Below are 57671 nucleotides of genomic sequence, written 5' to 3' on the forward strand. Positions count from 1 at the left end.
ATCAACGTTCCGCCATCCTGACAGGGGGTCCCTTTTGCGCGCCGATAAGGGGTCCCGTTTGCACGCCGATTGACAGCCTACAACTTCGCCAAGCACCTCAAGGCATTGCGATAGCGAACACCCTATCAGGTCATCTGCAACGCATGGACAAAAAACCATCAATCTTCAAAATCAATCCGCACCAGCTCATTCCGGGACCATATACCCGAGGGTTTTATCAGGAGGTGGAGTCCATTCCTGTCGGCATCGCGCCCGGGTTTTGCGCTCCTCGCCGAAAACACCGTCAGCTTACCCAAATTCATACCCTCATTCGTTCCCTCAATGTGATCCGTTGGCAGGCGGATATCAACGAAGGGCAGCGATTAAGGACGTAAACTCAACATGTTGATTTGATTGACGTCCGGTTGTCAGCGAAGTTAGGCGAAGCAATCTTCCATAAAGGCTCGGGCCTCCAAAATCCTGTCTGGCGACGGTCGCCGATCGTTGAAAAATCCCTGATTTCGGCTAGTTTAAGGGCAGTCGCTGGTTTTCAGCGATGGCCTCTGTTTGCCGGTAGCCGCAGATTGCGCCTCCGACAGCAACAGCAGATCATCCATGGCGACACCTCCTGCCCCCAATGAATCAAGACGCAAAGCCATCCGCAAGCAATTTAATAGGTCTTGACCCTAGATTGTGCCAAGGGTGAGGATGTGCCGCTCCGCATCCGCCAGAGCCGCTTCCCGATGATCGGCTCCGATCATCACGCCTTCGGCAACCACGAATTCCGGGGTGATACCGATGAAGGCGAACACACCGGCCAGATAGGACTGGAGATGCTCGTTGGCAGCGGCCGGGGTACCCACGCCATAGAAGCCCCCGCGCGCAACTGCGATGATCACCCTCTTGCCGCCCGCAAGCCCCACTGGACCTTCCGCGCCATAGGTGAAGGTCTTGCCCGCTATTAGGATTCGGTCGATCCAGGCCTTGAGCTGGCTGGACACCGTGAAATTATACATCGGCGCGCCGATGACGATCACGTCCGCGCCGAGAAACTCTTCCAATATTTCCGTCATGCCATCCGGCGCGGGAATGTCGCCCAGCGTGAAATGGTCGAGCGGGTCTGCGGCCAAGTCACGCCGGATCACTTCGACATCGTCGCGAGACCCGACGAGGCGCTTTACTATGTCCGCGGACAGTTTGCGCGTGACCGAACCGGGCTGCGTGATGGCACTGTCGATGTGGAGTAGTTTCATTTTGTTACTCACTTCTGTTTTGTGACCGGCCATGAAATGCGATAGGAAGTTCCTGCTCGCAAGACGGCACATATTGGTAACCAAAGGCACATCGATGTGACTGCCCCCGTTCAGGACCATCCGGCATCCGAATGCGTTCGCGTCAGCGAAGTCCTTGCGCGGGTCGGCGACAAATGGAGTATCCAGGTAATCGCCACGCTGGGGGAAGGCCCCCGGCGGTTCAACGAGCTCAAGCGCGCTATCGACGGCATATCGCAGCGCATGCTGACGCTTACGCTGCGAGGCCTCGAACGCGACGGAATGATCACGCGCGAGGTGACGCCGAGCATTCCGCCGCGCGTCGATTATACCCTGACGTCCCTTGGACTATCGCTGCTCGAACCCGTCCGTGCCTTGGGCGAGTGGGCTATCGCAAACCGCGCCACCGTGGACATGGCGCGCAGCCGGTATGACAGCCGGGACGACAGGTTTTGACGGTTTTTCAAAACAGGCCACAATCATTCAGATCGGCAGCGCGGTATTGTATACGAGCGGGCGCAGGGCGAAACTCGTCGTCACCTGAGACACGCCGGCGATCCGCGTGAGCTTGTACCGCAGGAAATCTTCGAATGCGCGGAGGTCCTTGACGACGACCCGCAGCTGATAGTCCGAGTCACCCGTCATCAGATAGCATTCCATGACCTCGGGAAAGGCACCGACGGCATCCTCGAACTCTGTCAGATGCCGGTCGCCCTGCTGGTCCAGCCGCACGCGCACGAATGCCGTCACGCCCAGCCCGACGAGATCGGGATCGACCAGCGCGACGTAGCGCTTGATGATCTGCGCCGCTTCCAGATTCTTCAGGCGTCGCAGGCAGGGACTGGGGGATAGCCCGACCCGCTCCGACAATTGCTGATTGGTCATACGGCCGTCCTGCTGCAGTTCGGCCAAGATACGGCGGTCCAGATCGTCAATTTCCATTTTTGGCATAATCTTTCGATAAATCGGCCTTCCAAAGCACAATACACCCCTTCCCGTGCATCTGCAGCATTATTTTGCAAGGACATGCGCCTTGGCAATGCCGTATCAAGGCGCATCAAAAGTAAGGATTGGCAGATGCGTTCGACAGTTTCCGGGGATGATGACGCCATAGCGGGTTCGCTCGAGCAGCTGGATACCCGGTTGCGCTGGCTGTCGTCCTGGATTGTGCACAATGCGAACCATGTGCGTCCAAAGCGCGACGGGCTAAAAGTCGGCGGGCATCAGGCGAGTTGCGCGTCGATGACCGCCATCATGGCGGTCCTCTATTTCCACGCACTGCGCCCGCAGGACAAGGTGGCGGTCAAGCCCCATGCCGGGCCGGTCCTGCATGCGATCCATTATCTGCTGGGGAACCAGTCGCTCGACCGGCTGCAGCGGTTCCGCGGCCTTGGCGGCGTCCAGAGCTATCCGTCCCGGACCAAGGATACCATTCCCGTCGATTTCTCGACGGGGTCCGTTGGACTGGGCGTGGCGATCACCGCGTTCACGAGCCTGGTGCAGGATTATCTGATCGCGCACGGTCAGGTGAAGAACGAGGATGCGGGCCGGATGATCGCACTCATGGGCGATGCCGAGCTTGACGAGGGCAATATCTATGAATGCCTCATAGAAGGCTACAAGCATGATCTGCGCAATTGCTGGTGGGTCGTCGATTATAACCGGCAGTCGCTCGACAGCACCACGTCCGACAGGATGTTCCGCCGGTTCGACGATATCTTCGAAACCTGCGGTTGGCGCGTCCTGACGCTGAAATATGGCAAGCTGCAGCGGGAGGCCTTCAAGCGGCCGGGCGGAAAATCGCTGGAAGAATGGATCGACAACTGCCCGAATGCCGATTTCGCCGCGCTCACCTATCAGGGCGGATCGGCCTGGCGCGCGCGCTTGACAGCCGATATCGGCACCAAGCCCCATGTCGAAAAGCTGCTCGACAGCTTCAACGATGCGGCGCTGGCGACGGTCATGACGAATCTTGGCGGCCACTGCATCGAAACGCTGATGGAGGCGTTCGACAGCGCCCGCGATGAGACGCCGACATTGTTCATCGCCTATACGATCAAGGGGTTCGGCCTGCCGCTGGCCGGGCACAAGGACAATCATTCGGGCATGATGAACCCGACGCAGATGGAGCAGTTTCGAAGCAGCCTGGGCATCGTCGAGGGTCAGGAATGGGAACGGTGGGGCGGGCTGGGCAACAATGTCGCCACAGAGTTGCAGGCGTTCGTCGATGCGAGCCCGCTGGCCCACAAGGCCGCCGAGCCGGTCGCGCAGGCCGTGCCCGTGCCGACACGGTTCCCCGTTCCCGACGGGCCCGAACAATCGACCCAGTCCGCATTCGGCCGCGTCCTGCTGGACCTCGCCAAATCCGGCGAACCGATCGGCGATCGTATCGTCACGACGGCGCCGGACGTGACGCAGACCACGAACCTTGGTGGGTTCGTCAACCAGCGCGGCCTGTTCCGGCGGCAGGAAGTCGCCGACGTATTCCACAAGGCGAAGATACCCTCGGCGCAGAAATGGTCGGCGCATCAAGCCGGCCAGCATATCGAACTGGGCATTGCGGAGAACAACTTCTTCATCCTGCTCGCGTCGCTCGGCCTCGCCGCACCGCATTTCGGAACGCGCCTGCTGCCCGTCGGGACAGTCTATGACCCGTTCATCGCGCGCGGCCTGGATGCGCTGAACTATGGCTGCTACCAGGATTCCCGCTTCCTTCTGGTCGGCACCCCCTCGGGCATCACGCTGGCGGCCGAAGGCGGCGCGCATCAGTCGATCAATACGCCGCTGATCGGCATGGGGCAGCCCAACCTCACCTATTTCGAACCGGCCTATGCCGACGAGCTGGCGCTGATGATGCGCTGGGCGTTCGACCATATGCAGCGGCCGGACGGCAGTTCGGTGTATCTCCGCCTGTCGACCCGGTCGATTGTACAAGTGTCGCGCGACGATGGCGATTGGGAGGCCGATGCGCTGAAAGGGGGCTATTGGCTGCGCCGGCCGGCCGGTGGCGCGGAGGCCGCGATCGCCTTCACCGGGGTCGTCGCTCCCGAAGCCCTGGCGGCCTGGGAACAGCTGGCCGAGGACATGCCGGGCCTGGGACTGCTCAACGTGACATCCCCCGACCTGTTGCACCGCGGATGGTCCGCGCAACGGGCCGCGCGCTGGTCGGACGGGACGCCCACGCCCTGCCACGCCGAAACCCTGTTGTCGGTGCTCGCCCCGGGCGCGGGCCTCGTGACGGTGCTGGATGGATCGCCCGGCGCACTGTCCTGGCTCGGTAGCGTCAAGGGCATGCGGGTCAGCCCATTGGGCGTCGATCGCTTCGGACAGACCGGAGACCTGCCCGACCTCTATCGCACATACAGGCTGGATGCCGACGCCATTGTCGATGCCGCCGCCGAACTCTTCCTGGGGAACTGAAATGGCCATCGAGCTGAAAATGCCGGCGCTGTCGCCAACAATGGAGAAGGGCAATCTGGCCAAATGGCTGGTGGCCGAGGGCGATGTGGTCAAGATCGGCGATCTGATCGCCGAGATCGAAACCGACAAGGCGACGATGGAGTTCGAGGCGATCGACGAGGGCCGCATTTCCAAGCTGGTCGTTGCCGAAGGAACCGATGATGTCGTCGTCGGCGCCGTGATCGCGTTGCTGGCCGAGGAAGGAGAGGCCGAACACCCTCCTGCGGCCGCGCGGGTGCCCGTCCCTGCCCCACCCGCGGTCGCGCCCGACCCCGCGCCGGCTCCCTTGCCAGCGTCGGCAACCCCGCCTGCGATCGAGGTGGTCGCCGCGGTCACGCCAAAAAAACGAACTCCGCTCGCCGACCGGATCAAGGTCAGCCCCTTGGCCGCACGCATCGCGGAGGCGAAAGGGCTAGATTTGTCGGTCGTCAGGGGCACGGGCCCCAACGGACGGATCGTCCGCGCCGATCTGGGCATCGCCTCCCTGCTGCGCGCAGCGGCATCGCCCGTCCCGGACGCGCCCGCTGCCGCCGCTATCATAGACTCACCGCCCGCCGGCGTTCCGGTCGAGACCGTCAAGCTGAATGCGATGCGCAAGACGATCGCCCGGCGATTGAGCCAGAGCAAGCAGACGGTCCCGCATTTTTACCTGACCGCCCGCTGCCAGATCGATCCGCTGCTGAAGCTTCGCGCCGAACTGAACGCAGGGTTGGCGGACCGGGGCATCAAATTGAGCGTCAACGATTTTCTGATAAAAGCGCTGGCGCTCGCGCTCGGCGCCGTTCCCGACGCGAATGTCCAGTTCGGCGGTGACGAACTGCACCGCTTTTCCCGGGTCGATATCGCGATGGCCGTCGCGATCGAGGGCGGGTTGGTCACTCCGGTCATTCGCGATGCCGGGTCCCTGTCGCTGTCGGCCATTGCGCAAAAGAGCCGGGAACTGGCGGCCAAGGCGCGCGACGGCAAGCTGATGCCCGAAGACTATCAGGGCGGTACGGCGTCGATCTCGAACCTGGGCATGTACGGGATCGACGAGATGTTCCCCGTGATCAACCCACCCCAGGCCATGATCCTGGGCGTGGGCGCAGGCATAGAACAGCCCTGGAAGGTAGATGGCGAGATCGCGTTGGCGACCCTTATCGCCGCGACCGCCAGCTTCGACCATCGTGCCATCGACGGTGCGGTCGCGGCCCAATTGATGGCCGCGTTCCGGGAGTTCGTCGAACGGCCGTTCCTCATCCTCAGCTGACAATACGAGGCGGGGAGCGGCTTCTATCAAATGATGCGGGGACGGACGCTCAATCGGCGTCCGTCCCAGCGATCCGTCACGAAGACCATTGATCGGGCCTTGCGCCCCCTGCGCAAGGCCCGATCGTCTCAGTCTGCGGCGAGAGCGTCCCTTACGCTGTCCGCACGGACCCATTTTCCGATATGATGCTGCAATTGCCGGATGATGACCTCTCCGTCCTGCAGATAGACAGAGGGCTTGGCCCGCGTTTCCATGCCCTTTTGCACCCGTTCGGTATTGCCGATATCCTCCAGCAGCACCTCCATATTGCGGATCGCATAATATTCCTGCTGGAGCCGCGTCTGGAAATCCAGGCAGGGCTCCATGAAATATTCGGCGACCCATCGGGTCGACCGATGGCTGGTCGGCCAGAAATGATGGATGAAGAAGCCGCCGAACGATACGTCCATATGGAAATTCGGGAAGATGATATTCGCGTCCGAACACCATTCCTGGCGCTTGTCGGGATTGATCGACGGATGGCCCAGAAGTTTTTCGATATCTTTCGCGCCAGACGGCGAAATGATGTTGTTCGACGCGCCGCTGCGATAGGCCAGCCTTTCGCCGTGCGCATGGTCGGGCGGCGCATAGTCCAGGTTCGCGAACGCCGAATAGGCGCTGTGCGGGCCCCATGCCGCCGCGCGGATCGGGCGGGCGAAGGGGTTTGACGGATTGCTGAACGCGGGCCGCAGCGTCTTGTTGTGGATGGACGGCACATGATAGGATTCGGCGAAGGCGTCGCTGATCACCTTCCAGTTCGCGTCCAGCCGCGCTTCGAACTTCAGGCTGTGGCCGGATCCCGGAAAAGGGACATCCTTGTAGAATGCACCGAATTCCCCGAGGAATTCCGCCAGCGTCACTTCGGGCTCCGGCTGCATGTTGATGAAAATCCAGCCCTGCCAGACCTCGGTCGCGATGGGCGTCAGGCCGCATTGCTTCTTGTCGAGGCCGAAAAAGCGCGGTTCGTCGGGGACCGACAATAGCCGGCCGTCGGTTCCGAACGTCCAACTGTGATAGCGGCAGGTAAAGCGCGAGGCGCGTCCCGCCGTATCGTTCATCACTAGATTCTGCCGGTGCGAGCAGACATTATGGAAAGCCTGCACATCCCCCGTCTTCTGCCGCACGATCAGCACCGACGCGTTGCACACCTCCAGTTCGCGCACGATATAGGAGCCGGGTTCGGGCACCTGCTCGGCCCGGCCCATGGCCAGCCAGGCTCGGCCAAACACCTGTTGGCGCTCCAGTTCGTAGAATTCAGGCGAGATATAGGGTTCCGTCGAAATGGGTCCGGTATCGAGCCCCAGCGCAAGGGTATAGCTGTCTTCCGGTTTGCCGGGTTCGGCTTTTGGGGAAACGGTTTCGACGCCCATCTCGGCAATCCTTTCGATGAAAATGCGCGATCGCGCGGCGCGTCAGCCCCAGGGGGCCGGGCCGCGCACGATGCGGATATTGTGCGGATAGGGGGAAAAGGGATCGCGCGGCGCTCCCACCACCTCGACCGCGACAGCCGCGCTCATGAAGGCGAGCATGAGGCGGGCCAGACGCCCGACATCTTCGGGCATATCGTCCATGGGATATAAGGCGATCAGGTCCATCGCCGCACCGCCATGTTCAAGCATATCCTCGTAGAATCGGCGAATATCCTCCATGGGCAGGGTCGCGCGGCGCTCCCATCGCTCCGTCATGGTCGGAACGTCCCAATAGCCGATATAGGGAACGAGCTTTTCAAATCCTGGCGGTAGCATATCGCTGCTCGGTCCTCCCTGTATCCGACGTCGTGCCAGACCGGTTACTGGCCTCATATTTGTCAAAAGCTATCCAATGGCTCGCCTTGTGTCAACGTACATGTTGATTATGCCAGAAACCCGCCGTCGACCGGCAGGACCGCTCCGGTGACGAAGGAGGCCGCGTCGGACAGCAGCCAGGCGACTGCTTCGCCAACCTCCTGCGGCAATCCGATGCGGCCAATGGGGTGCAGGGAGACCATCATATTTTCGAATGCGTCGTCGGCGTCGAGCGCGGCTTCGATCATCCCGGTGCGAATACATCCCGGCGCGACGCCGTTCACCCGGATGCCGAAGCGCGAATATTCGAGGGCGGCGGTGCGCGTGAGACCGACAACACCATGCTTCGCGGCGCAATATTCGGCGCCCTTGCGCAATCCCCGCAGGCCCACGATCGATGCGGTGTTGACGATGGCTCCGCCGCCCCGCGTCAGCATCGCCGCGATCTCATGCTTCATGCACAGGAACGTGCCCGTCAACATGATGTCGATGCTACGCCGCCACTTTTCCAGCGAAAGCTGGTGGAGGCCGGCATCCATGGGCGGGATGCCTGCATTGTTGAAGGCCCCGTCGATCGAGCCGAACATTTCGATGGCGCGGGCGACCATGTGCTGCACCTGCGCCTCATCGGCGATATCGACCCGTTCGAATGCGGCCTCCCCGCCGGCGGCGCGGATCGTCTCGACCGTCGCCTGCCCTCCCTTGTCGTCGATGTCGGTGACAAGGATGCGCGAGCCGTGGCGCGCCGCCACCATGGCCGCGCTGCGGCCGATGCCACTGGCGGCACCGGTGCAGATGATGGCCCGCCCGTCGAGCGGCTTGCCCGGATCAGCCATGGTTCATGCCAGGTGACCGCCATCGACGGCAAGCACGGCGCCGGTGACGAAGGATGCCGCATCGCTCAGCAGCCAGGCCGCCGCCTCGCCGATCTCGTCGGGATGGGCCATACGCCCCATGGGATTCGTCTTGTTGATATAGGGTTCGAGATCGGGATCATTTTCCATCGCGGCGATCAGCATCGGCGTGCGGACCGCTCCGGGCGAAACCGAGTTGATGCGAAGCCCGTGGGGTCCATATTCGATCGCGGACGTCCGGGTGAGGCCGACCACGCCGAACTTCGCGGAGGCATATTCCGACCCCATCGCGAAACCGCGCAGACCCGCGCCGGACGAGGTGTTGACGATGGCCCCCGCCCTATTCTTCAGCATCTCTTCGATTTCATATTTCATGCAGATGAAGGTGCCGGTCAGCGTGACCGCCACGTTGCGCTGCCATTGCGCCACTGAAAGATCATGGGCCATGGACGTGACCTGGGGAAGGGCCGCGTTGTTGAAGGCACCGTCCAGTCTGCCGTAAAGCTCCACCGTGCGGCGGACCATGCGCTTCACATCGTCCTCTGCAGAGATATCGACCCGCTCGAACGCCGCCTCGCCGCCCTCCTTGCGGATGATCTCCACGGTTTCCTGTCCGCCATCCTCGTTGACGTCGGTCACCAGCACACGGGCGCCGCGCCGCGCCGCGATGATCGCGCCGCTGCGGCCGATGCCGCTGGCCGCGCCGGTCACGACGATACCGCGTCCCTCAAGACTGGTCTTGTTATCGTTCATAATCCTGCTCCTTCGATATGATTTTCATGCCGCTGTCCGGCAGGCAGGCCAGGCGTGGAAATCAGGCGCCTTCGGGCTCGACCCGGTTCTCGATCGCGCCGATTCCGTCGATCTCGACACGCACGACATCGCCTGCTTTCAGAAATTGCGGGGGCTTCATCGCCGCGCCGACGCCGCCCGGCGTGCCGGTGAAGATCACGTCGCCCGGTTCCAGCGTCATCGCCTGCGACAAATGCGCGATCTGCGCGGCGGGCGTGAAGATGAAGTTCCTGGTGTTCGAGGACTGCCGGGTCTCGCCATTGACCAAGGTGCGGATGGGCAGGTCGAGCGGATCGATGTCGTCCGGGGTCACGATCCACGGGCCGAAGGGCGCATGGGTGTCGAAGGACTTGCCGAGCATGAACTGAGAGGTTTTGAGCTGCCAATCGCGCACGCTGACATCATTGCCGGCGCAATATCCGAAAATGACGCCCGGCGCGTCCTCGACAGAGACATGGCGGCACCGCTTGCCGATGATGAAGACCAGTTCGCATTCATAGTCGAGCGCCGTAGACACCCTGGGAAGCTGGATCGGTGCGAAGGGTCCGTTGACCGAGGTAACGGCCTTTGTGAACCATATCTGGTCCGCCGGTATCTCCATTCCGGCTTCTCTGACATGATCGGCATAATTCATGCCGAGGCCGAGAATCTTGCCGGGCCGCAGGATGGGGGCCAGCAATTCGACGTCCGCTATGGCGTCGTCCTGCCCTTGCGCTTGCGCGACCTCCCCTTCCAGATGCTCCCAATCGGCGATCAGGTCCGTCAGATCGGTGACCAGATGGTCTAGCAGATGATCCAGCCTTGAAATACCGACCCCGTCGGTCTTCCCGATATGGACTTTGCCGCCGGCCCGGTATGTGATGAGTTTCAATGTCCGCCCTCTCATATCATCTGCGTTTTCCCTATCGATGAAGGCGGTATCGCGCCTTGTCAACATTTGTGTTGAAAACCTGTTTGACGCTGTGTAGCCTTCATCGAGGCTGGTCGGGGAGCAGATCCCGCTGGCAGGCTGCTGGCACGAAAACTGGCCGGACGACCGGAGAGGCTATGATCGAAACCGTCTACGAACTTTTTGCCGATGCGGCGGCGCGCGCGCCGGACAATGCCTTTCTTTGCTACCCGCCCACGGCAGGGCGAGGCTATCATGAGGACGGCCTGGAGGTCAGCTATGCGCAGGCGCGGCAGAAGATCGACAGCCTGGCTGCCGACTATCGTGCCGCGGGCTATCGGCCAGGCCACCGCGTCGCGCTCGCGGCCGGGAACCTGCCTGAACATTTCTGGCATTATCTGGCGCTGAACAGCATCGGCGCCACCGCGGTCACGCTCAATCCCGACTATCTCGCGCACGAGATGGCGTTCGGCATCGGCTTCCCCGAATGCGCCCTGGTCGTGGCCGCACCGCAATGCCTGGAGCGCATCCGGGAAGGCGTCGCGACGCTGGACAGGCCCATAGCGATCCTGGACCTTTCCGCGCCGGCTTCACCGATGCCGCCGCCGGCCTCCGCTCCGCATGCGGTTCCCGCGGCCAAGGAAGACGCCATCGCCCTGATCATCTACACGTCGGGGACCACCGGCAAGCCGAAGGGCTGCCTGATCTCGAACAAGTCATGTCTGGCGGCCGGCCAATCCTATGGTGGCGCGAAAGGCCCCGTGTCGTTCGGCGAAGGGGGCGACCGGCTCTACATTCCGTTGCCGGCCTTTCACATGAACGTATCCGTGTTCACGCTGACCACGCTGATGAGCAAGGCCAATTGCCTGATCATGCAGGATCGGTTTCGCGCGTCCCAATGGTGGCAGGACCTGGTTGCGGCGAAAGCCACCTGTTTCCATTATCTGGGCATCATTCCGCCGCTTCTGGTCAAGGCGCCCGAATGCCCCGAGGAAAAGCAGCACCGGATTCGCTACGGCTATGGCGCCGGCATAGAGCCCGCCGTTCGCGACGCGTTCGAGGCACGCTTCGGCATCCAGCTGGTCGAGGCATGGGGCATGACCGAAACCTCGCGCGCCATCATGAACAGCGACGAACCGCGCAGCCGGGACGAGCGCGCGTTCGGGCGGCCACGTGCGCCCTGGGAAGTCCGGATCGTCGACGACCATGACGAACCCCTGCCCTATGACACGCCCGGCGAACTGCTGGTCAGGTCCTCGGGGCCGGACCCGCGCGACGGATTCTTCTCCGGCTATCTCAACCAGCCCGAGGAAACCGAAAAGGCATGGCGCGGGGGCTGGTTCCACACTGGCGACATCTGCCGGCAGAGCGCGGACGGAATGCTGTATTTCGTCGATCGGAAGAAGAATATCGTGCGCAGGTCGGGCGAGAATATCGCCGCCGCGGAAGTCGAGAACGCGCTGCTGGACCATGGCCATGTGAAAGCGGTGGCCGTACTCGCGGTGGAAGACGAGATGCATGATGAGGAGATCATGGCCTGCGTCGTCCCGATGGACGGCGTCGCCTGGACGAGGGAAAGCGCCCTGGACATACAGCGCGCGATGGTCGGCCGGCTGAGCGCCGCCAAGCTGCCGGCCTGGATGGCCTTCCGGGACGAATTGCCCGTCACGGGCACACAAAAGGTGCAGAAGGGCGCACTTTTCCCGGCCGACCAGGACCCCCGCCACGCGCCGGGCAGCTTCGACCTGCGCGCGGAAAAGCGCGGCCTGCGCCTCTTCGAACGAACCCCGGCCTAACAGGACGAGACATGAACGCATTTATCGTGGGTGCATTCGAGCATCCGACGCGCCTCGCCACCGACAAATCGACACCGATGCTGCATGCCGAAGTGGCGGCCGGAGCGCTGGCCGACGCGGACCTCAGCATCACCGATGTTGACGGCTATTTCTGCGCGGGCGACGCCCCGGGCGTGGGACCACTGTCCATGGTCGAATATCTCGGGCTCAATCCCCGTCTGGTGGATTCGACCGATATCGGCGGCTCCTCGCCGGTCATGCATGTGCAAAAGGCCGCAATGGCGATCGAGGCGGGGCTCTGCGACGTGGCGCTGATAACGCTTGCGGGCCGGCCCCGTGCGGAAGGCGATTATCCCGGCGGCCAGGTCCAGTTGACCAGCTTCCCCGAAAATGAGTTCGAATTGCCCTATGGTTCCTTGCTGGCGGCAAGCTACGCGCTCGCGGCCAAGCGCCATATGCATGAATATGGCACGACGTCCGAACAGCTCGCATGGATCAAGGTGGCCATTTCACAACATGCCCAGCATAATCCCAACGCCCGGTTGAAGACCCCGGTCACCGTCGAGGAAGTACTCGCGTCGCCGATGATCGCCGATCCGCTTCACAAGCTGGATTGCTGCGTGATCAGCGACGGCGGCGGCGCCGTCATCGTCGCCCGCAAGGAAATCGCGCGCAGCCTGAAAAGGCCGCTGGTCCAGATCAAGGGCGCCGGCCATGCAATCGGCTATCAGCGCGGCTTTGAGGTCGACATCACCCGCACCGCCGGCATAGCATCCGGGCGATCGGCCTATGCGCAAGCGGGCGTGACGCCCGCCGACATCCAGTATCTGTCGACCTATGACAGCTTCACCGCGACGGTACTTTTCGCGATCGAGGATCTCGGCTTTTGCGAGAAAGGCGAGGGCGGCCGCTTCGTGCAGGATGCGGGACTGCTGTCGGGCACGGGACGCCTGCCGGTCAATACCGATGGCGGCGGACTTTGCAGCAATCACCCGGCGCATCGTGGCGGCATCACCAAGGTCATAGAGACCGTCCGCCAGCTTCGCGGAGAAGCGCATCCTGCCGTCCAGGTGCCGAACTGCACATTGGCCATGTCGCACGGCACGGGCGGCGTCCTGGGGCAGCGGCATGGCTGTGCGACCGCGATCATGGAGCGCGTGGCATGACGGATATCATCGGCAATGTGAACTTTCCCGAGAACCGGGAATATTGGGAAGCGGCCGAAAGGGGCGAACTGCTCGTCAAACGCTGCATGGACTGCGCAAAGCCGCATTATTATCCGCGCGCCCATTGCCCGTTCTGCGGAAGCCCTGAGACGATATGGGAAAAGTCGGTCGGCGACGGCGAAATCTATTCGTTCACCATCGTGCGCTATGGTTCGGCGCCCTTTTGCCTCGCCTATGTCACTCTGGACGAGGGGGTCACCATGATGTCGAGCATCGTGGATTGCGCGTTCGACACGCTTGAAATCGGCGCAAAGGTTCGTGTCCTCTTCAAGCCCGGGGCGGATGGCAAAACGACCCCGATGTTCACGGCCATCGACTATCAACATATACGTTGACAATCGCCGGCCGCTATCCGATTGACACGGCAAGTAACCGGACGGTCGGGTCCGATCGATACCTCTACACGAAGGAAGCACGGTGACGGCTGGAGAGGTCAGCATAATGGGCGTCGGGATGGTGACAGGCTGGGCCGATGCCTCGCTCAGCCTGACGGACCTGATCTTCAAGGCGACATCCGCGGCGGTGCGCGACAGTGGCGTCGATATGAAGCGCATCGATTCCGTCGTGCTGTCCGCGCATGATCTTGTCGATGGCCGATCGCTTTCCAGCATGGTGACGGCGCCGGCCGCGGGCGCCTATCTCCGCGACGAAATCCGGCTTGCATCGGACGGCCTTGCGGCCTTGTCGCTCGCTTCGGCAAGGGTGGAAGCGGGCGAGACGGACTATTCCATCGTCGCGGCATGGGGCAGAGCCAGCGAGGGCAATTATGCGCGCACCTCGCAGGCTGCCTTCGATCCGCTGTTCGAGCAAGTCTTCCAACCCGACGAATTCATCCTTTCGGCACTCCGCCTCTCCGCATGGGGCATGCGGCACGGCATGCCGGGGCAAGCCCGGCTGGACGCCGCCGCCGTGCGCAAGGCGCGTGCCCTGACCAATCCGAGGGCCATTTCAGACGGGGTCCGCTTCCCGCTTGCCGCACCGCTGATCGCGGAAGATGCGCCGCTGATGGCGGATATCGCCGTCGCCGCGATCATCGGCCGCGGTCCCGGCCCCGTCAGGCTCGCGGGCTTCGGCCATAGCGCCGCGTCCGCCCTGATCGGCGCGCGCGACCTGGTGGAGGCGCAGCCCCTGGTCGATGCCGTCGGCCGCGCGGCCAGCCGTGCCGGCTTTGGCACTGGCGACGTCGACCTCTTCTGCCTAGCCGGACCGACGCTGTCCGACGAAGCCCTGACGCTCGAAGCGCTCGGCATCGCCGCACCGGGGTCGGGCTACGCGACCTATGCCGCCCAGGCCCATATCAATCCGGCCGGAGGGAGCGAAAGCGGCTGGTGCTTTCCGACCTGCGGCCTCGTCAACGCGGTCGAGGCCTATCTTCAACTCACCGGCAGGGCCGGACCATGCCAGATCACTCCCGGCCCGAAGCGGGCACTGGTGACCGGCGTATCTGCCATGGGCGGCCAGGCCGCGCATGCCGCATTCCTGGAGGCGTCAGCATGAATGGCCGGGTCGCCATCGCCGGTGTGGGCCAAACGGTCTACAAGCGGCGCCACGCGGACAAGAATAGCGGCGAACTGGTGCGCGAAGCCGTCGTGAAGGCGCTGGATGACGCCGGGCTGGACATGGACGCCATCGGCCTGGTCATCGGCGGCGTCGCGCCCGATGCGCTGGCCGGACTGAACCATATGGACCTGATGGCGATCGCGCGCCCGGGCATTCCCTATTTCCGGGTCAACACTGGCGGAGCCACCGGATCGTCGGCGGTATTGGCCGCCATTTCGTGGATCGCGTCGGGACGCTGCGATGCCGTGCTGGTCGTCGCCCTGGAACGCATGGGCCATGCCTCCACCTCGCAGAAGGTCTTCAACTCGATCTTCGACCCGATCTACGAAAAGGATATCTCCGTCACGACGATCAGCATGGTGGCGATGCGCGCGACGATGCTGATGCAGGACCAGGGCTATGAGCTGCGACATTGGGCCGAACTGACCGCCAAAAATTCGCGCGCCGCGCTGCGGAATGACACGATCGACCGCAAGCGCCGCGTGACGGCCGAGGAAGTGCTGGCGTCGCCCGTGCTCGCCTGGCCGATCCACCAGCTTGAGGCCTGCCCGATGAGCGAAGGGGCCTGCGCCGTCGTCCTGACGGCCGAGCATCTGGCGAAAGACCGCAACGTCGCCTGGGTCCATGGCGCCGCGGGGCTGAGCGACACCTATGCCATGGGCGATCGCATGCATCGCGCCGAAGGGTCGCTGATCGAACTCTACACGCTGATGGAATCGGCACGCAGGGCCTACCGGCAGGCCGGCATCAGCCGTCCGGCCCAGGAGATCGACTGCGTCGAGATCCACGCGCCTTTTTCCAGCGCCGAAGCCATGGCCTATACCGCGCTGGGGCTGGTCGGGGACGGTACGGGACCGCAATTCGCCGATCGGCTGATCGACGGCAGCGAGCGCATCGTCGTCAACCCGTCCGGTGGCCCGCAGATGGTGAACCCAGTGAGCGCGGCGGCGCTGGTGAGGATCGCCGAGTGTGCCCTGCAGGTGCGCGGGCTGGCGGGGGAGCGACAGGAAGACGGCATAGGGCGCGCCGTGGCGACCGGACAGGGTGGCGCGACCCAATTTTCGACCTGCGTGGTCATGGGCGCCGACAAGCCCTGACAGGTGCGGAGAATCCGGACCGATGGAATATGTCGATAGGAGAGGCGCATGACGGGACGCGTTGCAGGCAAGGTCGCGATACTGACGGGCGCGGCCGGCACCCTGGGATCCGAGACCGCACGGCTCCTGGCGCGCGAAGGCGCAAGCCTGGTGCTCAACGACATCGCGCCGCGCGTCAATGACCTGGCGCAAGACATCCGAAAGGCGGGCGGCGACGCGATCGCGCATGTCGGCACTGTCGACGATGCGGACGATGTCGACGCCATGGTCGCCCTCGCCGTCGAAAATTTCGGCCGGCTGGATGTGCTCTGGAACAATGCCGGTCCGGTCAGCAACGATTTCGTCTTCAAGGATTCGCATGTCACCGACATGACCCTCGACTATTTCGTGGAGACATTTCGTGGCCATGTGGGCGCTGCCTTCTTGTGCAGTCAGAAGGCGATCCCGGAGATGATCAAATCGGGGGGCGGCTCCATCATCAACACCTCGTCCGCCGCCGCCTTTGGCGGGGATCTGGTGCTGTGCGCCTATGGCGTGGCGAAGATGGGCATGATCAGCCTCGCCCAGAGCATCGCCACAGCCTATGGCCACCAGAATATCCGCTGCAACGCCGTGGCGCCCGGGTTGGTCCCGGGCCGGTCCAGCGGCGTGATGTCGGACGCAGCGATCAAGGTGGTCCAGGATTCGCAGATGCTGAACCGCACGGGCGAGCCGATCGACATCGGCCATGCCGTACTCTTCCTTGCGTCGGACGAGTCGCGATGGTTCACCGGGCAGGTGATGGCGGTCGACGGCGGACTTACCGGACACCAGCCGACGTTGGCGACGCGGCGCGGAATAGCATCAGGCGGCATGCAGCACGGGTCTGCTGACCAGTGAGCCGTGAACCAGCGCAAGGTTTGCGACCAGCTGAGCCGGGCCATCCTCCGCGGGGAACGGCACGCGGGATTAAGCGTCAGCCACCGACGGACGCAGTTGGACGAAGCGATGCGAGTCGACGCCTTCGAAGACCTCGCTGATCATGCCCTCCCTCCCACGGACGAAGAAGGTGTACTCGTTCTGATAAGCTTCGTTCGTGGATTTGAACCGCGCTCGATACACGAAACGCGCCGCACTAAGGGAGTCCTGCGCCAGGGTATCAAGTATCTCTACCTCCACGACAGGATGGTAAATGCTGGTCCAAACCTGGCGATGCATGGCCATGACATTGGCCTTGCCGCGGATGGCGTCGTCGACCAAGGACGAAGGCAGATGGAAAACAACATCGTCCGTATAGAGTAATTCCAGCGCGGTGAGATCCCCCAGTGCTCGAACGAGCCTCGCCGCAAGATTGTCCGGCTTGTCCGTTCGGTTCATGATAGGGGTCTCTCCACTGAACCTGCGCCCGCGCTCAGCAACAGTATATGACGGCATCATCGCCATTGCTGCGACGCGTCGAACAAGCTCGTCGATCAGCCCGCCATCATGATCGGCACGACGCGCCGCGCCGCGATGCGCCAGCCGTCGGCGGTCTTGCGGAACAGGTCGTGATATTCGGCGAAGGCGGTGACGCCCAGCAGCTTGCCGGGTCCCTCCTCCCGCACTTCACCCTGATAGAAGGTCAGGTACGTCACTCCCTTCGCCTCATCCTCGCCCGTCTGCTCGATCAGCGGCGGCGTGCAGCAATGGCGCGTGAGCTGGTCACGCGGCCGGGCGGACATGAATGTCACGAGTTCGGCACGGCTCCCCAGGCTGACGCCGGGCCTCTCGAAACTGCAATCCTGTGTGAACAGCTCGCCCAGTTCGTCGTTGCGATGCGCATCGACGAGTATGGCGAACGCGGCTGTCAGCCGCGCACAGGCGGCATAGACTTCATCGCTGCACATCATGCTGCTCTCCCTCAGTTGGCCATGGCGGGCTGGCGCGATGCCGCGTGGGCGCCGGCACCCTTTTCCTCACGGCCTAGCACGAGCGACACCGCGCCCGTCAGTGCCGCGACCGGGTCGGCAACCATCGCCTCGGCACGATAGGCGACGAAATTATCGGGCCGGACCAGGACGGCGCCGTCTTCGCCGATCTGCCTGCTCTCTTCCCAATAGCCGTACACATCCTGCCATTCGCAGCCGACCCCGACCTGGATCGCCTTGATATCCATGCCGGTCGCGGCGGACGCCTTCTCGGCCGCCTCGATCCACGCGCTTCCCTCTGCGCCGGTGATCAACGCGAAGCGTTCGGTGGCGCCGACCAGATCATGGCTCGCGATGCGCTGAGAGCCCTTGTCGAACCAGGCGTGCGGCAGGCGATGACCCGGACGCGTCGTCGGATCGTAGATGTCACCCATCGGATCGATCACCGGAACGGGCGTACCGTCGGGAATGACCGCGCTGCTTTCGAACCGATCACCCAATTCTATGCCTAGGGCCCCATATTCGGTGCGCTGCGTGCCGGCGATCTCCGTCGCGCGGGCGCGCAGCATACGGCCGTAATCGGTGTCGGATGTATATTCCTTGATGGCCTCTATTGCCGCTTCCGGCGGAATGCCCGGAAGCATGCCGAGCGACCATTCGACATAGAGATGGTTGACGAAGGTGAAGTAGGACCATTCCGCGTTGCGCCGGCTCGCCGGCAGCCGCTCCGCCTCATAGGTGTCGAGAAGCGCGTCGCCCGCCTCGCCCTTTAGAACGGCCGCGATTTTCCACGACAGATTATGCGCGTCGTGGATGGCCGAGTTCAGGCCGAGACCGGATGTCGGGATCACCCGATGCGCGGCATCGCCCGCCAGGAAAACCCGCCCGGCGCGGAATTGCGGCACCACTGTCGCTTCGGCGACCCACTCGTTCACCTTGTGCAGCGTGATGTCGAGGTCGGGCAGGCGCATGGACTCGCGAATGGCCGGCACGATATCGTCGGCGGTCAGGCGGTTCGCCTCATCGGGATGATAGGCGAAGCTGAACTGCCATTGGGGACAATATTTGCTCCATACCGGCCCAACGGGAACATTGCTGCCCCAGCGGAAACGGCTTTCGGGATGGATGATATGCGTGATCATCGCGTCGCCCGGAATATGATCGGACAGGTCGCAGCTGATATGAGCCGACACGAGCACGGCCAGATTAGCCCGCCCCTCACGCTCTATGCCAAGCGCCGGAGCGACCGTCCGGCCGCCGTCGGACGCGATCATATATTTGGCACGGACCTGATATTCGATATCGGTCTCCTTGTCGCGTACGGTGGCTGTGACGCCCTCTCCGTCCTGCTCGAAAACCACGAGTTCATGCCGGAACCGTACCGGGCGTGCGCCACGTTCCTGGACGAAATCGAGGAGGATCGGCTCCAGGCCGATTTGGGGCAGGTGCGTCGGCGGGACCGCGGCCGCCTTCTGCGTGGCGAGGCGGCGCGGTCCCCCGCCAAATGCATCGAAGCGCAGCAGATCCTTCTGGTCCAGATCGCCATCGCCACCCAGGCTGGTGACGTAGCGCACGGTGCAATTGGCCATCGGCATGCCGGCATCGAACACGGGCCCAGCGATGCTGTGCGCCTGGAATATCTCCATCGTGCGCTGGTTGTAATAATGTGCCTTGGGAAGGTCGGACGTTCCGCTGCGCCGCTCGATCACCAGATGATCGATTCCCGCATCCGACAACATGATGGACGAGGTCAGCCCGCACGCACCGGCACCAACGACGAGCACATCAACTTCAAGCATTTCCATTCCGAATCCCCTCCATGGGCTTCATACAAGACCCGATCCGCCTTCGGGCATCCGTCGCCTCGTGTCCGCGACGGTCATATCCGTCGCCGACAGATGAACCAAATGCCGCGAATGGCTGCCCTCTATTGCCACGTTGAATCGATATGATCAACACATGTGTTGACTGATCGGCGCGCCGTGATAATGTGAGCAGGATAGCGAGGTAATCTGGCGCCGGCGATCAGTAGCATTGGATCAGGGCCTATGACGCCCGACATGAAACGCCGACTATCGACGAGAGGAGAGGCAGAATGAGCAACCCGGTACTGGAACGACCATCAAATAATAATGATGGTGCTCCCAGGACGATCGCGCCGACGCAGATCGCGCATTTCGTCGTATATACGAGCCGATTTCAGGAAATGGTGGCATTCTACAAGCAATTGCTTGGTCTCATATCGTCTCATGAAGACGAGAATGTCGCATTCATGACCTATGACGAGGAGCATCATCGCGTCGCCATCGTCAATGTTCCGGACCTAAAGGATCTGGCGGACGGCGTGGCGGGCTTTCATCATGTCGCCTTCACCTATGCGTCGCTGCGCGATCTGTTCGAAACGCATGAAAGGCTCACGGCAGTGGGCGTGAAGCCTTATTGGGCCGTCAATCACGGTCCGACAACATCCATGTATTTCCGCGACCCCGATGGCAACCGCGTCGAGATGCAGGTGGACAATTTCGACACGGCGGCGGAGGGGATCGCCTATTGCCGCCTGCCCGAATTCGCCGAAAATCCCATCGGCGTCGATATCGATCCGGTCGAAATGCTGGCGCGGCTGCGCAACGGCGTGCCGGAAGCGGAGCTGAAAAGGCGCGCCTATATCGGCCCGCGCGGCATGGCCGATTTCCCCCGCGGATAATCGGTTCACGACGAAACACGATTGCAAAACATAAAGCTCGGCGCGTGGCGCGAGCGATTTTTAGGAGGCACCATGTCAATCGAGTCGATTGCGGACGCGTTTTTCGCGGCCATCGAAAACGGCGATGTCGATACCCTCAACCGCCTATATGATGACGAGGCGGGTATCTGGCATAATTTCGACGGTATCACGCAGAACAAGAAGGACGGGGTGCAGACCCTCGCTCAGTTCGCGGCGGCGGCCGAGAGCAAATATGTCATCGAAGAACGCTTCGTCATCGGCGACAGGGTCATCCAGCGCCACAATATCCATGTGCGCATGAAGGCCAGCGGCGCGACGAACGTCATCCCCGTGTCCATCTTCCTGACCATCCGCGACGGCAAGGTCACGGAGATCTACGAATATCTCGACAGCGCGCATGTGGTTCCCGAAGCATTCGAGGGAATCAAAAGCGGGGCCGCCGCCTGAATAGCAGACCGATCCGAGCGCGGGGTAACGACATGCGGTTCAAGAACAAGACCATAGTGGTGACCGGCGCCGGTTCGGGCATCGGGGCGGCCACGGCGAAGCGATTTGCCAGCGAGGGCGCGCAACTCATTCTTCTCGATATCAACCGGGAAGGCGCAGAGGCGACCGCAAGCGCCATCGCGGACGCCTTTGGAGCCGAAGCTTTGGTCGAGCAGGCCGACGTGTCCGACTGGGATTCGATTTCCGCAGCCTTTGCCCGGATCGCGGAGCGCGTGGCGAAGATCGACGTTCTGATCAACAATGCAGGACTGGGAACCGCCGGACAGGCGCCGGACCTGCCGCTGGAAGAATGGCGCAAAACCCTGGGCGTTGTGCTGGACGGTCCCTTTTATTGCTGCAAGCTGGGCATCCCGCTGATCCGCGCGGCCGGTGGTGGAGCGATCGTCAACGTCGCCTCCATCGCCGGAATGTATGGCGAATATAGTCTTTCGGCCTATGGCGCGGCGAAAGGCGGTATCCTTAACTTCACCCGGGCGATCGCGCTCGACCATATCCGGGAAGGCATCCGCATAAATGCGATCTGCCCGGGCATGGTCGATACGCCCGCGGCCGGATTCCTGAAATCCAACCCGGATCTCTGGTCGAGGATCACGGCCAATATTCCCGCCGGCCGCGCCGCCGAACCCGAGGAAATAGCGGCGGTCATCGCGTTTCTCGCCAGTGACGACGCCAGTGCGATGGTGGGTGCCGCAGTGGTCGTCGACAACGGGATCACCGCCTGGACCGGCAGCCCCAACGTCCTGGGATGAGAAGGACCGCAAGCGGGCCACTGTCAACTCTTGAAGGAAGAAGGAACGTAAATTGATCAATGTCCGGGATGCGATGCGATCGGCAGCCTTCGCCAACAAGGATCGTCCGGCGATCATCAGCGATGGTCGTACCCTGAGTTTCGGAGAGGCCTGGACCCGCGGATTGCGTTTTGCGAACGCCATGCTGCAACTGGGCGTGAAGCCGGGGGACCGCATCGCGGTACTGGAAGACAATTGCATCGAATCCTCGGATTTCTTCCTGGGAACGGCGGCGGCCAACCTGGTGCGCGTCCCGCTCTACAAGCGCAATTCGAGCGCATCGCATGCCAAGATGGTCGGTCAGACCGGCTGCCGGGCGATCGTCGTCGCGGCCAAGCACCAGGACGAGATCGCCGGCATCAAGGCGCTTTGCCCGGACCTCGATCATATCGTGGTGCGCGACGACGATTATGAGCAGTGGCTCGCCTCGTTCAGCGACGAGGATCCCGATCCCGCGATCGCCATGGACGATTATTACATCATCCGGCATTCCGGCGGCACGACGGGCTCTCCCAAAGGCATGGCCTTCACGCACAAAAGCTGGATGTTCACCGAGCGGGACTGGACCTACCGCCTGCCACCCATCGAGCTGGGCGACGCCTGCACCCATGTCGCGCCGATATCGCACGGGTCGGGATATCTGTTCGTGCCGATCTGGCTGTCGGGCGGCTACAATATCCTCGAGGCGAAATTCGAACCGGAAAGACTCCTGACGCTGCTGTCGGAACATGGCGGCTATGCCTTTGCCGTGCCCACCATCATCAGCGACATCGTCGCCTACAGCCAGAACCATGCCGTTCCCGATCTTTCGAAGCTGAAGGCATTGGCCATCGCCGGTGCGCCGATGCGCGAGAAGACGTCGCGCGATGCCTATGAGATTTTCGGGGCCCGGATGAACCAGTTCTTCGGCCAGACCGAAGCGGTGCCCGCGACATGGATGACGGCCCGCGAGTGGTTTGCCGATATTCCCGGCTCCAATCCCATGCGTTCGGTGGGGCGCATCATGCCCTTTGCCCAGGTCGAAATCCGGGATGAAGACAATCGACCGGTGCCGCGCGGCGAGGAAGGCGAAATCGCGATCAAGGTCGATGGGCAGATGGAAGGCATTTGGGGTGAACCCGAAATGACGGCCCAACGCCTCGTGGATGGCTGGGTGCTGAGTGGGGATGTCGGCTATATCGACGCCAACAACTATCTCTATCTGGTCGACCGCAAGGACGACATGATCATCTCCGGCGGCTTCAACATCTGGCCGGCGGAACTGGAGATCGCCATCGCATCCCACCCCGCCGTGCGCGAAGTCGCCGTCGTCGCAGCGCCCCATGACCGCTGGGGCGAAACGCCGGTCGCGGTAGTCGTGCTTCACGACGGGCAAAGCGTGACCGAGGAAGAACTCATCGGCCTCTGCGCAACCAGGCTCGGCGGCTACAAGAAGCCCACCAAAGTCTATCTGCAGCAGGAGCCCCTGCCCCGCACCCCGGTCGGCAAGGTTCCGCGCAAGCAGATACGCGAGCGCTTCTGGGAAGCTGCGGAAGACCGCATCGGCGGCGCTTGAGGGGCTTTAGACATGCGTATCGAGGGGATGGCGGCGATCGTCACCGGCGGCGCCTCCGGCCTGGGGGCCGCGACGGCCAGGATGCTGTCGGAAGCGGGCGCGAAAGTGGCGCTGTTGGACCTGAACGAACCGCTCGGAACCGCGCTGGCCGCATCAATCGACGGTCTTTTCCTGCCTACCGACATCAGGGACGAAGCCGCCATCGAGCAGGCGCTGGATGCAGCGGCGGCGCGGCACGGCACGGCACGGATTCTGGTCAATTGCGCGGGCGTCGCGCCGGCCATGAAGGCGGTCGGCCGCGATCATGTCGCCCTCGCCACGGATGCCTATCGCAAGGTGATCGAAATCAACCTGATCGGCACCTTCACCATGTCCGCCAAATTCGCCGCACGCGCGATGGCGATGGAATGCTATGAGCATGAACGTGCCGTCATCGTGAACACGGCCTCGATCGCGGCATTCGACGGGCAAATCGGCCATGCCGCCTATGCGGCCTCCAAGGCCGGAATCGTGGGTATGACGCTGCCGCTGGCTCGCGAATTCGCCCGCAACCATATCCGCGTCATGACGATCGCGCCCGGATTGTTCGAAACGCCGATCCTTTCCGGCATCAGCGAGGCGGCGGCAGCGGCGGCACGGCATGTGCAATTCCCCGACCGTATGGGCCTGCCGGAGGAATTTGCGAGCATCGTGCGGGAAATCGTCGGGAATCCAATGCTGAACGGCGAATGTATCCGGATCGATGGCGCGGTTCGGCTGCCGCCGCGATAATCGGCACGGCAGCACGGCCTTGACACCAGGGACATGCTGGCCCTATTTGATCAACACACACGTTGACAGAGACAATGTCTCGGTCCGAAGCGTTCAAAGGAATATCTATGCTAGAAACCGAGGATCTCGACGACCTGTTGAGCGACGAAGCCATCAGCAGTCCCGCGACCTATTACCGTAAGCTCCGCGAGCGCGATCCCGTCTACTGGAACAAGCGATGGAACGGCTGGATCGTCACCAGCTATGACGAGGTCACGGCGGGCTATCGCGACAACAAGCGGCTTTCTTCCGACCGTTTTTCAGGGCCGTTCGGCGCGGAAGTGCGCCAGGCCGGCGAAGGGACGGCGCTGCTCGAATTCCTGTCGCACATGTTCTTCTTCAAGGATCCGCCTTATCATACGCGGATGCGCAGCCTGGTCTTCAAGGCGTTCACCCCGCGCAGCGTCGAGATCGTGCGCGAGCGGGCGCGGAATCTTGTGCGCGATCTGGTCGAACCGCTTCGCGGCAAGGATGAGGTCGAATTCCTGACCGATTTCGCCTTCCACCTTCCGGTCATCGTGATCGCGGAATATCTGGGCGTCCCCAGCGACCGGCGCTACGAGGTCCGCGATTGGTCGGACGATCTGGCCGCCGTCATCTTCGTTAGTGGCGACGACGAAAACCGCATGCAGCGGGCGGAACAGGCGCTGCATCGGGCGCATGAATTCCTGTCCCCCGTGATCGCGGAACGGCGTGCAAATCCCAGGGAGGACCTGATCAGTGCGCTGATCTTCGCCGAGCATGAAGGTCAGCGGCTTTCCGAAGAAGAGGTCATTGCCAACATCATCCTGATGGTCTTCGCCGGCCATGAAACCACGATGAACCTGCTTTCGAACAGCATCGTCGCGTTCGACAGCTTTCCCGACCAGTGGCAGTTGCTGCGCGAGGATCCCTCCCTGATGCGCTCCACGATCGAGGAGTGCCTGCGCTTCGACGGACCCATTCGCGGACTTGGGCGTTGGGCGACCGAAGATTTTGAATTTGGCGGGCACGCTATAAAGCGCATGGACCGGGTACTTCTGGTGCAGCATGCCGCCAATCGGGATCCCAAGGCTTTCGACGATCCCGACCGGCTGGACATAAGCCGCTGGCCCAACAAGCATGCGGCCTTCGGACAAGGTATCCACACCTGTTTGGGCGCGCCTCTGGCACGTCTTGAAATGCAGGAGGCTCTGCGCTTCCTGAGCCAGGAATTCTCGCGGATCGAGGTCGTGCAGGACGATCTTCGCTATAATCGCACGATGGTGTCGCGCAGCCTGAAGGGCCTGAAGGTCAAGTTTCACGATGCCTGACGCGCCTTCGCCCGCCCTGCCCCGCGCCGAGATCGACCATGCGCTATGCGTCGGCGTCGGCGAATGTATCCGCATTGCCCCGCATGCCTTCCGATACAACAAGGAACGGCTGGCGATCTTCAAGGGCAAGGGTGAGGGTTACACCGCGCAACAATTGCAGGAGGCCGCGGATTGTTGTCCGATGCAGGCCATCCATCTGCTGGACGAAGCGATCGAATAGCCGCTGCAGCCTCAATCCGCGCCACGGACCGCGCGGAATGTCGCGCGGATATCTGCAACGATGGCCGCGGGATTCTGGAAATGCGCGAAGTGCCCGCCTTTCTCATGCGCGGCGGCATGAACGATGTTATATTGCGCGCCGCGTGGGCTGTGCCGGAAGCGCGCGACCACCCGTTCGAGATCCACGCCTTCGGGCAGGTCTCCCGCCAGCATCGTGACGCCCGTGGGCGCTTCGACCAGCGGATGCCTGCCGTGGGAAGGCCGCCACGGTTCCAGTCCCGCATTGGCGTAGAAGCGCAACGACGAAGGAAGGCTTTCGTTCAGCCAGTAGAGCGTTGCATTGGCCAGCATCTGGTTCTTCGTCAGCGCGGAAACGCCTTCCCCCGATGTGCCATCCCAACTGCACCAGCGCTGAAACAGCCAGGCGAGCATGCCCATGGGCGAATCGTTGAGCCCATAAGCCAAGGTATCGGGCTCGATCATATGCACCGCGAGGTGGCTGGCGAAGCGACGTTCATATCGCAGCGCGGCCTCGCTCGGCGATGGGCCGCCGGAGATTCTCGCTCGCCACGGATGGCCCGTGCTGAACATGCCGAGCGGGACAGCCTGACTCAGATGGATGGCGATGATCTGCCACGCATATTTATGACCCAGTTGCGCGGAGACGAACGCCCCCCAATCCCCTCCCGCGGCACCATAGCGATCATATCCAAGGACATCCGTCATCAGCCGGTGCCACAGATCCGCCGTTCTCCAGAAGTTGCCTCCCGCCGGAGCCGCCGGCGTGGAAAATCCGAATCCCGGCAGGGACGGCACGATGAGGTCGAACGCATCCGATTCCCTTCCACCGTGACTCGACGGATCGGTGAGCGGTGCGAACAGCCTGCGCATGTCCCAGAATGTCCAGGGCCACCCATGCGTCAGGATCAAGGGCGTCGCGCGCGGGTTGCCGCTGCGGACATGGATATAATGGATGCATTGGCCGTCGATCGTAGTGCGATAATGGTCGTGGCGATTGATCGCGGCCTGCATCCTGTCCCAGCTGAACGCGTCGAGCCAATATTCCACCAGCGCACGCAGCGCAGCTTGGTCCACGCCATAGGCGCCGGCCGGCCCCGCCGGCATATCGAGCCACCGGGTCTGGCGCAGCCGTGTCCGCAATGCACGATCGTCGAGCGAGACGACGAAGCGGTCAGTCATCGGGATGCCTGCCGCACTGCCCTGAGGGGCGGGAGAAACAGGCCCGAACCTGCCGTCGGCCCGAGCCTAAGCAGCGCGTCCGAAAGCCGAGCAATCGAAACATAGGCCATCCCGAAATGTCTTGGTCTGCGCTGCAATATATAGGCGGTGCGACCATCCAGTCAACAAAGGTGTTGACTGACATTGCGGAGTTTTGCATTAGTCTAGCCGGCAAGTCGATGCGTGACGCCAAGACCAGACAGACCCGCAAAATGCGGGCGGCTTAGATATCCATGATCAATGGAGGGGAGGATTTATGTCTAAATTCAAACGATATTTCCGTTGCGGCGTCGCCGTCGGAACAACCATCGCGGCATTGGCCGCCGGTTCCCAGGCGTGGGCTCAACAGCGCGCGGGCAATGAGCCCCAGTCGGACCCGAATGCCGCTGCGGATCAGGCCAGTGGCCTGAACGACATCATCGTCACGGCGCAGCGGCGCGAGTCCAGCGTGCAGGCCACGCCGATCGCGATCACCGCCCTCGGCGGCGACAGCCTGCAGAAAAACCAGGCCGTGAATATCGAGAGCTTCGCTGACAGTATCCCCAATGTGACGTTCGGCAAGAACACCGGCAGCGCCAAGATCTTCATCCGCGGCGTCGGCTTGGACGCCATTACGCCCGGGGCCGATCCGCGCGTCGCCATCTATACCGACGGCATCTACCAGCCGCGATCGCAGGCAGCGTTCACCGGGCTGTTCGATCTGGAGCGCATCGAAGTCCTGGCCGGCCCGCAGGGCACGCTCTACGGCCGGAACGCGACCGCGGGCGCGATCAACTTCATTTCGCGCAAGCCGGGCGACGTCCTGAACGGATATGGATCGCTGACGGTCGGCAATTACGGATTGATGCGTGGCGAAGCCGCGCTGGGCGGGCCCCTGTCCAACACTGTCGGCTTTCGACTGGCGGTGCAGCGGTCGGTTCGCCAGGGCTACGGCAAGATGATCGATACCGGCCTCGATATCGATGACGAGGATTCGACCGGCCTGCGCGGCAAGATCACGTTCGAGCCGTCCAGCAGTTTCGACGCGACCATTATAGCCGATTATTATAAATCGGACGATCATAACAATGGCCTTCATGTGCTTGATCTTTCGCCGGGCCATGCGCCGACGCCGTCGACCTTCAACTTTCCCGGTGAAAATTATGTCTATGCGCAAAATCCCCGCGATCTGGGAGGACTTCGCCCCGAGAACCATATCGAAGCCTATGGCGTCTCGCTCGAAGCAAATCTCCACCTCGGCGATATCGCGACGCTGACCTCCCTCAGCGGGTGGCGCAAGTTCAGCCAGAACGGCGTCTACGATGCCGATCAAACGACGTTCATGGGCACCCCTGCCCCGATCCGCGAGAAATCCGAAAGCTGGAGCCAGGAACTCCGGCTGACCGGCAAAGTGGGAATCGTCGATTTCCTGCTGGGCGGCTATTATTTCAAGGAGGACAATTTCGCGGGCATCGAGCCGACCATTCGTGGGCGCCTGGTCGACGTGATCCTGGGCGGCAACGGGTCGGGCGCGGCCTATGAGGCGGCGATCGGGCTCCCCTTCCAGCCTTTCGCCTATTATCGTGGGCCGGGCTATGGCGGCAACCAGACCACCAAAGCCTGGTCGCTCTTCACCCAGGAAACGGTCAATATCACCGACAAGCTGGGTGTCGATATCGGCCTGCGCTACAGTCATGAATCGCGATCGATCGACGAATATAATGAATTCGATCCTGTCAACACGACATCGGCGATCCAGGACCTGCTGTACACGCCGAACCCGGCGTTCACGTCCTTCCTCAGCCAGAGTGTGACCTACACCTCGTTCGATCCGAAGTTCACTATCCACTATCAGCCCAACAAGGATACGCTGCTCTATGCGACCTTCTCGCAAGGGTTCAAGAGCGGCGGGTTCAATGCGGGATTCCTCAGCCCGGCCTTTTCGCCGGAGAAGCTGCGTTCCTATGAAGCGGGCGTGAAAACCGATCTGTTCGACCGGCGGTTTCGCGCGAATATCGCTGCCTTTTACTATGATTACAGCAATCTTCAGGTCAATATCACCGAAGGCATTCAGCTCATCACGCGCAACGCCGCCAAGGCGAGCCTGTACGGGCTCGAGGGGCAATTCACCTTCCTACCGGTCGATGATTTGCGCCTTACCCTCAATACGTCCTACCTGCATTCGGAATATAAGAAATATATCACCCCCAACCCCCGGCTTCCGGGTCAGGGCGATCCCGGCGTGACATTACCGGCGACCGGCGCGCCCGCCTTCGATCTGTCCGGCAATCAGCTCGCCTATGCGCCCAAATACAAGCTGGACGGCGAGATCGCCTATACCATCCACGGCGGCGCATGGGATATCACGCCGCGCGCCAGCGCGACCTATACGTCGCGAACCTATTTCAACCAGTTCGAGGAGTCCTTCGTTTCGCAGCCGCATTATACCAAGGTCGATCTCTACCTCGACCTGGAGAACAAGGACTGGAATCTTTCCGTCACGGCCTTCGTGCATAACCTGACCAATAAATTCTATACGACGTCGGGCACGGTATCGTCCGACTTCCTGGGATATCAGGTCGTCGGCTCGCCGGGCGCTCCGCGCACCTATGGCGTAACGGCGATCAAGCGCTTTTGATCGCAAAGACCATATCGGGGCACGTAACGGATCGACGTTGCGTGCCCCTTCGCTTTTTAGGAGAGTGCAATGATCAAGGTGATGGTGGCCGGCAAGCGCAAGGAAGGCATGACCCGGGACGAGCATCATTTTCATGCTCTTACCGTGCATGCCAAGCTGGTGGAGACCTGTCCCGGATTCTGGCAGCATTGCCACCGCTATGTGCAGAACCACATCATCGGCCAGGTCGATTTCAATAGCGGCCAGATGATGCCGGACGGGCAGTCGGACTATGATGTCCTGTCGGAATTCTGGTTCGATTCGATCGAGGTCGCCATGAAAGCCTGGGGCAGCGACGATTATTTCCGCATCCTGCGCCCGGACGAGGAAAAAATCTCCAATCCGGGCGCGCCCTATCTCATGATCTTCATGACCGAGCATGTCATTGGCGGATCGAACCCGCTGATGGCCGGCAAGACGATCTGAACCTCATCCGGCGCGCGCCTATTGCTCCACTTTCGCCCCGCGAAGGCGGGCGGCGCGCGACCGGATATACTGGCGGATCGCTTCGCGTTCCGGGTTGGAGAAATTGTCGAATTTCGGCATCCCGGCCAGCGACAGGGCGCCGTCATGGACGATGCTGCGGAACAGGGACGGATCGGTCACGATCGACGATGTCCGCAGATCCGGCGCGCCGCCGCCGGCGATGACGCCCGCGCCATGGCAATAGGCACATGAGCCGGCGAACAAGGCCGCACCCGCAGCTTCCTGTGGCAAAGCAGGCCTATATCCCCGGTCTTCGATCGCGCGGATAGAAGGCGACGCCGATGCTTTGGGCAATGTGGCCGCGCCATCCAGCGCGAATGTCAGCACGCGGCGCATCTGGGTGCGATATTGCCAGCCATAGGCCGCCGACAGCGCGCCCATGGCGCCGGCGCCGCCGCCAAAGCCGGCGATCACGGTCACATATTGTTTTCCCCCGGCACGATAGCTGATGGGGGAAGCGACGACGCCGTTTTGCGCATCGAAACGCCATAGCGCCTTTCCGCTGTCGGCGGCGTAAGCGACGAAGACGCCGTCGGCCCGGCCCTGGAACACGAGATTTCCCGCCGTCGCCATGACACCGCCATTGACCGGGCTTGGCAACGGAACTTCCCACAAGGGCCGCTGCGTGGCCGGGTCCCAAGCCTGGAGCGCGCCCAGATTGCCGGTCGGCGCCACGCCATCGAATTCGAGCAGCGGATCGACCCCCGAATTCATCACGCCGGGCCTTGGGCGCCAGTTTTTGATGTCGGTCTTCCTGTCGCTATAATATCCGGGAAGGCGGCTGGTCGGAATGAAGACCCGCCTCGCCTTCGGATCGAACGCCATCGGATACCAGTTATGCGCGCCGAGCGGTCCAGGCCAAACCAGCGCGGAGCCGCCGGGATAGCGGGCTTGCGGATCTTCTACAGGCCTGCCCGATGCGATGTCGATGCGGCTCGCCCAGTTCACCTTCGCGATCGGTTCGGCCGAGATCAATTTGCCGGTGTCGCGGTCGATGACATAGAAAAAGCCGTTCTTGGGCGCATGGAGCAGCACGCGGCGCGGCCGACCGCCGATGGGCAGGGTCGCCAAGCCGATGTCCATGGCCGAGTTGTAGTCCCAGGTTTCTCCCGGATTGGTCTGGTAGTGCCATAGATACCGGCCGGTGGCCGCGTCGAGCGCGACGATGGCGCACAGGAACAGATTGTCGCCGCCGCCCGGGCTGCGTATTTTCTGGTTCCAGGGGCCGCCATTCCCGGTGCCGATATAGATGCGATCGAGTTCCGGGTCATAGGTGATGGCGTTCCACACCGTCCCGCCGCCGCCCAGCTTGTAATAGTCCCCCTTCCAGGTCGCGGCGGCGAGCCTGGTCGTCTGGTCCTTGTCCTTCGCGGGATCGCCAGGCACCGTGTAGAAGCGCCACAGGAGCTTGCCGGTGCCGGTATCATAAGCACTGACATAGCCGCGGATATGGGCATAGTCCGCGCCCCCATGGCCGATGATGACGCGGCCTTTGAACACCCTGGGGGCGCCGGTGATATATCGGCCGTCCCCCGGCGTCGTGGTTTGCGCGGTCCATACCGGCCGGCCGGTCCTGGCGTCCACGGCGATCAGTCGGCCATCCTGGGTTCCGACGAACAGGCGACCGTCCCACCAGGCGAGGCCCCGGATACCCCAGCCGGTACGCAGCACGTCGGCGCCCGTCTGCGCGACCTGGGGATCATATTCCCAGAGCAGACGTCCCGTCTTTCCGTCCAGTGCGCGGACGACGCTGAGCCCGGTGGCGATATAGACGGTGCCGCCGACCGCCAAAGGCTGGCTGGCGACGCTAACCGAGGGCGGCAGATCGAAATACCATGCGAGCTTGAGCCGCGCGGCATTCGCGTCGGTAATGCCGGTTAGCGGGCTATAATGGCTTTCGTCATAGGTGCGGCCGTAGGCCGGCCAGTTCGACCCGTCGTCCGTGCCGGCGAGCATGGCCGTGGCGGCGTCGCTCACGGTATCGCCCCTGTGCGGACTGCATCCACACAGCGTGGCCAGCGCCAAGCCCGATACGGCAAGCAGGCTGGCGCATGATTTCACAGACCGTGACGATGTCATGATTACCAGGGAATCGCCGATTGATGCACCTGGACGACGTAGAAATTGATGCTGCCCGGCTCGACGAAATTCTTTTCGTCTTCCATGATCTGTCCGCCGATCTTCTCATCGAACAGCGCATCCATCTGCTTGCGGGCCGCCTCTTCCGATTCATAGAAGACTTCGCTGATGACATCGAAAGGCGCTTCTTTCGACGCTTCGCCGCGATCGTCACCGATATAGTCGTAAAAAGGGTGCTGGGTGAGGATATAGTTACGGCGATGCAGATAGGTGGGCGGCATGATGCGCCTGGCGAGGGCAAGATGCTTCGTGTCGTAATATTCGATGAATTCCTCCATCGAAACGCCCGTCTTTCGCTTGAAGGTGATCATGAGCTTGAACATCGAAAACTCCTGCGAATATATCTCAGTCGATGATGGAAACGCCGGGGATATGGACGAAATCCTCCCCCAATGTCGCGAGGATATATTCTGCGGCACCCGCCGACATATATATCCGCTCCCCCTCCAGCTTCATGCCCTTGAGCGTGAAGATGGAGAGATAGCGCAGTTGTCGTTCCCGTCCGTCGGCGCCGGTCATGCACAGGTCGTCGCGCGTCACCATGGAGTCGGTGCCGATCCAGATCACATCGCAAGGCGCATCAAGATCGCCGAGATTCCCGGACGTGTCCGTGATGCGAAAGGTCGCTGATCCAGGGGCAGACGCGCCCAGCATCCGCACATAGAATTCGCGAACCGCTTCGAGACCCTGCATGCGGTAGTTGAGGGGGAAAAGCTCGTAATAGGGGTCATCGCACAGCGTCGCCATCACTGCGTCCACATCCCCTGCGCGTTCGGCGGCGCCATGTTCGAAGAACAGGCGCAGCAAAATCTGTTCGCGGTGGCGTTCTGGAACCTTGCCGGACATTTTACCCCTCCCATCGGACGGTTCGCGCATTTGCCGCGTAACCTTGTGGATGCAGCATATGGCGCCCTGCTTGCCTGTCAACATCAATGTTGATAGATAGCCCGTCATAAGGAAGCGTCGGACAGTCAGGGCCCAGGTCGCGTCCGTTGAAAGGAGATCGACGTTGCTCCCACCGGAATCGCGGATCGAAACCATATTCTGGCCATCCTGCATCATGGACAGGCCCATTTTCGCGCAACTTGCCGTGGCCGCCGCGGGCGAGTTCGATTCATTGGCCGTGGCGCCCGCAGCGATATTGGCTGCACGGGCGCAAGGGGCAAGTGTGCAGGACATCAGGCAGCGCGCGGACGATCTGGGCGTCCGCTTCACCTTTCTGGACGGCGTGTCGGGCTGGTTGCCCAAATGGTATCCGACGCAGGGCGATCCCGAATTCTGCGCGTCCATCCGCCAGCGCTTCGCCATCGATACCGAAGAGGCACTGGCGCTGGGGGCGGAACTGGGCATGACCGCTGTCGTGGCGGTGGGCGCCTTCGACCCCGGCGCGCTGCATCGGGATGTGCAGGTCGAATGTTTCGACGCTTTTTGCCGGTTGGCGGCGAAGCATGGCATGCGCACATCGCTGGAGTTCATACCCTTTTGGGGCATTCCCGAACTGGGCGATGCCTGGGATATTCTCTCCAAGGCCGCTTATCCCGGCGCGGGGCTGGTGCTCGACACCTGGCACATGCAGCGTGGCGGTCAGGATTTTCGGCGCGACCTGGCATTGCTCGGAGAGATCGCAGCCAGTTGCCCGTTCGACGTCCAACTCGCCGATGCTTGCCGGGGCACCGGTTGGAAAAATCTCATAGCCGACGTCGCCTTTCGCGGCTTCGCGGGAGACGGGTCGCTGGACGTCGCGCGAATGGTGAAGCCGCTTGCCGCGAGCGGCGCATTGAAGACGATCGGCCCGGAGGTGTTCGGGCATGAGATCGCGGCCTTGTCCTTGGACGATCTGGGCCGGCGCGGCGGCGAAACCACGCAGCTTGTGCTGGCGGCCACCCGGCCCCCCCCCCCCCCCCCAGCCAGGCTTGATATCTAATCAACACATACGTTGACAATCCCATTTTGATCCCGCAATTGGTCGTTATGCCATTTAGAAGCATGGCCGTATCGAAATACCCTGTCAGGGCGCCTGCTGGCGCCAGGGTGTGACGGTCCACGTCGGAGCATGGGAGCGAAATGTGAGCAGTGAGATACTGACGCCCGAAGACCGCATCAGCATTCCGGGCCTGTGGGATTTCGAATATACCTATTTCGCCGGCGACACCGCCAGCCGCTTTTTCCACCGGCTGCGCGACGATGGCGCGATCTTCGGCCGCAAATGCCCCTCCTGCAAGCGCGTACTGGTTCCGGCCCGGTCCTATTGCGACGCCTGCTATGTCGAGACCGAGGACTGGGTGGAGGTCGGGCCGGAAGGCGTCTTGGATATTTTCAGCATCGTCGCGACGCAGTTTCCCGGACTGCCCCCGCCCCCGTTCATCATGGCCTATGTCACCCTGGACGGTGCGGATACGGCGCTGCTCAACCATGTCACCGGCACAGACCTGTCCGATATCGACGCGGCCGCCTACAGCCTGATGAAGCGCCCACGCGTGCGCGCCAAATTCAAGGACGATCGCGAAGCCAGGATCACCGATTTCCATTTCGAGATCATCGAATGACGATGCGCACGGAGCATGCCTCGCTTTCCCCGATCGCTTGCTTTCCATCTGTTCGAAGCAGATCCCAAGGCACCAGCGGACAGATGAAGACGGTATGACGGTCATGGAAATCGAAAGAGATCGGGAGGATGTCCGTGATCTGATAGCGGACACGGCGAACGGAATTTTCGCCGCGATCGGTCCGCTCGCGAGCGATGCGGCGCGAAGCGCCGGTGAATCCGTGTCCTGGTTTGCGAGCGGCTGGGATATGCTCGTCGAAAATGGCTTCGTGCAAGCCATGCGGAGCGAGGACGAAGGCGGTGTCGGCGTTGCCGCCGCGCTGATGATCGTCCGCCTCAGCGGCGCCGCGGCGCTCAATCTGCCACTCGCCGAAGCGATGGGGGCCGACTGGCTGCTCGCGAGCGCCGGGTTACCTCCCGCCGGAAAGCCTACGGTGTTTGCGTCGGGGCCACTCGCATTCACCGGGGTCGATGCCGATATTCGCCTTTCCGGGACGATCCATGACGTCGCCTGGGGCCGCATGTGCGACCTGGTTTGCATGGGACAGTTGGATGGACAGGCGGTGATCACCACGCTGCTTCGGGATGACATCGTCGTGACCGAAGCGCTGAACATGGCGGACGAACCGCGAGACAGCATCACCCTCGATATCGTGATCGACCCGGAAGCCATCGCGCCTCTGCCGGACGGCTTCGGCCCAGCCACGCCTCAGCGGCTGGGCGCCGTGCTGCGCGCCGCCCAGCTTGCCGGCGCGGCCCAGGCGGCGGTCGATATGACGATCGGCTATTCGACCGAAAGAAAACAGTTCGGTCGCGCCCTCTCCCGTTTCCAGGCGGTCCAGCAGTTGGTGGCCGTGATGGCGGGAGAAGCGACGGCGGCCACGGTCGCGGTCGATCTGGCGGCCACGGCGCTGGCAGCGGGGCTGCCGATGGAAGCGGTAGCAGCTGCCAAGATCCGGTCTAGCGAAGCGGCGGGCAAGATCGCCGCGGCGGCCCACCAGATCCACGGCGCGATCGGCTTCACGCGCGAACATGCCCTCCAGTTGCTGACCCGCCGGCTCTGGAGCTGGCGCAACGAATTCGGCACCGAATTCGAATGGGCAACCGCCCTCGGCCGCTCGCTGGCGGCAAGGCCAGAGGCCCTGTGGCCCGCGATCACGGATTTTTGAACCCATGCGCGCAGCAAATTTCCCTTTCTTCGCCGAGCATCCCCGCGCGGACGAATTGCGAACCGAGGTTCGCGCCTTTCTCGATCGGGAAATCGCCGATCGTAAGCCGGCAGAGCGCGCGGAAACCTGGACAGGCGCCGATCCGGATTTCAGCCGGAAGCTGGGCGCACAGGGCTGGTTGGGAATGACCTGGCCGAAACAATATGGCGGGCACGAGCGGAGCGGATTGGAGCGCCTCGTCGTGATCGAGGAGCTTCTCGCGGCCGGCGCGCCGGTGGCGGCCCATTGGATCGCCGACCGGCAGAGCGGCCCTTCCCTGTTGCGTTTCGGAACGGACGAGCAGCGGCAGCGGATCCTGCCTGCGATAGCGCGCGGCGAATGCTATTTCTGCATCGGCATGAGCGAGCCGGATGCGGGATCGGACCTCGCCGCAGTAAGGACCCGAGCGGTCAGGGAGGCGGGCGGCTATCGGATCAACGGCACCAAATTATGGACCACCAACGGCCATCTGGCCCATTACATGATCCTTCTGGCGCGCACCGGCGCTTCGGACGAAGCGCGCCATGAGGGGCTCAGCCAGTTTCTCGTCGACCTGAAGACCCCCGGTATCACCGTCCGCCCGATCCATGTGCCGTCGGGCAAGCATGAGTTCAACGAGGTCCATTTCGACGATGCGCTGCTTCCCGGAGATGCGCTGCTGGGCAAGGAGGGCAACGGCTGGAATCAGGTGATGAGCGAGCTGGCGCATGAGCGCAGCGGACCGGAACGGTTCCTGTCGTCGTTCATGCTGATGTCGGAGCTGGCACGCGCGTCCGGACCTGATATGTCCGAAAAGGCGGCTGAGACGCTCGGCCGCCTGTCCGCGCATGTCGCGGTGCTTCGTTTGATGTCGCGCTCGGTCGCCGGGCAGTTGTCGCGCGGCGACGATCCCTCGCTCCAGGCCGTCATCGTCAAGGATCTGGGCGCGGTGCTGGAGCAGGAGATTCCCGAGATCGGCCGTGGCATCGGCGATCCCGCGATCAAGGGCGATCCCGATTTCCAAGCGGTCCTGACCTATCTCACCCTCAATGCGCCTTCCTTCTCGCTGCGCGGCGGCACGCGGGAAATCCTGCGCGGCATCATCGCGCGCGGCCTGGGCCTTCGCTGAACAACCTGCCCGAGGAATTTTTATGAGCGAACTGGTATTGGTCGAGAGAGACGGTCCGATCGCCGTCGTGACGCTGAACAACCCGGCGCTGCGCAACCCGATTTCCGACATCGACATGATCGAAGCGCTGACCGCAAGGCTCGAAGAGGTCGATCGCGATCCGGACATCCGTTGCGTCATATTGGCAGCGGCCGGGCCGACCTTCAGCTCGGGCGGCAATCTCACCAAGATCGGCCAGCCGGGGGAGTTGGGAGGCGGTTCGCCGGTCGAAACGCCGGCAGGCTACAAGGCAGGCATCCAGCGCATCCCGATCCTGTTCGAAAAAATGGAGGTGCCCGTCATCGCCGCCGTCCAGGGTGCCGCCGTAGGCGCAGGCTGCGACCTTGCCTGCATGTGCGATATCCGCATAGCGGCGGACACGGCCCGCTTTGCGGAAAGCTTCGTGAAGCTGGGCCTCATCCCCGGCGACGGCGGCGCGTGGCTCCTGCCCCGCGTGGTGGGCTTTTCCAAAGCCTGCGAGATGGCGTTCACGGGCGAATTCATCGATGCGGCGGACGCTCTGGCCTGCGGGCTGGTCTCGCGGGTCGTGCCCGAGGCGGAGTTGCTGGACGCGGCTCGCGACCTCGCCAATCGTATCGCCGCCAACCCCCCTCACGCCGTTCGCATGGCCAAGCGGCTGATGCACCAGGCCCGCCACCAGAGGCTGGACGAACATCTGGAGACCGCAGCCGCCTATCAGGCGCTCGCCCATACGACGGCCGATCATCGGGAAGCCATCGCCGCATTCCGCGATAAGCGCAGGCCGCAGTTCACCGGTCTATGAGCGCGACGCTGGTCGATCTGTCCCCCTTCCTTCGGCCCGGCGACTCCGTCATCTGGGGTCAGGGCACCGGCGAGCCGCTCACCCTGACCGAATCGCTCGTGGCGCAGCGTGCCGAGCTGGGGCCGCTTTCGGTCTTCGTAGGCGCCTGTTTCTCCCAGACGCTCCAGCCCGCTCATGCCGATCATCTCACCATCGGCAGCTATGGCACGCTGGGCACGACCAGGCCGCTGGCTGCTGCGGGCATGCTGGAGATTTATCCCATCCATATATCGCGCATCGCGCGCGCCATCGACGACGGGCAGATCGGTTGCGACGTGGCGCTTGTGCAGTTGAGCCCCAAAGGCCCCAATGGCAGACACAGCCTCGGTCCGATCAACGACTATATGCGCAACGCGATGCGCAAAGCCCGCATCGTCGTTGCGGAGGTCAATGCCGCCATACCCTGGACCTATGGACGGGAACTGCCTGACCTCGACAATCTGGCGATGACGGTGGAGACTGATCGGCGGCCGGCCGAACTGGCTTCGCGCCCGCCTTCCGCCATCGAATCGGCGATCGCGGCGAATGTTGCCGGCATCGTGCCTGACGGGGCTACGCTGCAGGTCGGTATCGGCGGCACCATCGACGCATTGCTCACCCGGCTGATGGATCGCCGGAATCTGGGCATTCATTCGGGCACGATCGGCGATTCGATACTCGACCTGATCGAAGCGGGCGTCATCACGAACGCCGACAAGCCCATCGATCGCGGGGTCACCGTCACCGGGTCGCTATTCGGCACTATGCGGCTGTTGAGGGCGGCCGGTAATAACAAGGCATTCCGGATCGAGCCGTTCGACTATACCCACCTGGCGGCTACGACCTCCCAGATACCCAATCTGGTCGCGATCAATTCGGCGATCGAGGTGGACATCACCGGCCAGGTGAATGCCGAAGTCACCAACGGCACCTATATCGGCGGCGTCGGTGGCCAGATCGATTTCATGCATGCCGCCAACGGCGCCGCACAGGGCTGCGCGATCATCGCCCTGCCCTCCACCGCTGCACGCGGCGCGATCAGCCGGATATTGGGCAGGGTCGATAACGTCACCTGCGCGCGGTCCGATGTCGACTACATCGTCACCGAACATGGCGTGGCGGACCTGCGCGGCCAGCCCATGCGGGCAAGAATGCGGCGGATGATCGAGATAGCCGATCCTGCATTCCGCGAGACTTTGGAACGGCAGGGGTTCGACAGGCTGAAGCAGGGGTTTTGACTGCTACCGCATCCCAGCTTCAGTCCGCTTTGGCGGCTATGCCGTTCAATATCGCGTCCGCGAAAATGGCGCCTATGTCGCCGCCCGACACACCCTTGGCCGGCTGGAACCATCTATGGCTCCAGGATACCATTCCGATAATCGCATTGGCGATCAGACGGACCTGATCCTCAGGGACGGTGAGCGATCCGTCATCCATTCCTTGCCGGATGATGCCCCTGACACCGTCGTCGAACCGCTTTTGCAGCGCGATCATCATCCGGTTCCATTCCGTGCTGTCGTCGAGGTGCGCCATGGGCTCCTGAACATAGACGAACAGATAAGGATAATGTTTTTCGTAGGATTCCATGAGCCGCGTGATCAGGCAGCGAAGTTTTCCCACCGATGGAATCTTATCCGCGTAAAGATGTTCGACCATCTCGACATTGCTCAGGACCGCTTCGGCAACGACATCCTGAAAAAGCTCATCTTTCCCCGATGTGTAATAGTAGAGAGACGCCCGGTCCTTGCCGATTTCCTCCGCAATATCCTGCAGTTTCGCTGCCTGGAAACCCTTGCGCCGGAAAACCCGCGCCGCAGCGTGAATCAACTCCTCCCGGCGTATCCGATAGTCGGGATCGTCAGTCGTCCGCGCGAGCGCGCGGCGCTGAGCAATATCGCTGATTGCTGCCATCCGCCCCTTCTAGTCCCAAATCCAACTGGTTTTGCGCGGCTCAGCATAGCGCCGTGCAAGGACGGAATGCAATATATACCGTCCTAATCTCCGACCGGTTCCCAGCGGGTCGCCGAAGCAAGGGCGTTCAAAGGCATCGAATTGCGATCCGGCATCAATCCTTCGAGCGACGCCTTTATTTCCAGCGCAAGGAACCGCGAATTCAACCGGGCTTCCAGAATGGCCCCTCCCATCAGCCATAGTCCCTGCTGCGGCGTGCGCGTCCACATGTTGCGGATATTGTCATTCTCATCGAAGCCCCAGACTGGGCCGAGGCGGTCGGCGACATCGTCCCCAAGCAGGCGGCGCACCATTTCCGACATGCTTTCAAAGCCAGTCGCCTGCACGACCAGATCGAGCGGGATCGTCCGCCCGTCCTTCATAAGCAGTCCATCGGGCACGAACCGTTCGATATCCTCATACTGGACAAGCCCGACATCGCCATCGATCAGGAGTTCCGCACAACCCACGTCGATATAATATCCGCCGGCGCCGCGCAGATACAGTAGTTGGAAGCCCGTCTGGTCTTGCCCCGTATGGGTCTTGAAGCCGATGGCATTGAGCTTGCCGACGAGGTCCCGGTCATATTCGTCGGTCTTCTTCGTGATCCATTTATAGGAATCGAGAAGCATGTCGTGCGGAAGCGCGGCCACCATGAGGTCGGTGTCCTCGACCGGCGTCTCGTCCGAATAGATGGAATAGCTGATGACCGCGCTCGGCTCCAGGCTCAGCACACAGGTGGGGCCGCGCTGCATGATTGAAACCGATTTCGCACCGCTCACATACAGATCCTGGGCGATGTCATGGCCGCTATTGCCGGTGCCGATCACGATGGCGCTGCGGCCCTTATAATCCATGCCCGTGCGGAACTCGCCGGAATGGACCACCTCCCCCGCGAAACTGGACAGGCCCGGCATGTCCGGCTTCTTGGGCAGGCCGCCGGACACCCCCGTGGCAATGACCAGATGCCGGACGCGCATGACACGGTGATCGCCACCCGAAAGTCTGACGGTGACCGTCCACATCTGTTCGCCTTCATCGAAATGCGCGGCTTCCAGCTCCGTCGACGTCCAGACGTTGAGTTCCATGAATTTGGCGTAGGATTCCAGCCAATCGCCCAGCATGTCCTTTGGCAGCCATACCGGCCAGCTGGTGGGAAACGGCATATAGGGGAAATGATTGGCCGTGAGCTTGTTATGCAAGGTCAGATTATTGTATCGGCCGCGCCAGACATCGCCAATGCGCTCGGACTTGTCGATGATCAGCGCATCGACACCCATCTGCCGGAGCCTGGCGCCCAGGATGAGGCCACCCTGCCCTGCGCCCACGACCAGCACTTCCGGATCGCGATCGGCGAATTCCTGTTCCCGGGCACGTTGCTGCGCCCAGCTTACCGGGCTCTCGATCTTGGAGAAATGCTCGCCGGAGGGGCGGCGGACGCCGACCTTATCCTCAAATCCCCGCAGTTCCTGAAGGGTGGTCAGCAAGATCCAGGCCCGCGGCCGAAAAGGCATATCGCTGTCGAACTGGTCGCTGTCGTTGATCAGCCGGGCAAAGCCCGCCCCCGTACCGAACGCGGTATCGAATGCGAACCATGCCTCGATGACGTCCCTGCCGGATCGGCGGGCGAAGCGTGGCGCAGTCCGATCCAGGGCAAGCCGCAAATTGCGCGGGCTCGCCAGCGCGGCCGTCGCAGCGAAGCCATCGCCGATCGCCTTGCGCCCCGCAAATGTCGGACGCTCCCAAGAGAAAGACAGAATATCGCGCCAATATCCGTCTTCCACGAACAACGCCGCAAAATCGGCACCGTTTCGTGCCTCCAAGGCCACCGACAGACGCGCCAGCCAATCGTCGAACAACTGCTCGGCCCCCAATGCCTGAGAGGAATGAATTCCGAGACTTTTCTGAGACACGCTTTCCCTCCTTCTGTCGGGTGCGCCACTGTTCAAGACACCCGAAACCTTCTGGGAAACCGCATTATGTGACGCTGTCGACTTAGTCAACGCACGTGTTGATAGATCGGTTTTTTTCGAAGGAACTTTCACGGCAGCTCCACGAAATCCGCTGGGCGATAGGCCCGTTCCGCACGCTCGGGCTGGAAGGAATAGCAGACGCCACTCATCCCCGGCGTATCCGCGGCGCGGTGGCGCGGAGCCGAATAACGACGGCTGCGGAAGACATAGATCGCGCGGCGAAGGATGAGTCCGGCCTCGACCAGATCCGGGTCCGACCGGACCGCGTCCGACCAGAAGGATCGTCCTTCGGTAAAATGTCCTTCAAATGGCCCCGGGGACAGGACGAGCCCGTCCTTGAGCACCCAATCAAGCAATAATGCACGATCGCGCTCCAACTGCGCCACGACGACTTCGCGTCGTTCGTCGTAATGAATATTCGCTTGATAGCGGCGCATGCCGCCCCGCCCGACTTGCGCGATAGCCACCCTGGCCAGGTCCAGCATGTGCGTGCATTGCTGCGATTGGTCGACGAGGACGCGCGACCCCATGGCGACCGACGTTCCGTTCAATTGAGACAATTGCCCCACCGCGCCGGGACAGGTTATCCACGGGACGCGGATCGCATGCCCCGTCACATCCGTGACCATGTCGCCGTCATGATGGATGGTGACGACGAAATGATGGACATTGTCCACGATCTCCGCATCCACGCGCCCTTCGGAAGTTCGCAAGGTGATGTCGCGCCAGAATGGCAGGCAGTCGTCGCGCAATTTCATGATGTTCGGCCTTCTTTTCCTCTGGGGAGTTAATCGCTTTCAGGCCAATTATCAACGTTCACGTTGACTAAACAATCGCTGCTCTTTAATTCGGGTCCACGCTAGACGATGCAGCGGCGCTCGCTGCCGCTATGACGGGAGAGGAGCAGCATGGCGCCATCAATCCAGGCCCCCGTGACGCCGTGCGTCCCATCGTGACCGAGCCTGCCGCCCTGCCCGACGCGAACAGCTTCGCCGTCCAGCGCGCACGACTGTCCGACGGCACCGAACTGGCCTTCGTTCGTGAAGGCAAGGGCGGAGTCCCCTTGTTGATGCTGCACGGCTGGCCAAGTACGAAGCGCATATTCTATCGCAATATCGGCCCGCTTGCCGCAGCGGGTTTCGAAGTGATCGCGCCGGACGCGAGCGGCTGGGGGGATTCACCGGCGTCTCCGCATGGCTATCCCGACCCGGTGCGCTCGACATTCCAGTTTGCCGAATTGATGGCATCGTTGGGCCATGATCGATGGGTGCTGGCGGCGTTCGATTTCGGATCGTTCACCGCCCTGGATATGACGACCCGCTTTCCGGCCAGGATCATCCGTCAATTGCTGTGGAACCCGATGGTGCCCCTTCTGCCGGAGGCCTATGATCGCGCCGGATGCGGAGGCAACCTGATGCAGGAAAATCTCTCCCTCTCCAGCCACATCACCGATCATGGAGCGGACCCCGACGCCTTTGCGGCCCGGTTTGCCGATGACGCGGCACGCGCGGCCTATGTTCGAGGCTTCTACCAGGGACGGGTCTGGCGAACGGGCGGTCCACGGCTCAATCTGGCCGGCGAAGGAAATTTCGACGACAGTGCCGCCGCGTTCCACGCCGCACCCTTCGCCTCCGCAGAGACTTTCCGCGCCTCCATCAACTATTATGCGGCACTGCTGCACCCGGACAAATTCTTTGCCGAGCCCATGATCACGCTAAAGGTCGGCGCGGAGACGATGTTCCTCTACGGGACGGCCGACCAGATCATCGGACCCATCGTCACGCGAAGGGCGGAGGTTGCCTATGAACGGCTGGTCGGCCCGTTCCTGGTGGATGGCGGCGGCCATTTCCTGTGCTGGGAAAGGCCCGCCGTCGTGAATGGTGCGCTGCGCTGCCTCTGCCGCGACATCCTGCCAGGACACGGGTCATGAAGTATAAGCGCCTGGGGGCATCGGGCCTGTTCGTGTCGGAATATTGCCTGGGCACGCCGGGCTTCGTAGCCGAGGGCTCCGATGGCGTCCGCCTGAAGACCGCGGCGCAAGAAAGCCCGTCTCGCGCGATCCTCGAAGCAGCGATCGATCGCGGCGTCAACTTCATCGACACGGCCGATTATTACGGCCTGGGTCAATCGGAAGAGATTATCGGCCGGGTGCTGGGAAAGCGCCGGCGCGATGTTATCATCGCCACGAAGGCGGGCTTGCGCGTCGGTCCGTCCCTGATGGACGCGGGCTTGTCGCGCCGGCATATCATCGCCAGCGTGGAAAACAGCCTCAAGCGGCTGGGAAGCGACTGGATCGACCTGTTCATCGTGCATCGCACCGATCCATATACGCCGCTGGAAGAAACGCTCCGCGCACTGGACGACGTAGTCCGCGCGGGCAAGGTTCGCTATATCGGCTATTCCAACTGGCCCGCCTGGCTGGCCGCGAAGGCCATCGGGCTGCAACGGGAAAATGGCTGGGCGCGCTTCATCGTCGCCCAGATGTATTATTCGCTGCTCGGCCGGGAGATCGAACAGGAGACGATCCCGTTCGCGCAGGATGCCGGCATTGCGATCATGGCCTGGAGTCCGCTGGCGAACGGTTTTCTGACCGGCAAATATACGCGCGCGGAGCCACATGGACATGGCGGGCGCCTGGCGCATTTCACGCTGGGGCCGCTTGATCGCGAGAAGGGATATGCCGTCGTTGACGTGCTGCGGGAGGTCGCGGACAAACATGGCGCGAGCCCGGCGCAGGTCGCGCTCGCGTGGACCGCCCGGCAGGCCGCGGTGGCATCCGTGCTGATCGGCGTGAGCAGCCTGGACCAGCTGAAATCCAACCTGCCCCAAAGAGCCGTGGCGCTGGACGATCGGGACCTGGCGCAGCTCGATGCGGTCTCGGCCATCCCCGAAGGCTATCCCGGCTGGTATAACAGCATGACCGAGGACCCCGCCTTCGAAAAGGCCCTGCTGGGGCAATTCGATCCCGCCGCGACGCCCATCGGCATGGACGCCTATCCACGCTTTTACCTGGGCAAGGATCAGAACTGAGTAAGTCGCCAAGTCAGGAGAATATGCATGGCCCAACCGATCATCGACGACAGTGCCGTTTCATCGTTCGAAACCGGGATCATCGTCCGCAATATCGAGGAAATGCTGCATTTCTACATCGATCTGCTGGGCTTTGAACCCTATGGCGAAGTCAAGCTGGACTTCGTGCATGTGCGTGGCTTCAAATTCGGCAACACGATTCTGAAGCTGACCTATTTCTTCGAGCCGGTCGAGGGACCGCCGGTCGAAGGCTTCGCACCCGGCCTGCGCTATATCACCTTGCGGGTCACCAATATCAGGGATGCCTATGACAGCCTGATCGCCGCGGGGTACAAGCCATGGCTGGTCCTGGAAACGGCCACGACCGCGCGCGGCGTGCAATATCAGCATTGCGGGGTCTTCGATCCCGACGGCAATTTCGTGGAGATGGTCCAGGGCGAATCCTATTCCCCACCCTCCCCGGAATTTCGCGAGACATAAGGCGTTGGCACGTCCGGTCCGGTCGGCCGATCGGGACGTCCCAGGCCCTTCCGGGTCAAAGCATGATACGGCCGATATCGAGGTCCATCATCACCTTGCCGTACAGTTCGGACATATTCTCGATATCGAGGCCGCCATGCGTGCGCAGCACGTTGAGGTCGCGGAAATAGCGCTGCAACGGACAGGCGTCACGGAATGAGTCGCCCCCTGCGCCATGCATGACGTCATTCATGCCATCGCACGCCATTTTGGTCATATAGGAAGAGCGCATGCGCAATTCCGCGCGCTCGACCGGCGCCAGATGACGGTCGAGGGCCACGACCTTGCGCGCGGCATCACGCGCGAGCGTATCGAGCGTATCGGCCAGCGCATAGGCGCGGCCCGCCCGCATCTGCGCTGCCGGCTTCTCCGCGTAACTCTGCCCGGTATAGCTTTGAACGCGGGCGGTCATGATCCTGTTGAAATGGTCCACCCCACCCCGGAACGCCCCGGCAATCACAGGCATCACCTCGAAACTCAGCGCCGTGGTGACCGGCAATCTGTAGAGGGGATTGGCATGGATACGGCCGCCGGGATGGGTCCCGTCCATCAGCTGCAGAAAGGAGACGGCATGGTGATCCGGAACGAACAGTTCGTTCACTTCCACATCGTTGCTGCCCGTCCCCTGCATGCCCGCAATGTGCCATGTATCGATCACCGTCACCTTGTCGCGGGGTACGCAGAACATATAGGGATGAGGCTCCTTGCCGTCGTCGCTCACGATGCCGGTGAAGAACACCCAGTCGGCGTGCATCACGCCCGAACTCCAGGCCTGGCGTCCCGAAATTTCGAAGCCCCCGGGCATGCGCCTGCCCCTGGCGGTGGGCGCGACCTGGCCGGAACTCAACGCAAAGGAACTGGCGGCGAAGACCTCCTCCTGCGACTTTTCCGGGAAAACCGCATGCAGCCAGTTGTGGCCGATGTAGAAGGACGTGACCCACCCGGTCGATGGGCAGGCCGCCGCGATCAGCAGGCACACTTCGGTCATCGTATCGACGTGAAGCTCGTACCCGCCGAAGCGTTTCGGCGAGAGCATCTTGTAAATGCCGGCATCCGCCAGATCCTGGATGGTCTCGTCCAGGGGCGCGCGATTTTCCGCGGTGCGGGCCGCCCGCGCGGCAATGACCGGCTGCAGTTCGCGGGCACGGCCGATCAACTCGTCTGCGATATCCATATATTTTGACCTCTCCAGTCGTGGAAATTGATAGTAGCCATGTCTCAATGCCGCTATTGAACCCAGGAATTAAATAGTCAAGTGTCTATATATGGATAACGAGAGTAAAGCTGCGAAACGCGGCCGGGGGCGGCCGCCGGCCGGGGGCGATCAGGAGTTGCCCCGCGAGAAGCTGCTGCAGGCGGCCCTGTGCGCCTTTGCCGAACATGGCTATGAAGGCATGTCGATGCGCACGCTCGCCCAGCAGCTGGGAATAAGCCACGGCCTGCTCAACCTGCGGTTCGGCACCAAGCAACGCTTGTGGGAAGCCAGTGTCGAATATGGGCTGGACCAGTTCCGCGAGCGCATGATCAGCCTTCCCCGCGAAGGATCGCTGAAAGCGCGCTTCACGTTCGCGGTCAGCCAGATACTGGAAGCCATCGGTGTGGTGCCGGAAATGCTTCGACTGCTGAACAATGAAGGCACCACGCAAAGCGCCCGCCTCGACCATATCGCCGATACGATATTGGCGGAGCGCTATTCGCGGCTGGAAGAGGTGATATCCGAAGGCGTGGGCCTTGGCATTCTGCATGAGATGCCGGCCCAACTCGTCACTGTCCTGGTCGCACATGGCGGGGGCGTGCTGTTCGGGTTGAAGCCGCTGGCCGTCAAGCTCGGCCTCCTGGAAAAGGGCGATGCAGGGGAAATGGCGTTGCGCGCGCAGCAGATCGGGGATTTCATGTGGCGCGGCCTGCTGCGCCGGCAGGATGTGGCGAAAGAGGAAACGATGCCGCCGGAAAGCGATGATCGATGACCGTTCCGCCTCCCGGTTCCGACAGCTTCTCCTCGAGCGGGGCGCCTCCGCCGGCCAAGGCGGTGCCTGCGGTGCGCCGCGCAGCCGCGATCCTGTGGCTGCTTGCAAGGCGCAAGGCTCCCCTCACTCTGTCCGAGATTGCGCGCGCCACCGGCATGCTGCCGAGTACCGCGCTCCATATATTGCGGGAATTGGCCGCAGCGGACCTTATCGAGACGGACGAACGCAGCAAGAAATACGGGCTGGGCAACGGCATTCTCGCCTTGGCCGGCGCAGCCGGACGGCGCGACCCGTTCGCCGACCTGTCCGAACCCTATCTGCACGACATTGCCGATCGGCATAATGTGACCGCGACCGCCACGGCCCTGATAGACGACAGGCACACTGCCTGTGTCATATCCATCAGTCCGCCGAGCGACTTGTCGCTGAACGTGACGCTGGGCGGCCGCGTGCCGCGCCTGGCAGGCGCTGCTGGACGGTGCATAGCGATGCATGCGAAAGAGCGCCCCGAAGATCTGCAACGCGAATTCCAGAATATCCGCTGGCAGATACCGCTGCCGTTCGATCGTTGGTGGGACGAGGTCGATCAGGTTCGCGTCAAGGGATTTGCCGAAGATGACGGCGTTTTTTCCTTGGGAGTCGTCACCCTGGCGGCGGCCGTCGTCAACCCCGACAACAGCATCGCCGGCGTGATCGGCGCGGCTTCGATAAGTGCGACTCTGGATGGCGACAGGAAAAGGCGCATCGCTGAATCTCTGCTCGCGGCTGCGGAAGCGATCGCTGGTGCGCTGAAAACGCAATCGGCTTGATCTATAATTTTCTCTAGACAAAAATAATTGTCTATTGACAAGTTTGGTTGAATCCGCTTGATCAACGTCAACGTTCATGTTGATCAAACATATGCCGATGTGCGATTGAGAGAAGCAGGGAGAGAGGATATGTATTCAACAAATCCCCGATCGTCAGATTGGCCTGGCGGCGCAGAACATGCCTTGGCGTGCAGTCCGGCGCCCCGCATGTCCGGCCTCGAGCCGAGCGCCGCCAAACTGTGAGTGCCGACCTTCCCCTTCGCGGTGTCCGAGTCATCGAATTATGTTGGGTCTGGTCCGGTCCCCTGCTCGGTCAGCTGCTGGCCGACCTGGGCGCGGAAGTCATCAAGATCGAATGGTACAAGCGGTTCGACCTGTATCGCACGCGCGGGGTCGAGCGCCTGGCCGGCCGCTATCCGGAGGAAGTGCGGCGCGAAATGTCGCAATCCTTCCACGGGCTCAATCGCAACAAGGTCGGCGTCACCCTGGATCTCAAGGACGACGATCATCGCGCATCCATGCTGGAGCTGGTGAAACTGTCCGACATCGTGATCGAGAATTTCACCGTCGGCACCCTTGAGCGGCTGGGCATCGGCTTTCCGGCTCTGGCGGCGGCGAACCCCCGGATCGTCCTGCTCTCGCTCGCCGGCTTCGGATCGGAATCCATGCTCGCGGATATGCGCGCTTATGGTCTGGCACTGTCGTCCCTGTCGGGACTGGAGGCCCGGGTCGTGGATTCGCGGGACGGCAGCTTCCTCGGCTCGCCGACGTTCGTTTCGTCCGATCCCAATGCCGCGAGCTATGGGCTGCTGACGGCGATCGCGGCGATCCTGGACGCGCGGCGCTCCGGCCAGGGCGCGCATGTGGAAATCTCGCAGCTGGAGGCCGCCGCCCATATCGGCGCGGATGACGACGACAGCCTTGTCGCGCTGGCGAAGGATCTGGGCCTCGACCCGACACTGCCCGCATCGTCCACGAGCATCGTCCCCACCGGGGATGGGCAGCATCTGTGCATCGATTGGGAAAAAGCCATGGCCGCCGATATGTTCGACGGCCTGGCGCGAAAGGCTGGCGCCCTGAACGCCACCGATGCGCTGAGCGCTTTCGAAGCCGCCGGCGCCAGGGGCGTCCGCGTGATCGAGAAGCCGGCGGAGTTCGGCGCGGGCGCCGCCAACGAAAGCACGCTGCTTCCCACCATCCATCCGGTCAGCGGCGCGGAGAATATCGTCGCGGCCCCTTGGTGGATGGACGGACATCGCCCGCCATTGCGCAAGACCGCCCCCACCCTGGGGGAGGGCAATGCCTATGTACTCGGCAAACTGCTCGGCTGGCCGCATGAACGCTACGCGGTCCTGGGCCAACATCCCGGTAAGGCAGAGGGGCGCGCATGACGACGTCGTCAGCCGCAATCCGGCCGGAGCGCAGCCTGGCCGTGGGCGAGAGTCATTATGTCATCGTCGGGACCAACCGGGCCGTGCTGCATGCCGCCCGCTGGCTACGTCAACTGGGCAATAGCGTGACTGGTGCGCAGACCCTAGAGGCCGCAAGAGCTTCGAGCCCCGCGCCACTCGCGATCCTGATCGCCGGAGATACAATTAAGCAGCGGCCACGGACCGAAGAAGAGGCAGGCCCGACCGAAATCATCCTATGGGATTATGAAGTGGGCCGTCCCGGCGTGGGCGACCTTGCCTGCGCCGTATCCGGCGTATCCACCGTGATCGGCCCTGCCGATGGCGCGCCCGGACTCATGCCGGCGAAGATCCCCGAAAAATGGGTGGGCCTCTACGGCGCCAGCCTGGCGCTCTCGCTGAAGATCGCAGAAGCGCACGCCCGGCCGTCACTGCCCCGCCGCATCGACGTGTCGGCCGCGGATTTGCTCCGCGCCTTTGCCGAGCAGAATTCAGGCAATCATGCCGGCGTCCCCTATGGTTGGTCGCGCAACGGGCGCACGGCGATTGAACATGGCGGCGTCTTTCCGCAAGGATTTTTCCCTTGCAAGGACGGGTTCGTCGCGGTCCAGGCGCGATCTCGTCCCGATTGGCGGGCGATCGTCGCGGCGCTGGGCGATCCCGAATGGTCCAAAGATCCCGCATTCGAAAATCCCTTCAAGCTCTCCGAAGACGATTCCCGGGTCGCGCCGCTTCTGGACCAGGAACTGATGCAGCGCAGCCGCAGGGAATTGCTCGAACTGGCGATCAACACGGGGGCACCCATGGCGCCTGTCCTCTCCCTGGAAGAAGCCAAGGACTGGAACGTGTTCCGGCCCGGTTTCTTCGATGAGAACGGCGCACCCTGCCCGCCCTTCGTCGTTCGCCGCGTACAGGAAGGCATCGGCCAATGAGTTGGGGAACGATTACCGAGGAAGGCATCGCCGCAGCGCAAGCCCTGATCGACGTGCCTCTGCGCCGCGATCGCATGCAGTGGATCGAGGCCGCGACGCGCGACGCCATCCGGCACTTCGCCTGGGGCGTGGGCGACGATAATCCGCTGTGGCTGGACGCGGACTATGCGGCCAAGTCGCCGTACGGGCAAATCGTCGCCCCGCCCTGCATATTATATGCGGTCGACAACACGGTTATCGCGCCGAAATTGCCCGGCATGCAGTGGATCTATGCCGGCACGGGCTGGACCTGGTTCGAACCGATATTCATCGGCGACACGTTCACGACCGAGGTCTGCCTCAAGAAGCTGGAGATCAAGAGCGGCCGCCGCTTTCCCCAATGGGTGCTGCAAACGGGCGAGGCCCGCTATTACAACCAGCACGGCCGGCTGGTAGCCACAGCCAATGCCCGCTGCGCTAGGACGCCCCGTGGCGACAAGCTGGCGGAGGCCAAGGGCAAGCAACTTGGCGCCACGTCCGAGCCCCACCGCTACACGGCCGAAGAGATCGAGCGGATCGAGGCACAAATGCTGTCCGAACCCCGCCAAGGGGACGAGCCGCTCTTCTGGGAAGACGTGACCGCAGGTGAAGACATTCCCCAGGTCGTGCGGGGACCGCTCAGCATCGTCGATATCATGGCATGGTACTCCGCCCAACAGGGCGCCCAGCCCTATGGCGGCGTGCACGGCGATGCGCTGCGCTATCGCCAGCGGCATCAGGACTATCACGTCAACGAAACCACGGGCGCACGGGAGTCCGCGGGCCGGGGCCATCTCGAAGCCCGTACCGGGGGCGATGTCGGTATGGGCGGCGCCTATGACATCGGCCCGCAACGCATCACCTGGGCGCAGCATATGCTCACCAACTGGATCGGCGATCATGGCTTTCTGCACACACTGGACGTTGCCGTGCTGCGGCCCAACCTGGTCGGCGACACGCTGTGGTGGTCGGGCAAGATCACCGGCAAGACGGTCAGGGACGGTCAGGGGCTGGTCGAACTGGACGTGCGGGCCATCAACCAGCTTGGCGCCCTTTCCGCATCCGGCACGGCTTCGGTCATTCTTCCTTCGCGAGACATGGGGGCGGTGACCTTGCCGTTGGCAGCGCCGAAATGAGCGGCGTTCCCGCCTTGGATGTCACGCTCGAACTGGTCGCCGATGTCGCGGCGGACATCGGCGAAGGGCCCATCTGGGACGACCAGACCGGTACGCTCATTTTCGTCGATTCCACTATCGGCCGGATCTATCGGCTCGATCCCTCGTCCGGCGCGCTGACCAGCATCGACGCGGGGCAGGAAATCGGCGCCGCCATACCGCGCCGGAGCGGCGGCTTGGTTGCTTCCGGCCGTGACGGGCTGCTGGCGGTAGGCGACGACGGTTCGATCGAGCTGCTCGTCCCGATCGAGAAGGATCTCGATCACCGGATGAACGACGCGAAATGCGATGCCCGCGGGCGTCTATGGTCGGGCACTTTCTCGATGGCGTTCGAGCGGGGCGCGGGCTCTCTCTATCGCGTCGGTGCCGGCCTGGAGCCGAACAAGATGCTCGGCGACGTATTCGTGTCCAATGGCATGGGCTGGAGCCCCGACGACAGCATCTTCTACTATGTCGACACAGGGGCACGCGCCATCGATGCGTTCGATTACGACATCGAAACCGGCGAAATTTCGAACCGCCGCCGCTTCCTGGACATACCGAGGCCCGCGGGACTGCCCGATGGCATGGCAGTCGATGCCGAAGGCTGTTTGTGGGTCGCGCTCTATCTGGGCGGCGCCGTCAGGCGGTTCTCGCCCGAGGGGGTCTGCCTGGGGGCGATCAGCCTGCCCATGGCCCGCGTCACGAGCTGCAATTTCGGCGGGCCGCAGCTCGAGGAACTGTACATCACCACGGCCAACCAGCTGATCCATGACGACGGCAGACCGCATGAGCCCCATGCCGGCGCCACATATCGCTGCAGGCCCGGCGTCCGCGGCCTGCCCAGCCACCGGTTCGCGGGATGACCATCCGTTTCGTCCAGCCAATTTCGCCGGCCTCCCGCCCCGACGGGCGGGCAATCGCATGAGGAAGACAGAGTGAACGACCAGGTTTCAAATGCGCCCGAATATGACGCGCTCGTCATCGGCGCAGGCGTTTGCGGCATCTACATGGCCTATCGCCTGGCCGAAATGGGCATGCACTTCACGGTTATCGAGCGTGGAAGCGATGCCGGGGGCACATGGCACTGGAATCGCTATCCCGGTTGCCGTTTCGATTCCGAAAGCGAAACCTATGGCTATTCCTTTTCCAAGGAACTGCTTCAGGAATGGAACTGGAAGGAACGTTTTTCCCCGCGCGAGGACACGGAGGAATATTTCCACCATGTCGTCGAGAAATTCGGGCTGCGCAAATATATGCAGTTCAGCCTGATGGTCACCGGCGCCGCATGGAAGGAGGATGGCGATTTCTGGGTCGTCACCCTTTCCGATGGCCGCACCGTCACGACCCGGTTCATTCTTACCGCCGTCGGTTTGCTCTCCTGCCCGACCCCGCCACGCTACAAGGGGCTCGACAGCTTCGAAGGGCTGTCTTTTCATACCTATTATCATCCGCGTGAAGGCGTGGATTACAAGGGCAAGCGCGTCGCCGTCATCGGCACCGGATCAACCGGTGTGCAGATGATCTCGGCGATCGCGGGGGAGGTCGGAAGCCTCACCGTCTTTCAGCGGCGGCCGAACTGGTGCGCGCCCCTCAACAATGCGCCGCTGACGCCCGAGGAGATGGCCGACATCAAGACGCGCTATGACGAGGTCTTCCTGCAATGCAGGAACACTCCCAGCGGCTTCAAGCACGATGCCGACCCGCGAAAGCTGATCGACGTCTCCGCGGCCGAGCGGGAGAAATTCTGGGAAGACCTATATGCCGGATCGGGCTTCGGCATCTGGCTGGGCAATTTCAAGGACGTCCTGGTCGATGAGGACGCCAATGCGGAAATGACGAAGTTCATCGAGAAGAAGATTCGCCAGCGCGTGAAGGACCCGGCCGTCGCCGACAAGCTGATACCGCGCGATCACGGCTTCGGCACCCGGCGTGTCCCGATGGAAACGGGCTATTATGAAGCCTATAACCAACCCAATGTCCGCCTGGTCGATATCAGCGAAACGCCGATCGAAACCATAACCCCCAAAGGGGTGCGGACGAGCGAAGAGGATTTCGAATTCGACATCATCGTCTATGCGACCGGGTTCGACGCCATCACCGGATCGTTCGACAAGATCGATATCACCGGAACCGGCGGGCAAAAGCTGCGGACGAAGTGGAGCCAGGGACCGGTCACGGCCTATGGACTTGCGGTCCATGGTTTCCCCAACTTCATTACCCTGGCGGGCCCGCAGAGCGGATCGGCCGCGACGAATTTCCCCCGGGGCATCGAGGAAGCCGTCGAATGGGCCACGGACTTGCTGAAATTCGTCCGGAAGAACGGGTATCAACGCGTCGAGGCCGCTCCTGAGATCGAACGGGAATGGGGTGCGCACGTCGAACATATGGCCACCAAGATATTGTTCGGCCGCCAGCAATCCTGGTTCACCGGCTATAATTCGAATGTCGACCGCGATTATGCGCCGAAGATCATCGTCTACGCCGGCGGCGCGATCCGATATCGGGAAAAAGTCGGCGCGGAGGCAGAGACCGGCTATCCATCCTTCAACTTCGCCTGAAGGATAGCCGGTCGGCTCGGAAGCCAGCGATGAGCGCGACAAATGTCGGAGAGGATTGATGTACGCACATAGGTTATCCGAAGCGGATCTCAGCGCGAAACCCGACGCCATCGGAGACGTCATCGAAGCGCGCGCCAGGGAGTTGGGGGACAAGCCCTATCTGCGGTTCCTCGGCGACGGCGAGGAGATCAGCTATCGCGATATTGATCGGAGTTCGGCGGAATTCGGCAAAGGCCTGCTCGCCTTCGGGCTGGCGCCCGGCGACAAGCTCGGCCTGCTCCTTGGCGGATCGCGCCTCTATGTAACCGCATGGTTCGCCGCGCTGCGTGCGTCCATCCCCGATGTTGCGATCAATTCCGAATTTCGTGGCGACGTTCTCGATCATGCCATCCGCAAGATCGAGGTCAGCGCCATCATATCGGATGCCGACGGGCTAGACGCGTTGGCGACTGCCGGTGCGGAAGCCCTGTCTCAGGTGAAGCTGCTGGTCGTTCCCGACGAGATATATGACCGCGCGATGGCGCTGTACATGGATCGCGGAGCAATCGGCCGCATCATCCGGGTCAGCGAGGTCGAGGCAGCCGGCCGTGCCAGTGTCCAGCCCTTCGCCAAGGTGGAATCGACAGGCCTTGCCTCCATTCGGTTCAGCTCGGGCACGACGGGCATGCCCAAGGGCGTGATGATGGATCACGGCCATATGCTGGCCAGCGCGCGCAAGTTCAACGATCTGGCCGATCTGGGCACCGATGACGTCCATTATAGCTGCTTCCCGTTTCATCATGTGTTCGCCACGATCACCGGCGTATTGTCGACACTGTGCGCGGGCGCCACGCTCATCGTTTCCCGCAAGTTCAGCGCTTCACGCTATTGGCGAGAGATTCGAGAAAATGGCGTGACCCGGGCGCATATACTCGACCCGCTGATCGCTCTGCTCATGAAGCAGCCGCCAAGCGAACGCGATCGCCAGCACAAGGTGCCCGTGATGTACACGGCCGCGGGCCATTATCCCGATTTCGAGGAGCGGTTCGGCGTTCGGATCATATCGCTCTATGACATGAGTGAGCTGACGGTCGTCGCGCATTATCCCGAGGGCGTCGAACGCAAGCCGGGCAGTTGCGGCATGCCGTCCGGGCTGTTCGACATCATGATCGCCGATGACGACGGCTTCGAGGTACCGGACGGAACGGACGGCGAAATCCTGGTCCGTCCCCGGCATCGCAGCATCATGTTCATGGGCTACTATAACGACGCCGAACAGACGGTGGCCCGATGGCGCGACATGTGGTTCGAGACCGGCGATCGCGGCCGTAAGGATCCCGATGGCTATTTCTATTTCCTGGGGCGCAGTGGCGACCGCATTCGCCGCCGCGGCGTGAACATATCGGCGGACCAGATCGAAAAGATCGCTTTGGCCCATCCGCACATCCTCGAATGCTCGGCTATCGCCGTCCCTTCCGATGTCAATGAAGACGACATCAAGCTTTGCGCCAAGCTGACTCCGGCTGCGGCATGCCATGAAGCCGACATCCTCGAATATCTCCGTGAGGCGCTGCCCAAGGCGATGACCGTGCGCTATGTCGAGCTGTTCGACGATCTGCCCAAGACCCAAACCGAGAAGATAAAACGCGCGGACTTGCGACGGATGGGACAAGCGGGTTTGACGCCAGCCACTTGGGACTGCGAGATCGGGGCCTATTGGGCGATGGCCGAAGTAATGGAGCAAGGCCGATGAGTGCGCAGCCACAGTCACCCCAAGACGAGGGCGAGTCTGAATTCAGCATCAACTGGCTAGACGACGGCGCGGTGTTCACCATCACTCGCATGCGCAAACTGAACGCTCTCACCAAACCGGTTCTGAATGGCCTCGCCGCGTGCCTCGACAGGCTCGAAACGGAGGGCAAAACGCTGCTCGTCGTCACCGGAAAGGGCGATCGCGCATTTTGCGCGGGCACCGATCTGGCCGAGATGCAGTCAATGACCCCGGATGCGGTGTTGGACAAGAGCGCGATGGCACGCGATCTGCTCGTCAGGCTATCCCGCTCGCGCCTGATCTCGGTAGCCGCGGTCAATGGTCTGGCCCTGGGCGGCGGGATGGAACTCGCCATGGCCTGCACCCTTCGCATAGCCGTGCCTCACGCCAGATTCGGCCTGCCGGAAGTCAAGCTGGGCCTGCTTCCCGCCTATGCCGGCACCCAGTTTCTGCCCGCTATCGTCGGTGCTTCGCGCGCGCTGGAAATCATGCTGACAGGGCGAGACATTTCGCTCGACGAGGCCCTCGTCATCGGGCTCGCCCATCGCGTGACGGAGCCTGAAGAGAATCTCGTCGAGGCGGGGATCGGTTTTGCCCGGGAAATTACACAGCATAGTCCCACCGCGATCGCGGCCATAAGGGAGTGCCTCACGGCCGCTAGCACGACCGTTGAGGACAAGGGTCTTGCGGTGGAAGATCGGCTTGTACGGGCGGTGTTCCCCGGGCCCGAAGCCAAAGCTGGAGTCGCCGCCTTTCTGGGTCGTAAAAAGACGTGATCGAATCGCCTGGTTAGCGCTGTTCCGATTACATGCGTCGCGTAATCGCGCATTACGTCGATGAATCGGCCGTGGATCAGGTCACCCCACTAATGAACGAACCGATTTATGTGAATTAGCGCCTCGTGTTCTCAGTGATTCGGCCCCTTACTGACCTATCTAGGGCTCGAACGATTCGCATATGGAATCGAACCCATTCACGAACAGAACGCGAAAACGGGTCGTCGAAGGACATATGCTGGTTGCTTCACGCGCTGCCGGGCGCGCCATGCCGGTTTCCCGATCCGTCATCCCGCTGGCCATATGCCGCAAAGCGCTGCACAGCGGTTCCCGCGTCCCATTTGGAGAGAACCGCATGTGCTTTTCGGCCAGCGCGAGCTTTATTGCTTCCGGCGTGATCGGATCGATCGGGGTGGCGACGCTCCGCCATGTCCGGGAACCGCGCGCGCTGCTGTTCGCCGCCGTGCCCATGTTGTTCGCGATACACCAGTTCACGGAAGGGGTTGTCTGGCTCGGCCTGGATGGCAGGGTCGGACCGGTGGCGCTGGATCATGTCACCTTCCTGTTCATGCTCTATGCGCAGGGCATCCTGCCCCTTCTGATGCCGCTCGCGGTCCTGCTGATGGAGCCGCCCGGCCGGCGGCGGCGCGCGATCATGGCGCTGACCGTTCTGGGCGCGCTGGTCTGTGCATGGATGATCTACGGGCTGATCTTCTTCCAGAGCAGCTGCTTTGTCGAGCAGCATTCGATCGCCTACCGCAATCCGCTCACCGGCAATTTCCAGGTGTCGCTGCTGTATATCCTTGTCACCTGCGGGGCGCTGG

The 57671-nt window shown here is 62.4% G+C and carries 56 protein-coding genes (1 of these 56 running past the window's edge); 38 read left to right on the forward strand and 18 right to left on the reverse strand.

The window, feature by feature from the left end:
• Positions 1–374: hypothetical protein (locus WFP78_RS17275; RefSeq protein WP_336965163.1), on the forward strand; the 374-nt coding region annotated here is incomplete at its 5' end.
• 291 nt (positions 375–665) lie between these two features.
• Here the strand turns inward: WFP78_RS17275 and WFP78_RS17280 are convergent.
• Positions 666–1232, reverse strand: coding sequence for an FMN-dependent NADH-azoreductase (locus WFP78_RS17280; protein ID WP_336965166.1), 567 nt, complete (start codon positions 1230–1232; stop codon positions 666–668).
• A gap of 96 nt (positions 1233–1328) precedes the next feature.
• On the opposite strand from WFP78_RS17280, the gene WFP78_RS17285 reads away from it, so the two are divergent.
• Positions 1329–1706 (forward strand): winged helix-turn-helix transcriptional regulator, encoded by a 378-nt coding sequence (locus WFP78_RS17285; protein WP_336965169.1) that lies wholly within the window; start codon positions 1329–1331, stop codon positions 1704–1706.
• Between the two features lie 27 nt (positions 1707–1733).
• Here the strand turns inward: WFP78_RS17285 and WFP78_RS17290 are convergent, their stop codons facing one another.
• Positions 1734–2192: an Lrp/AsnC family transcriptional regulator gene (locus WFP78_RS17290; RefSeq protein WP_336965172.1), complete on the reverse strand. Its 459-nt coding sequence runs from the start codon at positions 2190–2192 to the stop codon at positions 1734–1736.
• A 135-nt stretch (positions 2193–2327) separates the two neighbouring features.
• On the opposite strand from WFP78_RS17290, the gene WFP78_RS17295 reads away from it, so the two are divergent.
• Together WFP78_RS17295 and WFP78_RS17300 are read left to right on the forward strand one after the other, a co-directional pair.
• A complete protein-coding gene (locus WFP78_RS17295; protein ID WP_336965173.1) occupies positions 2328–4670 on the forward strand; it encodes a transketolase in 2343 nt (780 codons plus the stop codon).
• Position 4671: 1 nt separating this feature from the next.
• Positions 4672–5958 (forward strand): pyruvate dehydrogenase complex dihydrolipoamide acetyltransferase, encoded by a 1287-nt coding sequence (locus WFP78_RS17300; protein ID WP_336965176.1) that lies wholly within the window; start codon positions 4672–4674, stop codon positions 5956–5958.
• Positions 5959–6086: 128 nt separating this feature from the next.
• Here WFP78_RS17300 and WFP78_RS17305 read toward each other — a convergent pair whose 3' ends face one another.
• From WFP78_RS17305 to WFP78_RS17325, 5 genes are all read right to left on the reverse strand, one after another.
• Positions 6087–7367 (reverse strand): aromatic ring-hydroxylating oxygenase subunit alpha, encoded by a 1281-nt coding sequence (locus tag WFP78_RS17305; RefSeq protein ID WP_336965179.1) that lies wholly within the window; start codon positions 7365–7367, stop codon positions 6087–6089.
• A 42-nt stretch (positions 7368–7409) separates the two neighbouring features.
• Complete coding sequence (locus tag WFP78_RS17310) at positions 7410–7742, reverse strand: hypothetical protein (protein WP_336965181.1); 333 nt, start codon at positions 7740–7742, stop codon at positions 7410–7412.
• Positions 7743–7849: 107 nt separating this feature from the next.
• Positions 7850–8617, reverse strand: a complete 768-nt coding sequence (locus WFP78_RS17315) for an SDR family NAD(P)-dependent oxidoreductase (protein ID WP_336965184.1) — start codon at positions 8615–8617, stop codon at positions 7850–7852.
• 3 nt (positions 8618–8620) lie between these two features.
• Positions 8621–9388, reverse strand: coding sequence for an SDR family NAD(P)-dependent oxidoreductase (locus WFP78_RS17320; protein ID WP_336965187.1), 768 nt, complete (start codon positions 9386–9388; stop codon positions 8621–8623).
• A gap of 61 nt (positions 9389–9449) precedes the next feature.
• The gene (locus tag WFP78_RS17325) at positions 9450–10298 is read right to left on the reverse strand and encodes a fumarylacetoacetate hydrolase family protein (RefSeq protein WP_336965189.1); all 849 of its coding nucleotides are present in this window, start codon (positions 10296–10298) and stop codon (positions 9450–9452) included.
• A gap of 176 nt (positions 10299–10474) precedes the next feature.
• Here WFP78_RS17325 and WFP78_RS17330 point away from each other — a divergent pair, with 176 nt between their 5' ends.
• The 6 genes from WFP78_RS17330 to WFP78_RS17355 all read left to right on the forward strand — a co-directional run bounded on the left by WFP78_RS17330 (position 10475) and on the right by WFP78_RS17355 (position 16874).
• Positions 10475–12112: an AMP-binding protein gene (locus WFP78_RS17330; protein ID WP_336965191.1), complete on the forward strand. Its 1638-nt coding sequence runs from the start codon at positions 10475–10477 to the stop codon at positions 12110–12112.
• 11 nt (positions 12113–12123) lie between these two features.
• Complete coding sequence (locus WFP78_RS17335; RefSeq protein WP_336965193.1) at positions 12124–13278, forward strand: thiolase domain-containing protein; 1155 nt, start codon at positions 12124–12126, stop codon at positions 13276–13278.
• The gene (locus WFP78_RS17340) at positions 13275–13673 is read left to right on the forward strand and encodes a Zn-ribbon domain-containing OB-fold protein (RefSeq protein ID WP_336965196.1); all 399 of its coding nucleotides are present in this window, start codon (positions 13275–13277) and stop codon (positions 13671–13673) included. The genes WFP78_RS17335 and WFP78_RS17340 overlap by 4 nt, the downstream gene beginning before the upstream one ends.
• A gap of 82 nt (positions 13674–13755) precedes the next feature.
• Positions 13756–14835: a thiolase C-terminal domain-containing protein gene (locus WFP78_RS17345; RefSeq protein WP_336965199.1), complete on the forward strand. Its 1080-nt coding sequence runs from the start codon at positions 13756–13758 to the stop codon at positions 14833–14835.
• Entirely contained in the window at positions 14832–15995 is a 1164-nt protein-coding gene (locus WFP78_RS17350) for a thiolase family protein (RefSeq protein WP_336965202.1), read from the forward strand. Before WFP78_RS17345 ends, WFP78_RS17350 begins: the two co-directional genes overlap by 4 nt.
• A gap of 48 nt (positions 15996–16043) precedes the next feature.
• Positions 16044–16874 (forward strand): SDR family NAD(P)-dependent oxidoreductase, encoded by an 831-nt coding sequence (locus tag WFP78_RS17355; protein ID WP_336965205.1) that lies wholly within the window; start codon positions 16044–16046, stop codon positions 16872–16874.
• Between the two features lie 69 nt (positions 16875–16943).
• Here WFP78_RS17355 and WFP78_RS17360 read toward each other — a convergent pair whose 3' ends face one another.
• The 3 genes from WFP78_RS17360 to WFP78_RS17370 form a co-directional block, all read right to left on the reverse strand.
• Positions 16944–17351, reverse strand: a complete 408-nt coding sequence (locus tag WFP78_RS17360) for a nuclear transport factor 2 family protein (protein WP_336965208.1) — start codon at positions 17349–17351, stop codon at positions 16944–16946.
• Between the two features lie 95 nt (positions 17352–17446).
• A complete protein-coding gene (locus tag WFP78_RS17365) occupies positions 17447–17863 on the reverse strand; it encodes a nuclear transport factor 2 family protein (RefSeq protein WP_336965210.1) in 417 nt (138 codons plus the stop codon).
• 11 nt (positions 17864–17874) lie between these two features.
• Positions 17875–19686 (reverse strand): FAD-dependent monooxygenase, encoded by a 1812-nt coding sequence (locus WFP78_RS17370; RefSeq protein WP_336965213.1) that lies wholly within the window; start codon positions 19684–19686, stop codon positions 17875–17877.
• 290 nt (positions 19687–19976) lie between these two features.
• Here WFP78_RS17370 and WFP78_RS17375 point away from each other — a divergent pair, with 290 nt between their 5' ends.
• The 7 genes from WFP78_RS17375 (at position 19977) to WFP78_RS17405 (ending at position 25778) form a co-directional block, all read left to right on the forward strand.
• Positions 19977–20585: a VOC family protein gene (locus WFP78_RS17375; protein ID WP_336965216.1), complete on the forward strand. Its 609-nt coding sequence runs from the start codon at positions 19977–19979 to the stop codon at positions 20583–20585.
• A 72-nt stretch (positions 20586–20657) separates the two neighbouring features.
• The gene (locus tag WFP78_RS17380; protein ID WP_336965219.1) at positions 20658–21053 is read left to right on the forward strand and encodes a nuclear transport factor 2 family protein; all 396 of its coding nucleotides are present in this window, start codon (positions 20658–20660) and stop codon (positions 21051–21053) included.
• Between the two features lie 32 nt (positions 21054–21085).
• Positions 21086–21862, forward strand: a complete 777-nt coding sequence (gene budC / locus WFP78_RS17385) for a meso-2,3-butanediol dehydrogenase (protein ID WP_336965222.1) — start codon at positions 21086–21088, stop codon at positions 21860–21862.
• A 52-nt stretch (positions 21863–21914) separates the two neighbouring features.
• Positions 21915–23456, forward strand: a complete 1542-nt coding sequence (locus WFP78_RS17390) for a class I adenylate-forming enzyme family protein (protein ID WP_336965224.1) — start codon at positions 21915–21917, stop codon at positions 23454–23456.
• Positions 23457–23468: 12 nt separating this feature from the next.
• Positions 23469–24227 carry an SDR family NAD(P)-dependent oxidoreductase gene (locus WFP78_RS17395; protein WP_336965226.1) on the forward strand — a complete coding sequence of 253 codons (759 nt, stop codon included), beginning with the start codon at positions 23469–23471 and terminating at the stop codon, positions 24225–24227.
• Positions 24228–24334: 107 nt separating this feature from the next.
• A complete protein-coding gene (locus WFP78_RS17400) occupies positions 24335–25558 on the forward strand; it encodes a cytochrome P450 (RefSeq protein WP_336965228.1) in 1224 nt (407 codons plus the stop codon).
• The gene (locus WFP78_RS17405) at positions 25551–25778 is read left to right on the forward strand and encodes a ferredoxin (protein WP_336965231.1); all 228 of its coding nucleotides are present in this window, start codon (positions 25551–25553) and stop codon (positions 25776–25778) included. Before WFP78_RS17400 ends, WFP78_RS17405 begins: the two co-directional genes overlap by 8 nt.
• Positions 25779–25789: 11 nt before the next feature.
• Here the strand turns inward: WFP78_RS17405 and WFP78_RS17410 are convergent, their stop codons facing one another.
• The gene (locus WFP78_RS17410; protein WP_336965233.1) at positions 25790–26977 is read right to left on the reverse strand and encodes an epoxide hydrolase family protein; all 1188 of its coding nucleotides are present in this window, start codon (positions 26975–26977) and stop codon (positions 25790–25792) included.
• Positions 26978–27272: 295 nt separating this feature from the next.
• Here WFP78_RS17410 and WFP78_RS17415 point away from each other — a divergent pair, with 295 nt between their 5' ends.
• Entirely contained in the window at positions 27273–29633 is a 2361-nt protein-coding gene (locus WFP78_RS17415; protein WP_336965236.1) for a TonB-dependent receptor, read from the forward strand.
• Positions 29634–29702: 69 nt separating this feature from the next.
• A complete protein-coding gene (locus WFP78_RS17420; protein ID WP_336965239.1) occupies positions 29703–30098 on the forward strand; it encodes an EthD domain-containing protein in 396 nt (131 codons plus the stop codon).
• A gap of 18 nt (positions 30099–30116) precedes the next feature.
• On the opposite strand, the gene WFP78_RS17425 is transcribed toward WFP78_RS17420, so the two are convergent.
• The 3 genes from WFP78_RS17425 to WFP78_RS17435 form a co-directional block, all read right to left on the reverse strand.
• On the reverse strand, positions 30117–32135 hold the full coding sequence (locus tag WFP78_RS17425; RefSeq protein ID WP_336965240.1) for a PQQ-dependent dehydrogenase, methanol/ethanol family: 2019 nt from the start codon (positions 32133–32135) through the stop codon (positions 30117–30119).
• 104 nt (positions 32136–32239) lie between these two features.
• Complete coding sequence (locus WFP78_RS17430; protein WP_336965242.1) at positions 32240–32620, reverse strand: EthD domain-containing protein; 381 nt, start codon at positions 32618–32620, stop codon at positions 32240–32242.
• Between the two features lie 22 nt (positions 32621–32642).
• Positions 32643–33143, reverse strand: a complete 501-nt coding sequence (locus tag WFP78_RS17435; RefSeq protein WP_336965245.1) for a nuclear transport factor 2 family protein — start codon at positions 33141–33143, stop codon at positions 32643–32645.
• A gap of 214 nt (positions 33144–33357) precedes the next feature.
• Between WFP78_RS17435 and WFP78_RS17440 the strand changes: the two genes are divergently transcribed.
• From WFP78_RS17440 to WFP78_RS17465, 6 genes are all read left to right on the forward strand, one after another.
• Positions 33358–34221, forward strand: a complete 864-nt coding sequence (locus WFP78_RS17440) for a sugar phosphate isomerase/epimerase family protein (RefSeq protein ID WP_336965248.1) — start codon at positions 33358–33360, stop codon at positions 34219–34221.
• A gap of 142 nt (positions 34222–34363) precedes the next feature.
• Positions 34364–34843: a Zn-ribbon domain-containing OB-fold protein gene (locus tag WFP78_RS17445; protein ID WP_336965250.1), complete on the forward strand. Its 480-nt coding sequence runs from the start codon at positions 34364–34366 to the stop codon at positions 34841–34843.
• 103 nt (positions 34844–34946) lie between these two features.
• Positions 34947–36011, forward strand: a complete 1065-nt coding sequence (locus WFP78_RS17450) for an acyl-CoA dehydrogenase family protein (protein ID WP_336965253.1) — start codon at positions 34947–34949, stop codon at positions 36009–36011.
• A gap of 4 nt (positions 36012–36015) precedes the next feature.
• A complete protein-coding gene (locus WFP78_RS17455) occupies positions 36016–37158 on the forward strand; it encodes an acyl-CoA dehydrogenase family protein (protein WP_336965257.1) in 1143 nt (380 codons plus the stop codon).
• Positions 37159–37180: 22 nt separating this feature from the next.
• Positions 37181–37981: a crotonase/enoyl-CoA hydratase family protein gene (locus tag WFP78_RS17460; protein ID WP_336965260.1), complete on the forward strand. Its 801-nt coding sequence runs from the start codon at positions 37181–37183 to the stop codon at positions 37979–37981.
• The gene (locus WFP78_RS17465; RefSeq protein ID WP_336965262.1) at positions 37978–39237 is read left to right on the forward strand and encodes an acetyl-CoA hydrolase/transferase family protein; all 1260 of its coding nucleotides are present in this window, start codon (positions 37978–37980) and stop codon (positions 39235–39237) included. Before WFP78_RS17460 ends, WFP78_RS17465 begins: the two co-directional genes overlap by 4 nt.
• Before the next feature lie 19 nt (positions 39238–39256).
• Here the strand turns inward: WFP78_RS17465 and WFP78_RS17470 are convergent, their stop codons facing one another.
• The 3 genes from WFP78_RS17470 to WFP78_RS17480 form a co-directional block, all read right to left on the reverse strand.
• Positions 39257–39910, reverse strand: coding sequence for a TetR/AcrR family transcriptional regulator (locus tag WFP78_RS17470; RefSeq protein WP_336965265.1), 654 nt, complete (start codon positions 39908–39910; stop codon positions 39257–39259).
• An 83-nt stretch (positions 39911–39993) separates the two neighbouring features.
• Positions 39994–41862: a flavin-containing monooxygenase gene (locus WFP78_RS17475; RefSeq protein WP_336965268.1), complete on the reverse strand. Its 1869-nt coding sequence runs from the start codon at positions 41860–41862 to the stop codon at positions 39994–39996.
• A 128-nt stretch (positions 41863–41990) separates the two neighbouring features.
• Positions 41991–42680 carry a DUF2889 domain-containing protein gene (locus WFP78_RS17480; RefSeq protein ID WP_336965270.1) on the reverse strand — a complete coding sequence of 230 codons (690 nt, stop codon included), beginning with the start codon at positions 42678–42680 and terminating at the stop codon, positions 41991–41993.
• Positions 42681–42874: 194 nt separating this feature from the next.
• Here WFP78_RS17480 and WFP78_RS17485 point away from each other — a divergent pair, with 194 nt between their 5' ends.
• From WFP78_RS17485 to WFP78_RS17495, 3 genes are read left to right on the forward strand one after another with little or no spacing between them, the layout of a single operon-like run.
• Positions 42875–43852 carry an alpha/beta fold hydrolase gene (locus WFP78_RS17485; protein WP_336965274.1) on the forward strand — a complete coding sequence of 326 codons (978 nt, stop codon included), beginning with the start codon at positions 42875–42877 and terminating at the stop codon, positions 43850–43852.
• A complete protein-coding gene (locus WFP78_RS17490) occupies positions 43849–44952 on the forward strand; it encodes an aldo/keto reductase (protein ID WP_336965277.1) in 1104 nt (367 codons plus the stop codon). The genes WFP78_RS17485 and WFP78_RS17490 overlap by 4 nt, the downstream gene beginning before the upstream one ends.
• A gap of 27 nt (positions 44953–44979) precedes the next feature.
• Positions 44980–45432, forward strand: coding sequence for a VOC family protein (locus WFP78_RS17495; RefSeq protein ID WP_336965280.1), 453 nt, complete (start codon positions 44980–44982; stop codon positions 45430–45432).
• Between the two features lie 55 nt (positions 45433–45487).
• On the opposite strand, the gene WFP78_RS17500 is transcribed toward WFP78_RS17495, so the two are convergent.
• Positions 45488–46645 (reverse strand): acyl-CoA dehydrogenase family protein, encoded by a 1158-nt coding sequence (locus WFP78_RS17500; RefSeq protein WP_336965282.1) that lies wholly within the window; start codon positions 46643–46645, stop codon positions 45488–45490.
• A gap of 91 nt (positions 46646–46736) precedes the next feature.
• Here WFP78_RS17500 and WFP78_RS17505 point away from each other — a divergent pair, with 91 nt between their 5' ends.
• The 10 genes from WFP78_RS17505 to WFP78_RS17550 form a co-directional block, all read left to right on the forward strand.
• The gene (locus tag WFP78_RS17505; RefSeq protein WP_336965285.1) at positions 46737–47438 is read left to right on the forward strand and encodes a TetR/AcrR family transcriptional regulator; all 702 of its coding nucleotides are present in this window, start codon (positions 46737–46739) and stop codon (positions 47436–47438) included.
• A gap of 71 nt (positions 47439–47509) precedes the next feature.
• Positions 47510–48247, forward strand: a complete 738-nt coding sequence (locus tag WFP78_RS17510) for an IclR family transcriptional regulator (RefSeq protein ID WP_336965288.1) — start codon at positions 47510–47512, stop codon at positions 48245–48247.
• A gap of 239 nt (positions 48248–48486) precedes the next feature.
• Positions 48487–49638: a CoA transferase gene (locus WFP78_RS17515; RefSeq protein ID WP_336965290.1), complete on the forward strand. Its 1152-nt coding sequence runs from the start codon at positions 48487–48489 to the stop codon at positions 49636–49638.
• The gene (locus WFP78_RS17520) at positions 49635–50588 is read left to right on the forward strand and encodes a CoA transferase (protein ID WP_336965294.1); all 954 of its coding nucleotides are present in this window, start codon (positions 49635–49637) and stop codon (positions 50586–50588) included. Before WFP78_RS17515 ends, WFP78_RS17520 begins: the two co-directional genes overlap by 4 nt.
• Positions 50585–51742: an FAS1-like dehydratase domain-containing protein gene (locus WFP78_RS17525; protein WP_336965297.1), complete on the forward strand. Its 1158-nt coding sequence runs from the start codon at positions 50585–50587 to the stop codon at positions 51740–51742. Before WFP78_RS17520 ends, WFP78_RS17525 begins: the two co-directional genes overlap by 4 nt.
• Positions 51739–52626: an SMP-30/gluconolactonase/LRE family protein gene (locus WFP78_RS17530; protein ID WP_336965299.1), complete on the forward strand. Its 888-nt coding sequence runs from the start codon at positions 51739–51741 to the stop codon at positions 52624–52626. Before WFP78_RS17525 ends, WFP78_RS17530 begins: the two co-directional genes overlap by 4 nt.
• A 72-nt stretch (positions 52627–52698) precedes the next feature.
• A complete protein-coding gene (locus WFP78_RS17535; RefSeq protein WP_336965302.1) occupies positions 52699–54321 on the forward strand; it encodes a flavin-containing monooxygenase in 1623 nt (540 codons plus the stop codon).
• Between the two features lie 58 nt (positions 54322–54379).
• The gene (locus WFP78_RS17540) at positions 54380–56053 is read left to right on the forward strand and encodes an AMP-binding protein (protein WP_336965305.1); all 1674 of its coding nucleotides are present in this window, start codon (positions 54380–54382) and stop codon (positions 56051–56053) included.
• Positions 56050–56847, forward strand: a complete 798-nt coding sequence (locus WFP78_RS17545) for an enoyl-CoA hydratase/isomerase family protein (RefSeq protein WP_336965308.1) — start codon at positions 56050–56052, stop codon at positions 56845–56847. The genes WFP78_RS17540 and WFP78_RS17545 overlap by 4 nt, the downstream gene beginning before the upstream one ends.
• A gap of 355 nt (positions 56848–57202) precedes the next feature.
• Positions 57203–57671, forward strand: the 5' portion of a protein-coding gene (locus WFP78_RS17550) for a DUF6629 family protein (protein ID WP_336965310.1). The gene runs 278 nt beyond the window's last position; only the first 469 of its 747 coding nucleotides appear in the window; its start codon is at positions 57203–57205; the stop codon falls past the right edge of the window.

It is taken from the genome of Sphingobium aquiterrae (assembly GCF_037154135.1).
GTDB classification, from domain to species: Bacteria; Pseudomonadota; Alphaproteobacteria; order Sphingomonadales; family Sphingomonadaceae; genus Sphingobium; species Sphingobium aquiterrae.

What these genes read in the sequence shown, in the direction of transcription:
- WFP78_RS17355 (WP_336965205.1), top strand. Translation starts at nt 16,044, where the DNA reads ATGACGGGACGCGTTGCAGGCAAGGTCGCGATACTGACGGGCGCGGCC.
- WFP78_RS17360 (WP_336965208.1), bottom strand. Translation starts at nt 17,351, where the DNA reads ATGAACCGAACGGACAAGCCGGACAATCTTGCGGCGAGGCTCGTTCGA.
- budC (WP_336965222.1), top strand. Translation starts at nt 21,086, where the DNA reads ATGCGGTTCAAGAACAAGACCATAGTGGTGACCGGCGCCGGTTCGGGC.
- WFP78_RS17380 (WP_336965219.1), top strand. Translation starts at nt 20,658, where the DNA reads ATGTCAATCGAGTCGATTGCGGACGCGTTTTTCGCGGCCATCGAAAAC.
- WFP78_RS17430 (WP_336965242.1), bottom strand. Translation starts at nt 32,620, where the DNA reads ATGTTCAAGCTCATGATCACCTTCAAGCGAAAGACGGGCGTTTCGATG.
- WFP78_RS17450 (WP_336965253.1), top strand. Translation starts at nt 34,947, where the DNA reads ATGGAAATCGAAAGAGATCGGGAGGATGTCCGTGATCTGATAGCGGAC.
- WFP78_RS17480 (WP_336965270.1), bottom strand. Translation starts at nt 42,680, where the DNA reads ATGAAATTGCGCGACGACTGCCTGCCATTCTGGCGCGACATCACCTTG.
- WFP78_RS17310 (WP_336965181.1), bottom strand. Translation starts at nt 7,742, where the DNA reads ATGCTACCGCCAGGATTTGAAAAGCTCGTTCCCTATATCGGCTATTGG.
- WFP78_RS17320 (WP_336965187.1), bottom strand. Translation starts at nt 9,388, where the DNA reads ATGAACGATAACAAGACCAGTCTTGAGGGACGCGGTATCGTCGTGACC.
- WFP78_RS17455 (WP_336965257.1), top strand. Translation starts at nt 36,016, where the DNA reads ATGCGCGCAGCAAATTTCCCTTTCTTCGCCGAGCATCCCCGCGCGGAC.
- WFP78_RS17540 (WP_336965305.1), top strand. Translation starts at nt 54,380, where the DNA reads ATGTACGCACATAGGTTATCCGAAGCGGATCTCAGCGCGAAACCCGAC.
- WFP78_RS17295 (WP_336965173.1), top strand. Translation starts at nt 2,328, where the DNA reads ATGCGTTCGACAGTTTCCGGGGATGATGACGCCATAGCGGGTTCGCTC.
- WFP78_RS17470 (WP_336965265.1), bottom strand. Translation starts at nt 39,910, where the DNA reads ATGGCAGCAATCAGCGATATTGCTCAGCGCCGCGCGCTCGCGCGGACG.
- WFP78_RS17500 (WP_336965282.1), bottom strand. Translation starts at nt 46,645, where the DNA reads ATGGATATCGCAGACGAGTTGATCGGCCGTGCCCGCGAACTGCAGCCG.
- WFP78_RS17490 (WP_336965277.1), top strand. Translation starts at nt 43,849, where the DNA reads ATGAAGTATAAGCGCCTGGGGGCATCGGGCCTGTTCGTGTCGGAATAT.
- WFP78_RS17340 (WP_336965196.1), top strand. Translation starts at nt 13,275, where the DNA reads ATGACGGATATCATCGGCAATGTGAACTTTCCCGAGAACCGGGAATAT.
- WFP78_RS17300 (WP_336965176.1), top strand. Translation starts at nt 4,672, where the DNA reads ATGGCCATCGAGCTGAAAATGCCGGCGCTGTCGCCAACAATGGAGAAG.
- WFP78_RS17435 (WP_336965245.1), bottom strand. Translation starts at nt 33,143, where the DNA reads ATGTCCGGCAAGGTTCCAGAACGCCACCGCGAACAGATTTTGCTGCGC.
- WFP78_RS17315 (WP_336965184.1), bottom strand. Translation starts at nt 8,617, where the DNA reads ATGGCTGATCCGGGCAAGCCGCTCGACGGGCGGGCCATCATCTGCACC.
- WFP78_RS17395 (WP_336965226.1), top strand. Translation starts at nt 23,469, where the DNA reads ATGCGTATCGAGGGGATGGCGGCGATCGTCACCGGCGGCGCCTCCGGC.
- WFP78_RS17350 (WP_336965202.1), top strand. Translation starts at nt 14,832, where the DNA reads ATGAATGGCCGGGTCGCCATCGCCGGTGTGGGCCAAACGGTCTACAAG.
- WFP78_RS17505 (WP_336965285.1), top strand. Translation starts at nt 46,737, where the DNA reads ATGGATAACGAGAGTAAAGCTGCGAAACGCGGCCGGGGGCGGCCGCCG.
- WFP78_RS17290 (WP_336965172.1), bottom strand. Translation starts at nt 2,192, where the DNA reads ATGGAAATTGACGATCTGGACCGCCGTATCTTGGCCGAACTGCAGCAG.
- WFP78_RS17415 (WP_336965236.1), top strand. Translation starts at nt 27,273, where the DNA reads ATGTCTAAATTCAAACGATATTTCCGTTGCGGCGTCGCCGTCGGAACA.
- WFP78_RS17280 (WP_336965166.1), bottom strand. Translation starts at nt 1,232, where the DNA reads ATGAAACTACTCCACATCGACAGTGCCATCACGCAGCCCGGTTCGGTC.
- WFP78_RS17465 (WP_336965262.1), top strand. Translation starts at nt 37,978, where the DNA reads ATGAGCGCGACGCTGGTCGATCTGTCCCCCTTCCTTCGGCCCGGCGAC.
- WFP78_RS17400 (WP_336965228.1), top strand. Translation starts at nt 24,335, where the DNA reads ATGCTAGAAACCGAGGATCTCGACGACCTGTTGAGCGACGAAGCCATC.
- WFP78_RS17520 (WP_336965294.1), top strand. Translation starts at nt 49,635, where the DNA reads ATGACGACGTCGTCAGCCGCAATCCGGCCGGAGCGCAGCCTGGCCGTG.
- WFP78_RS17545 (WP_336965308.1), top strand. Translation starts at nt 56,050, where the DNA reads ATGAGTGCGCAGCCACAGTCACCCCAAGACGAGGGCGAGTCTGAATTC.
- WFP78_RS17335 (WP_336965193.1), top strand. Translation starts at nt 12,124, where the DNA reads ATGAACGCATTTATCGTGGGTGCATTCGAGCATCCGACGCGCCTCGCC.
- WFP78_RS17530 (WP_336965299.1), top strand. Translation starts at nt 51,739, where the DNA reads ATGAGCGGCGTTCCCGCCTTGGATGTCACGCTCGAACTGGTCGCCGAT.
- WFP78_RS17460 (WP_336965260.1), top strand. Translation starts at nt 37,181, where the DNA reads ATGAGCGAACTGGTATTGGTCGAGAGAGACGGTCCGATCGCCGTCGTG.
- WFP78_RS17365 (WP_336965210.1), bottom strand. Translation starts at nt 17,863, where the DNA reads ATGATGTGCAGCGATGAAGTCTATGCCGCCTGTGCGCGGCTGACAGCC.
- WFP78_RS17375 (WP_336965216.1), top strand. Translation starts at nt 19,977, where the DNA reads ATGAGCAACCCGGTACTGGAACGACCATCAAATAATAATGATGGTGCT.
- WFP78_RS17525 (WP_336965297.1), top strand. Translation starts at nt 50,585, where the DNA reads ATGAGTTGGGGAACGATTACCGAGGAAGGCATCGCCGCAGCGCAAGCC.
- WFP78_RS17420 (WP_336965239.1), top strand. Translation starts at nt 29,703, where the DNA reads ATGATCAAGGTGATGGTGGCCGGCAAGCGCAAGGAAGGCATGACCCGG.
- WFP78_RS17405 (WP_336965231.1), top strand. Translation starts at nt 25,551, where the DNA reads ATGCCTGACGCGCCTTCGCCCGCCCTGCCCCGCGCCGAGATCGACCAT.
- WFP78_RS17370 (WP_336965213.1), bottom strand. Translation starts at nt 19,686, where the DNA reads ATGGAAATGCTTGAAGTTGATGTGCTCGTCGTTGGTGCCGGTGCGTGC.
- WFP78_RS17305 (WP_336965179.1), bottom strand. Translation starts at nt 7,367, where the DNA reads ATGGGCGTCGAAACCGTTTCCCCAAAAGCCGAACCCGGCAAACCGGAA.
- WFP78_RS17410 (WP_336965233.1), bottom strand. Translation starts at nt 26,977, where the DNA reads ATGACTGACCGCTTCGTCGTCTCGCTCGACGATCGTGCATTGCGGACA.
- WFP78_RS17495 (WP_336965280.1), top strand. Translation starts at nt 44,980, where the DNA reads ATGGCCCAACCGATCATCGACGACAGTGCCGTTTCATCGTTCGAAACC.
- WFP78_RS17330 (WP_336965191.1), top strand. Translation starts at nt 10,475, where the DNA reads ATGATCGAAACCGTCTACGAACTTTTTGCCGATGCGGCGGCGCGCGCG.
- WFP78_RS17440 (WP_336965248.1), top strand. Translation starts at nt 33,358, where the DNA reads ATGGACAGGCCCATTTTCGCGCAACTTGCCGTGGCCGCCGCGGGCGAG.